This is a genomic window from Ensifer sp. Root1252, assembly GCF_001425885.1.
Lineage (GTDB): Bacteria > Pseudomonadota > Alphaproteobacteria > Rhizobiales > Rhizobiaceae > Ensifer > Ensifer canadensis.
The window spans coordinates 243,892-299,657 of sequence record NZ_LMDT01000023.1; the positions used below are offsets into that span (position 1 = coordinate 243,892).

The following is a 55,766-nucleotide window of genomic DNA, read 5'->3' on the forward strand; positions in this document are numbered from 1 at the left end:
TATTGATGATGGTGCCCCTGTTCCGCTCGACGAAGGCAGGCTGCGGCATAGGTGAGGCGCATCAGAGCGTCGACGTTGAGTGCGATCATCGCGCTCATGGCGTGAGCGTTAGATTGGAGCAGAGGCGCAGTTGCGCCGACGCCGGCATTATTGACCAGCATGGTTATCCGCGGATCACCGGCGATCTGCGCCGCGACCCGCGCCACATCGTCCGCGACCGTCAGGTCGGCCGTGACCGTTTCAACCGTGCGGCCCGTCTGCTCGTGAATGGTTGCAGCAGCTCGCCGCAGCCGATCGCCGTTTCGCGCGACGAGGATCAGATCATAACCCTTCCGAGCCAGGCGATCAGCGTAAAGCGCACCGATACCGCTCGATGCACCGGTAATGACAGCTTTTCCCAACGTCTCTTGCATCGTCGTTCCTCTCTGATTGTGGTGAAAGCAGGCCGTCATCGCTGGCGAGCTTCGGTCTCTGCTCATGCCCTTTAGATTAGGCTGGACACCCAGCGACCGGTACTGAGGGGAAATGAGAGCCAGCCTCTCGTTTCGTAGTCTCGGGTCAGACAAGGCGCCGATATCGCGGCGCCAACTCGCCATTCACGAGATCATCGAGCAGCGTCTTGCGCGCGTGTTCGTACCGCGCCCATTGGCTTGCCTTCGCCAGAGAGGGAATGGTCAGCGGCTCGCGACGGTCGAATCCGACCAATGCGGCATCCACCACGTCGGCGGCACTCATCATTCCGGGCAGAAGTTCGGCTTCACATCCCGCAAATGGCCAGACATCGGTGCGGATTGCGGCGGTCAGAACCAATTGTACATAAACGCCGTGATGTCCCAGTTCGTGTTGCATCGTGCGGGCCAGGGCGATCAGGAAGGCCTTGCTCGCGCCATAGACGCCGGTTGCAGTTTCGGGTGCGATGCCGACGGCCGACGCCACGTTGATAATCGCACCGTGGCGCCGAAGGGCCATGCTCCGGGCGGCGGCCGCCGAAATGCGCGTGTATGCCCTCACATTCGTGCCAATCAGGCGGTCGAGATCTGCCGCAGAAGCTTCGGCCAGTGACTTGCCGGGAGGCAGGCCGAGATTATTGACGACGACGTCAAAGCCGGTTCCTCGCGCGAAACTGGCTTCCACGTCATCCAGGCCGCGATCGGTGCAAAGGTTTGGAGTGATGATCTCGACCGCCGCATCGGTTTCGGCTTGCAGAATACGCGCAAGCGCGGCTGGTCGATCAGCACCATTTGCAAGCATCACAACATCGTATCCGCGGCGCGCCAGCCGATCGGCATAAAGGAGACCGATCGCGCATGACGCGTAGGTCACAAGGGCCTTCGGGTGCGTTCGCGACATGACATTTCGTCCTTTCGCGACCGGTGTATGTCATTCCGCCCCGTTTGGGACTTGCCGACATCAAGAGGCTGCCTCTCGCATTCTTGCTCTACCGGCCGCGGGCGTGGCGCTCAATTCTTATGCCAGGTCCTGAGCGCGTCGCTGACGACAAGCAGGCTGATTGAGCCACTATTTCCGAGCCTTCTGGGAGAAAGACATGCACATACATCTGAAACGGAAAATCGCATTCGCCCTGTCGATGGGCGTCGTGACGACGGGGATCATCTCCTTCTCGCTTCTCGCCTTCAATCTGGGCTTTTCGAATGGATTTGTCCTGACGTGGCTGCGTTCCTGGGGGATCGGCTACGTGATCGTCATTCCCGCAATCCTCCTGATCGGCCCTCGCCTTCAGGCGCAAGTCGATCGCCTGGTCTACTGATCTGACGCTACATTGAGGAAACTGACATGCCAAAATCATCCATTCGGACGTTGTTTGCAGCCGCCGCGGTGCTTTGCTCGGCCATCGCACCGGCAAGCGCCGAAGACACCCGGCAACCAAAGGCCAACATCGACTTCCTGAAGATCGATGCAGACATCACGCTTAGAAGAATGGTGGTGCACAACCCGAGACCGAAAGGGACCGTTCTCTTCCTGCATGGGTTTCCGGAGACCCTCTATGCCTGGAAAGATGTTTCGCTCGCCCTTGGCAATGACTACGAGGTTCATGCTTTCGACTGGCCAGGCTACGGCCTCTCATCAAGGCCAGCGGTCGACAGATTTTCCTATGCACCCAAGGACTACGCGCGCGTCTTGAACGAATACGTGGCGAAGGCGGATATCGACACATCGAAGCTGACGATCTACGCAACCGACATCGGAGCCCTGCCGGCGCTTCTCCTGGCGTTGGAAAACCCTGATATCGCCAGGACGATCATTGTCGGTGACTTCGCTCCCTTCAACAGGCCCCAATACATGTACGAGAGCCTGCAAAGCCTGAAGGTGGCGGGAGCGACCGGTCAGGCGCGTGCCCAGCTGAACAAGAATCGCGCGGATATCCTCGAGAACGCCTTCAGACGAGGCCTGCCCAAGGAAGCGCAGTTCGAGGTTTCGCAGGAATTCAAGGACGACATGGCCAACGGCTGGAACCACGGCGCTATGACGACGGCAGACGCTTTCTCATACTACTATTCTCACTTCACGCGGGACCAGGACTATTTTGAATCGCAATTGGCCCGGTTCAAAACACCCGTAAATGTGGTTTGGGGTGAGAACGACCTCTACATCAAGAAGGAAATGGGGCTCGAACTCGCCTCAAGGCTCCCCGCAAAACTCAATCTTCTTGCCGGCGTTGGGCATTACCCTCATCTGCAGAGCCCGAAGCAAACGATCGAAGAGGTTCGAGCTTCATTTCGGTGACGGGGCGTAGCTATCAGGCGGCCGATCCATACTCGCTGCAAGTCGTCCGAAGCCGCGGCAGGGCCCAGTCGATGAAGGCGCGCACCTTAAGTGCGAGAAGCCCTTGACGCGAATAAACGATGTGGATCGGTTTCGCCTCGCCGCCATAACCTTGCAGGATCGGCACAAGCGCACCGGTGGAGAGCTCCTCCGGTACCTGGTAGTCGAAGACCCGGGCGATGCCCACGCCACCTAACGCGGCGGCAACACAATTTGCCGCCGTGTTGACTTCGAGCCGGGTGATCGGAAGAGCTTCGATCAGTTTACCGTCGACGTCAAATCCCCAGAAGAACGAGCGGTTGTTGAACATGATGCCGTCATGCTTCGGCAGGTCGCTCGGATGCTCAGGCACGCCATGCCGCTTGAGATAAGCTGGACTGGCAACCGTCAGAAGGCGAAACTCGCCAGCCTTGACTGCGTAAAGAGAGCTGTCGGCAAGTTCCCCGAGACGAATGGCAACATCCACCTGCTCGTTGACGAGATTGACTGAGCGGTCCAACGACAAGATGTTCAAGGAGACTTCCGGGTGCTTGTCCATGAAGTCCAATGCAATCGGCAGCACGTAGCGGCTTCCGAACTCCACCGGCATCGTGATCGTCAACGTTCCGCGCGGTGTTTGATATTCACCCGAGGCGCGTCGCTCGGCCTCCTCCAGGTCCGCCACGATCTTCCGCGCCGCTTCGACATAATCACGACCGGCATCAGTCAGTTGCAGGTTTCGGCTTGTGCGAATGATTAGGTTTGCACCGAGGTGCCGCTCGAGATCAGCGACTTTGCGGCTGACACTCGGCAAGGGAGCATTCAGCTTGCGGCTGCCAGCCGACAAACTTCCGGCGTCGACCACCGCAAGCAGTACCCGCATAGCATCAAGTCGATCCATTGGACCCCGCGGCTAGAGCATCCCGCTTTCAAGTGGCATCACCGAAAGCGGATAAGATGCTCTAGATTCAAAGTGCTAGAGCGTCCTTTGTGCGTTCATCTGAACGCACAAAGGACGCTCTAGAGTTTGCCCATAGGTACTGCATTCGTCCGAAGGTGACTACAGCGCCGCGCGTCTTATTAGACGCGCAAAGATCGCTGTAGCACTTTGAATTACCACATGTTTCCTTAAATCGAATAGGATTTAAGGAAACATGCAGTAGGGATTGCAGCCGGCCATCGGCCCTGACCGGACGTCTGGAAGCAACACACCTCGTGGAGGGGCAGTCGAATCCTTAGCTCTTCTCGACCTGTTCCGCGAGCCGTCGAAGCCCTGGCAGATCGCAGAGAAGCAGCTTCTGTCGTCCGCCCTGCACCAGTCCCCGTCCCTCCCACGCGCTGAGAATGCGCGAGACAGTGTGGAGCGTCGTTCCGGTCATTTCGGCAATGTCCTGGCGGGATATGGGAAAGTCGATGCGCACCCCGAGCTCTTCGCGTTTTCCGGCCTGTTCGGCCAAGCGCAGAACTGCGTGCGCGACGCGGCGTTCGACCTCCTCGGTCGACATCTCACGGATGCGGGTATGGGCCTCGTCGAGCCGCTGACCGATCGTGTGCATCGCATTGATGGCCAGATGCGGATTGCTCTCGACGAAAACATTCCAGAGTTCGGTCGGCCAGGCGAGGACGAGGCTTTCCGTTGCCGTCATCGCCGTGCCCGGATAGTCGCTGCGCTGCAGCGCGCGGGCAAAGCCGAACAGATCGCCCGGATTGACGACACGGACGATGATCTGCTGGCCGTCGCGGGTGACCTGGGTGACCTTAAGGCGTCCGTGCAGGAGCAGGTAGAACGAATCCGCCGCAGCCCCCTGCTCGAAGACGGCCTCATTCTGGGGCACGCGCCGCACGGTCGCGTGCGCCAGGAGCTTGTCCAGCTCCTGATCGCTCATCTTCTGAAACAGCGGGAGTGATTTGACGAGTGTTCGGTCCAGTGCAGCCACGTCGTTTCCTGTCTCCTGCGGATCGGCGATGCGGCTGCTATATCACGTGCGATAGGGAGGAAGAAGCGGACAACACCCTTTCGCCGCCCTTAAGCGGCGATAATCAAGGCCCCGCGCTGTTACACCGCACCGGGAAAACGGCGCTCGAAGGCGTACAGCATGTCCGCATACCAACGATCGTCGCGAACCAGGCGGAAGCCGAGATTGTCCGGCGGCACGCCGACCGCGCAACCGCCGCTCTTCGGATCGCGAATGAAAAAGCTCATCGACGCACGGTGCTTGCCGTCGACGACGTAGATGCCGCAGGCTGGCGATATCTTTAGCACCTCACCATCCGCATCGATCGTGACGCGACGGTGGCAGGTCTGCGTCCATTCCCAGACATTGCCGTCGAGATCGGCGACGCCGAATTCGTTCTCGCCGAACGTGCCCGACGGTTGCGGCATTGGGTTCTTCGACTTCTGCCGTGTCGATTCGCGCTCGTAGTCGGCAAGCCATCTCAGCGCCGGGTTGTCCTTGCTGCCGTCAATGCCGAGCGCGTCGTCGGGAAATTTCCGGCCGGCCGCAAAGGCCCATTGCCGATCGGTCGGCAAACGCCAGACCTGCCCCGTCTTTTCCGTCAGCCAGGCGGCATAATTGCTGGCGTCGGTGTAGTTGACGCCGGTCATCGGCGTATCATTGCCGAGGCTTGCCGCCGGCTCACCCTTTTCGCAAGCGCCGTCTTCGACGCATCGCTGATAGTCCGTGCGGCTAACCTGGTACTTCATGATCCTGAACGGTTTCGCGAGCGTCGCATCAACCAGCGGTGCATCGACGGCAAAGCCATTCTTGATGAAGTGGCCTTCGGCCCGGTATTCCATGCGGCGCGGCTCGATCGTCACTGTCACTGGCGCTTCGATGCGGGTGTCGACCGTTGCGTCGAGGTCATCCAGCAGCCCGACCTTGGCCGAAAGCACCCCGCCGATGGCAACCAGCAGCAAGGCTGGAACGGCGACGGAAAACACCGAAACCGAATTCTTGTGACGTCTATCGCGCATGTTCTTCCCCTTCTATTGGCATGCGCCGACGGATCCGGCGCATGCCCTTGTCGCTGCCTCACGCTGCCCAAAGACCTCTTCGGGCAACGCGGCCGATTGTCATGTCGGGGCTACATCGAAGCCGGCTTGACGACCGAGGTCATCAGATCGTCGTTCCACTCGCCGGTGACCTTGAAGTGTCCGGCCGCGCCCAGTTCGAAGGCCTCGATCAGGTTGTGGTTGACGTAGGCATAGATGCCCGGCTGCCGGAATGTGTAGAAGGCCGCGCCGGCGGTGCCGCCCGGAATGAACCAGGTTTCCTGATCGAGCTCGGGCGGATTACGGAATTTGCCGGTTGCCCAGACATAGTCGCCGTGTCCACCGATCAGGTGTGGCCGTGTATCGCGGTTGGCCTGGGAGTGGATGACGAGCACATGTTCGCCAACGGCCGCTGTCAGCGCCTTCTCGCCGGTCAGCGCTCCGACCGCGCCATTGAAGACGACGTGGGTCGGGGTCAGCGTGCGCATCACCTTGACGGTATCTTCATAGGCTTCGCCGGGCGTTTCGTATTTCTTGTAGTTGCCGGCTTCGTCGCGCGGGATGTAGAAATCCTGCTCGCCCACGTAGTAGACCTTGTCATAGGTCAGCGGCTGTCCCTTCTCATCCTTAAGCCCGTCACGCGGCAGCACCATGATGGCGCCGTTCATGCCCGACGTGACGTGCCAGGGCACCATGCCTTCCGGCGCGCAATGGTAGACGAAGACGCCAGGCTTGGTCGCCTTGAAGCGCAAGGTCGTCTCCTCGCCGGGATTGACCTGCGTCAGGCCGCCACCGCCCAAGGCCCCCGTTGCTGCGTGAAAGTCGATATTGTGCAGCAGCGTGTTGGTGGCGGGGTTGATCAATCTGAGTTCGACATAGTCGTTCTCGTGGACGACCATCAGCGGACCGGGAACCGAGCCATTGAAGGTCATGGCGTGCACTTCGGTGCCGTCGCCGTCAATGACCAGCTTCTTTTCTTCGATGGTCATGGTGAACTCAACCACGCGCGGGCCGGTCTTGGCGACCTGATCGTGAGCATGAACGAAGGGCGGAGCGACGAGGTCGACCTTGACCCGTTCCAGTGTCGCAATGTCGACCGGCGCCGTGTCCGCTGCCGCGGGAGCGGCGGCCGTTGCGGCCTGGGTCGAGGTCGCCGTCAGGATCGGCGTCAGCGCGCCAGCGAAGGCGGCGCCGGCCAGAATCGTCCGGCGAGTCATCTGCAGCTGTTCTGTCATCATTGCTCTCCTTGGGCATGACCGCGCGACCGGAGTGGCCGTCCGAAAATCATGCCGAAATTCAACGTGTTACGGTGTCCTCTGCCGTCCCTGGCGGGCTCACCTCAGGTTTTGACCACCGGTTTTTCAGTAGTCATGCCTCAAGTAGAACCGAGAGCGAATGACGTCTTTGTCTTGGAACAAATCGCCCCGGAAAGTGGATGTTTTTCTGCAAATCTTCGCGGGGGCGGCGTTCGCCAGGCTCTATAATTGCGTTTTCGCAAAGATGCCTCGGCAAGCCCCGGATAAATCGATCCCATCCACCCGTCCGCTCGACGAAAGAACAGGATCGAACAATGTTTAGTTACTTCAGCAAACCAAGGCCCAGCGGAGGAATCCCGCGCGGAATCGCCACCACCGGTCCCGTTCTCTTTTCCTATGGCTTCAGACCCTTCTTCCTCGGCGCCAGTCTCTGGGCGATCTTCGCCATGGCCGGATGGATTGCCGCCCTTACCACGGGTATCGACATTGCCGGCGAATATGGCCCTGCCCATTGGCACGCACACGAGATGCTCTTCGGGTTCTCATCCGCCGTACTCGCAGGCTTCCTTTTGACCGCTGTTCCGAACTGGACCGGCAGGCTGCCAGTTTCTGGCAGGCCGCTCGCCTACCTGTTCGCCCTGTGGGTTGCCGGGCGGCTGGCGCTGCTTGCAACCGATGTTATCGGATTGAAGTTCGCAGTGATCATCGAGGCCGCCTTCATGCCGGCGTTGCTCGCGATCTGCGCGCGCGAAATCATCGTCGGTCGGAAGTGGAAAGATCTGAAAATCGTCGGCGGTCTGGTTCTTCTTTCAGCCGCCAATGCGTGGTTCCATATCTCCGTCGTCCGTGAGCTCGACGTCGACGCGGCGGCACGGCTGGCGATCGGCGCTTATGTCATGCTGATCATGATTGTCGGCGGCAGAATTCTGCCAAGCTTCACCCGCAACTGGCTGAACAAGTTCGGCCGGACCGACTTTCCGGTTCCCTATAACCGCTTTGACACAGTGACGATTCTCGTCGGCGTCGCTGCTCTTGTCTGCTGGACCTTCGCGCCGCAACACATCGTCACGGCTACGGTAGCGTCCGCCGCCTCGTTGCTGCAGGCGGCCCGGCTTATCCGCTGGCGCGGGTGGACCACGTGGCCGGACAAGATCGTGTTCGTCCTGCACGCGGCCTATGCCTTCGTTCCACTCGGCTTTGCCGCCGTTGCGGCAGGCGCGGTCAGCGCTCTCGACGCGTACCCCGTCATGCATGTGATGACCGTTGGGGTCATAGCCTGCATGATGCTGGCCGTCATGACGCGCGCAAGCCGCGGACACACCGGACGGCCATTGGCTGCATCGAACCTCAGCTGCGCCTCTTACATCGCCATCATCGGCGCGGCGCTGGCGCGCCCCTTCGCCGAGATCCTGCCGGCGCACTATCATCACCTGCTCGCGCTATCGGGAGCACTCTGGATCACAGCCTTTGCGCTGTTCTGCATCGAATACGGTCCGATGCTGGTTCGCGCCCGGCGCGCGCCACGGGGTGCTGCCTAGCGCCCCGAGTAAGTTGGTTCTGCATAACCAAAAAAGAAGGTTGCCTCCGCTGCGGCAACCTTCCGACGAGGCCATGTACTCATAAAGACGCCGCCCCGCAGGATCGAAGCTTGTGCCTCCGACAGCGGACGTGAGGCGAACCTCTCGAAAATCGCTAGCGCAGCCAATAACCGGTCATTGGCTGCGCTGAAAAAAGCGATGGGGGCAGAAACACTTGCCACGGCGGCAGACGCAAGAAATCTAGCACTCATGCAGTGCCTGTGGTTCATTTCTTCGGTGACTTCCCAGCGGGGCGGGTGTCGGACCGTATGCAAAACATCCGGAACCCGCGGCGCGTGTTCAATCAACCCTCTCGAAGTCGCCTGGCTTCCAACTCTTGTCGAACCATGGCTCCAATGGAGCATACAGCCGCAACAGCGAATTCCAGCCCTTGCCGGGTATGGTTTGAACCCAGTTTCCCTCTTGTCCCGACGGAGCCTCTGGAGAGAACCAGACTGTCACCGAACCGTCCTCGTTCTTCTTGATGCCCGGCTGATTGCTGTCGATGCCTGCGAGCTTCTGGTCAGTCTCCAGCATTGATCTGGTCTGATTGTCATACACCGTGAACGACCAGAACTGTCCGACCGGAACGGGGGCAGGCAAGGTGATTTTGTATGTCTTGCTGCCGTCGAGATAGGTTCCGGTCGAGTCCCTGACCGCAAACGCGTAGGCTGAGCCGGTGCCGGGCTTCGCATCTGCCATCGCAGGTGTGATCCCCGTCGCCGCGTAGTGGAACATCGTGCGCGCGTCGAGCATGCGTTCGCCGTCGTTCAGGAACTGATAGCTGTTGCCGATGAAGCCATTGTTCCATTGACGGTCGGGGTAAAATTTCGCGCGTTCATCGCGGGGAGCAAAGACCATGGACCGGGCCGTCGCATTGCCGACCGCAACAGCCTCGGTGAGGATTGCCCTCATGCGGGTATCAGGCGCGAACGGCTTGCCCTTCTTTATGCCAATAGATGCGAACAGGCCGACAATTTCGGGATCGAATGCATCGCCCGGCTCGGTCTGGATGACGCTGTTCAGCTCCTCGTAGAAATGGAAGTCATTGGCATGGACCGTATTCATCTGCTTGCCTGAGATGTTGATAAAGGTGGTTTCCGGCGGCTCCTTGCCCGCCGACAGCCGATAGACACGCGCATGGTCCTTCACGCTCCTGACTGCCGCAGCGATGTCGAACCTGAACGGTGCTGTGGTTCAGATGATTGACAGCACAGTGCGCACCAGCACGCTACATGCCTGCAAGTTTACACGTCCACGACCTAATACCTGGCAGATGCCTCGCGCATCATTTCCGGGGTCCATGGCGGCTCGTAGGTCAGCCGCACTTCGGCATATTCGACGCCGGGAACGTACCAGACGCAGTTCTGCACGGCTTCCTTGAGAAAGGCCGTGGCGGGGCAGGCCTTTATCGTCGTGGTCATCGTTACGCGGACGATGCCGCCATCCTGGACAGCAATGTCGTAGATCAAACCGAGATCCACGACATTGGACCCCATTTCCGGATCGACAATCATCCGCAGGGCGCTGCGTATGCTTTCGACCAGCTCTTCGCGTTCAGTCGGCTGCATTTTCGTGCCCCTTGTGTCCACCGACGCGGATCAGGATGCGATAGGTCTCGCCCGCCGCGTCGAAGTTCCCGGCCCATTTGTGGCCGCGCATGGCAAGTTCGGGATAGAGAAACAACGGTTCACGCGCGAGAAGTGCGAAAAGCACCTCGCCGGCCTGCATCTTTTCCACCACGGCGAGGATGCGAACCATCGGCTCGGGCGGGTCCAGATCCGTCAGGTCGAGCTGGCGCGCGGGATCCGGCCAGGCGTCCAGATCCGTGTCGCCGGCGGAGACCCTGATCTCGTCGACCTGTTCCTCCGGCGTGAATAGAACCTCCCAGTCACCGTTGCCGAGCGGCTGGTCCTGGTGGGCAAAGCCGCGGCCGGCCATGACGCTGAAAAGCGGCACCGGCCTGAACGTTGCAATCAGTTTGAGCGGTTGTCCGGGTGCCAGACCGTCGACGGCGCGCATGATGGCCTGGAACGGATCGCTACCGCTTTTGAGAAGCGGCCGGACGTCGAGTTCGTAGGGGTCTTTGATCATGGTTGTCTCCGTGACTGAAACGATGGGAAGAAGAGATGCGGACGGGCGAAGCCGCCAGGAAGCTGAAGATTGCCGGGCACGTTGCTGAGCCTTCGTGTTGCCACGAATTCCCAAAGCAACGCATTGACCGCAATCAACTGGCCAAGGCTGCTCGCCCGAAACAGCAATGCGTTGTCGAAATAGAGCGCTGTCGAGGCAACGATCACGGTGAGATAGTAGAGGCGAAACCAGAACGCCGCACGCGTTTCGACGACCAGATCCTGAACGCGCGGCGTCGGCATGCGTCCAAGCAGCGCGCCGTAACATTCGAGCCAGGTGATGAAGGGAACGATCTTGTAGAGCTGTGCCAGCCCCATGCCCGTCAGCCAGCCAAAAGTGACGAGATAGACGAGCGGACCGACGCCTTCTTCGATGCGGCCGCTCAAGACCGAAGCTACAAGGAATACGGTCGCGACAATCAGCGCCACGAAAGCGCCGATGCCGGCGCGGCTGTTCAATTCGATGAGCTTGCGTTTGCGCTCGCGGTAGATCCGCACGATGTCCGCCATGTAAATTCCAATGGCGATCACACCGGCGAGCGCCGCACCGACGAGCAGGATCGTCCGCCCGTCCGAACCGGAAAGGATCATCGGCACAATGCAGACGATCATTCCGAGGGCAACAGCACCCAGCGCCCAGACGATCCTGCTGCTATGCCGTTCGCGGTCCGGCGACAGCATGAACATGGTCAAAAGACGGTAGCTGACCCCCATGGTCGTAAAACTCAGCCAGCCGCCCAGCCCCAACGTGGCATGGAGCGAAACACCTTCGAGCGTCAGATCGATCGCGGCCGGCGCATCGGCAAGTCCGGCAAGGACGAATGCGTAGATGCCACCGAGAATGAAGGTCATGACCAGCGAGCCAAGACCAACGGCGACAAACCGCGCGGGCAAGGGCAGCGGTCGCGCCTGCCAAAGCGTCGATGCAAAGATGATGATGAGCAGGCCGAAACCGGCGATCGTCACAGTCGCCCCGAACGGCAGAAGGAGCGGTGAAAGGCTGACGGCGCCTGCGAGGCTGGCAAAACCAAGCACCAGGCTGGTTATGCCGACAACCAGCAGCGCCAGAGCCGGAAAAGCCAGGTTGGGAAACGAAAGCGGCCGACCAACGAGAACAGGCACGAACTGCAGCAGTGCCCCCGCCATCAGCAGGCTGAGCCATCCGAGCGCAATGGTATGGACGAGCGCCAGCGTCTCAGGTGCCTCGATGGAGGAAACCGGATATCCGAAGCCGAGGACCATCATGATCTCGCTGGTGGCAAGAAAGATCAGCGCGGCCGCGAAATAGGACATCGTCCAGCGGGAAAGCGTGGCTCCGAACATCGCGGTTCATCCAGAAGAGTGCATTTCCAGGAAAAGTGCGAAGCGGTTTTCCGGCCGGAAATGCGTAAACACAAAGAGATAGAGCGTTCCTGCGGCTCTGCCTAAACTGGAAACGCCCTAACCGGGACACTCGTATCAGTGGCCGCTGCTGCTGCCGCAGCAGCAATCGCAGCCGGAGGCCTGTTGCCGGCCGATTTCGACCCGCCAGACATCCGGTCCCTTTTCGAGGTAATCCCAGGTGAATTCGCCGGGGTAGCGGCTTTCCAGCTGATAGTGCAGCGGACGCGGATCATGGTCGTTGACGATGATGAAGGAGCCGCCCTCGGCCAGCGCATTGAGCATGCCGAAGATCTTCGGATGGCGCTCCACCGGCGGGATGGTGCGCACGTCGATGAAGGGCTTGGTTTCTGTTTCTGCAGTGGTCATCTCAGTCCGTTCAGGGCGCCGTTGTTGCCTCGGTTTCCGGGAAACGCCGGCGCAAACGGCCCGGATTTGCAAAGGCTAATGCCGACGGCAACGCGACATTTTGTCGAAGCGCAAACAAATCCCGCTTTGCGCCTTCATGCTCGGTTACTTGGCATTTCGCAAAGAACGACGGGGGCACGAGGCCTAGAAACGGGTCGATTGTTTCGACAAGCCGATAGGAACCGCCATGCAGTCCACCGCCCTTTTGAAATATGCCGAGATGCGCTTGCCGCGTTACACCAGCTACCCGACCGCACCGCGCTTTTCCGCCGATGTCGATCGCAAGACCTACGCCGATTGGCTCGGCGCGGTTCCCGCGGATCGCGATGTGTCTCTTTATCTGCACATCCCCTTCTGTCGATCGATGTGCTGGTATTGCGGTTGCCACACCACGATTACCCGGCAGGACGAACCGATCCTCGATTACCTCAACGTGCTGAGGCAGGAGATCGGCATGGTGGCCGATCATGTGTCCGCGCCGCTGCCGATCGGCGAGGTCCATTTCGGCGGCGGGACGCCGACGATCATCGAGCCGGAAGAGTTCCTTTCCCTGATGGCCCTCCTGCGCGAACGCTACCTGTTTGGTCAAAAGACAGGCGTGGCTGTCGAAATCGATCCCCGACGCCTGACCGCAGCCATGGCGCAAGCGCTTGGCGAGGGGGGCGTTGGACGCGCCAGCCTCGGCGTGCAGAGCTTTGACCCGGTCGTCCAGAAGGCGATCAACCGCATTCAGACAGAACAGCAGACGGCGGATGCAGTGGCGCATCTTCGCAAAGCCGGTGTCACCGGAATCAATTTCGACCTGATCTATGGATTGCCGCACCAGACGGTTCGCTCCTGCGTCGAGACGGTCCAGGCGGCAGTGGCGATGCGGCCGGAGCGATTTGCCGTCTTCGGCTACGCGCATGTGCCGTCGTTCAAGAAACACCAGCGCATGATCGACGAGAACGTGCTGCCCGACGCTTCGGCGCGCACCGATCAGGCGCTCGCCATCAGCGAGGCGCTCTGTGAAGCGGGTTACCGCCAGATCGGGCTCGACCACTTCGCCCTGCCCGACGACGATCTCGTGCTCGCGCAATCCTCCGGCACGCTTCGGCGGAATTTTCAGGGCTATACTACGGACAATTGTGAAACGCTGATAGGCTTCGGCGCCTCGGCAATCGGCCGGTCACAAGCCGGCTACGTGCAGAACGAGGTTCCCCCAGGACTTTATGCAAGCCACATCGCGTCTGGACGGCTGGCAACGACCAAAGGCTATCGTTTGACCGATGAGGATCGCCTGCGTGCCGCGATCATCGAGAGACTGATGTGCGACTTCACGGTCGACATCAAGGCAATCGCCACCGCACACGGACGCGACCCGAAGGTCCTTCTCGGTGGCAATGCACGGCTGACGACGATGGCCAATGACGGCGTGCTGGATATCGCCGACGGCGTCATAACGGTAAGCCAGGATCATCGCTTCGTGATCCGCGCCGTGGCCGCAGCATTCGATGCCTATATCGACGACGCGCAACGCACGCACAGCAAGGCGGCCTGAACCTCGGTTGACCACAAACACGAAAAGGCCCGGTCGAGACCGGGCCTTTTCGTGTTGTACCTGACCGTTCTATCCCGCCAGGCTTCGGTAGATCGCCGGCAATGCCGCCGGCAGCCGGGTGATATTGCCGACCAGCGCATAACCGTTCTGGCCGAACATGGCAGGCACATAGGACCTCGCCTCGCGGTCGACGGTGACGGCAAAAGCGCTGATGCCGCTGCGGCGCGCTTCCATCACCGCCCTGCGGCTGTCCTCCAGCGCGAAGCGTCCCTCATAGTGATCGACGTCGTTCGGCTTGCCGTCGGTCAGGACCAAAAGCAGCTTCTTGCGGTTGGGCTGCCTCTGGAGCTCTGATGTGGCATGGCGGATAGCCGCACCGATGCGGGTGTAATATCCCGGCTTCAATGCGGCGATACGGGATTCGACCAGCGGGCCCATCGGCTCGTCGAAAGCTTTGACGCTTTCCACTTTCACCCAGTCGCGCCGCCGCGAGGTGAAAGTGAGGATCGAATGATTGTCGCCGCAGGCCGAAAGGCCATGGGCGAGAATGAGCAGCGCCTCCTTTTCGACGTCCAGCACCCGGCGATTGTCGGACCAGGCATCGGTTGAAAGCGAGACGTCGACCAGGATGGTGACGGCGAGGTCGTGAACCTGCGGGCGGCTCATCAGATGGATGCGATCGCTCCCCTGCCCGCCGGCCGCCAGATCGGTGCGAGCCCGCACCACGGCATCGAGATCGAGATCGGCGCCGTCGATCTGCGCGCGCAGGATCTCGTTGCGCGGACGCAGCACTTCGAACTGGCGCCGTACCCGCCGGATCAGGCTCCTGGTTTCCGGTGTGAGTTCAGCCCGGTCCTCCATGCCCGAGGCTGGGCTGGCCAGCACCCGGCAATGGTCTTTCAGATAGCTCGACGTCCTGTAGTTCCATTCGGGATAGGTCAGTTCTGATGTCAGCGGTGTCGGGTCGACGGCTTCCGGCGGCAGGTCGAGATCAAAGCGGAAACGCGCAGACGGGCGGCCCTTCCGCTCGCCGAGCGTCATCTCGTCAAGATCCTGTGCGGCCTTGTTGTCGTGTTCGTCGCTGTCGTCGGACGGCCGGTCGACATTGACCATCTCGGCCATCGCCAGAATTTTTTCGAAGCGGTTGAGGATGAAGGGGCTACGATCGCCCTTGCGGTTCTCCGGGTTTTCCCTGACGGCCACGTGCCGTTCGGTCTCGGCGATCTGGCTGGAGGCGGCACCTGTTGCCGCCACATCGTCATCGCGTTCGGTAATGGTCTCGGGTCGCAGCAAGGTATCGGGCCACAGCGGCACCGGCAGCAGCGGCAAATATCCCGGCGGCGCGCGATGCGGGAAGATTACCGGCAAAGTCGTATCCGGCTGTCCGGCCGCCTTGCGCAACAGCCGCAGGACACGGTTTTCGACATGCTGCTCTACCGACGGGAGTGAACCGCGCTGGCGCTCGACGAGAACGGCTTCAGCCAGGCGGCAGTATTTATGGCGCATGCCCGGAAATCGCTGAAAGACCTCCGCCACGGTTTCCTGCGCCCGCGACAGATACGTAAGGTCGGCCTGTAACGGGTCGGCCTCATCACGCGGGGCAAGCGGCATGGTCGCCATATAGGCGACCAGCCAGAGATAGAGGTCAATGTTGAGTTTCCGGTCGGGAAAGATGTCGATCTCGCCCGGCAGCATCAACGAGGCGTGATCCCGGCCAGGCTGAACGAGCTTTTCCTCGCCGAGACCCATTTTCTGTCGCCACTTCAGACGGTGGCCAGAGGTGCGGCCGCGTGCGGGAACGATCTGGACCGCGGTCTCGCCGCCGTGTCCCCGAAAGCTGATCGCCAGCATCGGCATCATGTCGGCCAGTTTGACAGCCTGTTCGGGATAACGTCGCCAGGTGCCGGTGTTGCCAATGAACCGGTGCCAGGCGCGCCCGACGGTTTCTTCGAGTTCTAGGAAATCCAGCATGGGCCTGTCCTCAGGCGATCAAGGAGGCGGCGACTTCGAGAAGGGCTGCCCGCACGTCCGGCTCGTCGGTCAGCGGCTCGATCATCGCAGCGCGCACCGCGTCCCTGATCGGCATTCCGGCATCGATCAGGCAGGCGCAATAGACAAGCAGCCGCGTCGAGACGCCCTCCTCGAGATCATGCCCTTTGAGTGCGCGCAGGCGCTGAGCGAGGTTGACGAGTGGCGCGACCTGGCTTGCGGCCAGTCCGCTCTCGCGCGAGACCACTTCGATCTCCTGGTTGCGTGGCAGGAAATCGAACTCGATCGCGACGAAGCGCTGTCGGGTGCTCGGCTTCAGGCTCTTGAGCAGGTTCTGGTAGCCGGGATTGTAGGAGACGACCAGCATGAACGCTGAAGGCGCTTCGAGCAGCTCGCCGGTCCGCTCCAGCGGCAACATGCGGCGGTCGTCTGTCAGCGGATGCAGCACGACGGTGACATCCTTGCGTGCCTCGACGATCTCGTCGAGGTAGCAGATCCCGCCTTCACGCACGGCGCGCGTCAGGGGGCCATCGACCCAGATCGTATCTCCGCCCTTCAACAGGTAGCGTCCGGTCAGATCCGCTGCGGCCAGATCGTCATGGCAGGAGACGGTGGAAAGCGGCAGGCCGAGCTTTGCTGCCATATGGCTGACGAAACGCGTCTTGCCGCAACCGGTCGGCCCCTTGAGCAGAAGCGGCAATTGCCGGACCCAGGCATTCTCGAACAGCGCGCATTCATTGCCGGAGGGGCTATAGGCCGGAATGTCGATCGATACCGGTACCAGGCTTGGTTGAACAATGCTCATGGCATGACTCCGTAAAAAAGGAGGAAGGAGATTGGCCGGTCCGGGTAACCCGGACCGGCACGTTCATTCATTCTGCGGGCTGCATCGATGCGCTCAGCGTCTTGCTGCGTTCCCGGCCGGGGACGAGGATTGCCCAGACGAACATCAGTGCCGAGATCAGCACGAAGACGCCGGAGCCAAGGCGGATCCAGTAGAACAGCGCGAGCTGGTCCTGGACGTCCATGTAGCTTTCACCGAGCACGCGCTGCAGATGGGCCTGCAGCACACCGGCGAAGGTGAGCGCGAAGGTCATCACGGACATGGCCGTGCACATGATCCAGAAGCTGACCATCGAAAGCATCTGGTTATAGGGCGCCCGCCCGCGGATTTCGGGGATCGCATAGGCCATGACCGCAAGGTTGAGCATGACATAGGCACCGAAGAAGGCGAGGTGCCCGTGAGCGGCGGTCACCTGTGTGCCGTGGGTGTAGTAGTTCACCGACGACAGCGTGTGCAGGAAGCCCCAGACGCCGGCGCCGAAGAAGGCCATCACCGAGCAGCCGATCGACCACAGCAGCGCTGCCCTGTTCGGATGCTTGCGACCGGCCTTCCAGGTCATCACGAAGGTGAAGATCACCATGGTGAAGAACGGTGCGACCTCGAGCGTCGAGAACAGCGAACCGATCCACTGCCAGTAGCCCGGCGCGCCGATCCAGTAGTAGTGGTGGCCAGTGCCGAGGATGCCTGAAAACAGTGCCAGGCCGACGATGACATAGAGCCACTTTTCGACGACTTCCCGGTCGATGCCGTTGAGCTTGATCATCAGGAAGGCGAGCACCGAAGCCATGATCAGTTCCCAGACGCCTTCGACCCAGAGATGAACCACGTACCACCAGTACATCTTGTCGAGCGCGAGATTGATCGGATTGTAGAAGGCAAAGAGGAAGAAGATCGCCACACCCCAGAGCCCGAAGATCAGGATGTTGGTGACGGTCGTCTTGCGGCCCTTAAGGACCGTCAGCGTGATGTTATAGAGGAACATCAGAGCGACGATGACGATGCCGACCTTGATCGCGAAGGGTTGTTCGAGAAACTCTCGGCCTTCGTGGATGTGCAGGAGATAGCCGACGACGGCAATCGCAGCCGCGATCAGGAAGATCCAGAACTGCGCGATTGCGATCTTCGTGCTGTAAAGCTCGGTCTCCGCCTCTTCCGGCAGGAGATAATAGGTGGCCCCCATGAAGCCCATCAGCAGCCAGACGATGAGCGCGTTGGTGTGCACCATGCGAACGATGTTGAAAGGCAACAGTTCGGACAAGGTATTGGGAAGGACGTAGATGGTGCCGGCAAGGACGCCGAACAGCACCTGGGCGAGGAACAGGCCGATTGCTCCGTAGAAGTAGAGCATTGCGACCTTCTGGGTCTGGTATTTCATGATTTCACACTCCAATCGCAACGCTTAGCCGGCCTCGTTCGGCGGCCAGTTCTGGGTCTTGATGCGGCTCGTCCACTCCAGGAAATCGGCGAGGTCGTTGAGTTCCTGTTCGGTCAGGTTGAACTGCGGCATCTGGCGGCGCCCTTCGATGCCGCTCGGCTGGGCCGCCATCCAGGCCTTCATCGTCTCGCGCGCACCTTCCGGATCGGTCTCGCCGCCCCAGCGTTTCCAGACATTGCCGAGCTCGGGCGCGAAATAGGCGCCTTCACCGAGAAGCGTGTGGCAGTTGATACAGGCGTTCTTTTCCCAGACGTGCTTGCCGCGGGCGACGGCGTCCGTCAGGGTCGACTCATCGGTCGAAACAGTCCGCATGTAGTAGTGACTGTGGGCGGTAAGCCCGACAAAGATTGCAAAAAAGAAAAAGGACCCGCCGTAAAAGACGTTTCGGGCCCCGGTCTTGGTGAGGCGTTCTGCCATCACGTCATCCTTTCGACTTCGGCCGGCCGCAAACACCGTGGCCGGCTTATCTGATCCCCTCCCCGCTTGGCGCCGCGACGTGCGGCACCGACGAACTGTCGGGGCGCGACCCATGTCTAGGGATTTCCGAAGGGCCTTCTTTGCGTTTTGGCAAACAAGACAGAGAGTGGTTTCAAGCGGATAGCACCACGTCCATCGCAAGCTTGGCCAGGGCCAGAAGCGCAAGCATCATCGGCCAGGCCAAGAGGCCAAACCGCAGGCCAGCCGGCGCCTGACCAAGGCCCATGAAATCGAGGGCAACAAGCCGGCATTTGATCACCGCCAGCACCAGCAGGGCCGCGATCACGAAAGCCGTGCCGCCGCAAATCGTCATGATGGCCATGCCCGAAAGCACGATCGCGATCAGCACGGCAAAGGTATTGCGAAGTCGGCGCGCATTGTGATGGGTCATGGCGTCACGCGAGATAGATGATCGGGAACATCACGATCCAGACAAGGTCGATGACGTGCCAGAGCGTGGTGATCAGAGCGATGTTTCCCGGGCTTGGGCGCCAGGCGACCAACAGCAGAATCACGCTGCCGAAGGCGACATGCAGCAGGTGGAAGCCAGTGATGAGGAAATAGAGCTCGAAGAAGGCGCCGAACTTCGGCAACCCGGCGACGGCGACTTCGGTCGAATATTCGAACAGCTTGATGGCCACGAAGGCGAAACCGAAGAGCGCGGCAAGAACGAGCGCGCGCCGGCGCGTCGGCGTCGAAGCTGCCGGACGCGTCGCCAGAGCCGCCTGCCAGCCGCTGGTCAGAAGAACGAGCGTATTGATACCTGCGAGCAACGGGTTGAGATGTGAACGGGCGGCGGCAAACGCGTCCGCCTGGATGACACCGACCACGAGAAAACCTACGAGCAGGATGCCGAAGGCGGCCAACTCGCTCCACACCAGCACCCAAAGCAGAAGGTCATCCGCGGATGCGTTCTCGTCTGCGTCTTGAACCGGGAGTGCCCGTCCGTCCATGCGCCAACTCCTTTGCCGGAACCGGCCGACACCTAGGCAGGCGGGGATGACCTGTCTTTGCGATTACGCAAAGAGGCCTGGCAACTGGGCTGATAGCAGCAGGATCATTCCAGGAGTTTTTCGATGACAGATGCTCAAATCGGCCTTTCCGTCGCAACCCCGATCATTGTCGGGTTCGCCATCCTTCTCTATCGCATGGGGGTCCTGCAGCGTGCGGCAACGCTGTCGGCTATCCTGTTTTCCGTCGCGATCGCCGTCGTGCTCTTCCTCGACCCGTCGCAATAGCCATGTCGCGGATGTCTCCTCACCAGGCGGTCACCATCCAGTTTGCGAAATGTCAAAGATCGCCCTTTCGATTGCGCCTAGACGTTTGAGGGATGACAAATCTCGCTGACGGAGCTGCCCATGCCCGGACGGACTGCCTTGGAAGAAGGCTATCAGAGCCTACTCGGATTGTGTGATCGCCTCGAGGCGATTGCCGACTCCCTGCCGCGCCGCATCGATGCGGCCGCTTGCAGCGAGATTGCAGAGAAGTTGCCATCGACGCTGCTGGCCGTGCACAGGCTTGAGGATCAGATCCTGTTTCCAGCCATCATGGCGGCAAGAAGCCCCAACGACGGACAGAGGCTGATCGAGCGTTTGCGCGACGAGCACCGGCATGACGGAAAACTGGCCGAGCAAGTCGCCCGCGTCCTCCATGAACTGCTTCACGCGCGCTGCCCGCACAGCTGGGAGGCGATCGGCTACATGCTGCGCGCCTTTTTCGAAACCGTCCGGCGCCATATCGCGACAGAACGGTTGCTCCTTGCTGAGAGGATCTGAGGCCCAGTGATGTACAATTTTCTCGCGGCATTCGCAGTTTTCCTTGCCCTTCATATGGTGCCGGCATTGCCGACGCTGCGTCAGCGGCTGATCACACTATTGGGGCGGCGGACCTATTTCACCGTCTATTCGCTGCTGTCGATCGTCGCGCTCATCTGGGTTTTTCAGGCAGCGCTTGCGCTCGATTTCATCCCGCTCTGGGAGCCGGCCCCGTGGCAGGCGTGGACGACATTCGTCCTCGCGCCACTCGGGCTCTTCCTCGTTCTCGCCGGCCTGTTCAGTGAGAACCCGTTGTCGATCTCCATTTACCAGAGCAACGCCCGGAAGGGAGCGATCGTCAGCGTCACACGTCACCCGGTGCTTTGTGGCTTCCTTCTGTGGGCTCTTGGCCATGTCGTCGCCAATGGCGATCTGCGCTCCCTAGTGCTCTTCGGCGGCTTCGCGCTGTTTGCGCTCGGCGGTTTCCTCATGGTGGAAAAGCGTGTGCGGCGCCGCCTGGCGGACAATTGGTCGATTGCCCAGCAAGGCACCTCGATTTGGCCCTTTGTCGCGATATTGAAAGGTCAGGCGTGCCTGCGTCTCGATCCGGTGATGATCCTGTCAGCCTTCGCGACCGCGGCGATCACGTTCTGGCTGCTCGCCGGTGGCCACTACGTTATGTTCGGGGCAGATCCGCTGTTGCAGGCGTTGCCTTTCGACTGAACCTCCCCCTGCCAGGCGGTCGCAAGCGGGCCGATCGGCAGCGCGAGGAGATCGATCGCCCTTGCGGCGAGATGATCGATGATTGCCTCGACGCTATCAGGCCGATTGTAGAACGCCGGCACCGGCGGCATGACGATCGCTCCCATCTCGGTCACCGCACACATGTTGCGCAAGTGGCCGAGATGCAGCGGCGTTTCGCGCGCCATCAGCACCAGACGACGGCGTTCCTTCAGGTGCACGTCCGCGGCGCGAACGATGAGATTGTCGGCAAGCCCGTTGGCGATCGCAGCAAGCGTGCGCATCGAACAGGGCGCGACGATCATGCCGGCGGTCGGAAACGACCCGCTGGCGATCGCAGCGCCGATATCGTCATGCTCATAGGTCCGGTCCGTCTTCTCCAGCAACCGCAACAGCGCATGTCCGCCAACCTCATGGGCAAGTGTGCGATGGGCCGACGGCGATAGCACCAGATGCATCTCCACTTCCTCGATCTGTGCAAGCCGCTCGGCAATGCGCAACGGTATGGCAGCGCCCGACGCACCGGTGATGCCGACGACAATTCGGTGCCTGCTCATGATGCTTTCCTTTCAAGCCCAAGATCGGCCCAGATGGCATCCACCTGGCGGACGACATCCGGCGTCATGTCGAGCACTCGCCCCCATTCCCGATCGGTCTCGGAACCGATCTTGGTGGTGGCATCCAGCCCGAGCTTGCCGCCGAGACCGGAGCGCGGCGACGCAAAATCGAGATAGTCGATCGGGGTGTCGGCAATGATGGTGACATCGCGGCTGGCATCGAAGCGGGTCGCCAGCGCCCACATGACGTCGGGCCAGTGGCGGACATTGATATCCGGATCGACCGCGATGATCAGCTTGGTGTAGCTGAACTGCGGCAGCATCGACCACAGACCCATCATCAGGCGTTTCGCCTGTCCGGGATAACGCTTGTCGATCGCGACCACCATGGCGCGATACGAACAGGCTTCCGGCGGCAGCCAGAGATCGGTGATCTCGGGGAACTGCTTCTTGGCGAGCGGAATGAACAATGTGTTCATCGCCTCGCCGAGCCGCGAAGGCTCGTCTGGCGGGCGGCCGGTGTAGGTGGAGAGGTAATAGGGGGCACGGCGCGTGGTGATGGCAGAAAGCGTCATGACCGGAAACGGCTCGACCGAATTGTAGTAGCCGGTATGGTCACCATAGGGGCCCTCGTCGGCGGTCTCGGTTGCCGACACCGTTCCCTCAAGCACGATCTCGGCATTTGCCGGCACGGCCAGCGGCACCGATGTGGCGGCGACTAATTGCGTTCGGCTGCGCCGCAGCAATCCGGCAAAGTTGAGCTCGCTCAGCCCCTCCGGCAGCGGCATGACCGAAGCGAGGATCGTCGCAGGATCGGCGCCGATTGCTACGGCAACCGGCATGTCGCGCCCCTGGCGCTGCCACAGGCGATGGTGTCGCGCGCCGCCGCGATGGGCAAGCCAGCGCAGGATCACTCGATCCCGGCCAAGCACCTGCATACGATAGATGCCGACATTGACATCACGCGGATCGTCCGGTGCGCGGGTGATCACCAGTGGCCAGGTGATCAGCGGTGCGGGTTCGCCCGGCCAGCACCATTGGATCGGCAATCGAGCAAGGTCGATGTCCGTACCGCGCCAGACGATGTCTTGGCACGGTGCTGATGTCACATGTTTCGGCCGCATGAAGAGCGCCGAGCGCAACAGCGGCAGCCGGTCCCAGGCGTCGCGCAGCGACCCCGGCGCCCGCGGGTCCCGCAGCTCTGCCAGGTCTCGCGCAAGCGCGGTCAGTCCGCCGTTCTGCAGGCCGAAACCACGTTCGATCCGACGCTCGGTGCCAAAGAGATTGGCCAAGAGCGGGATGTTGTGGATGCGTCCAGACGCATCGACCGGCCGCTCGAAGAGCAAAGCCGGGCCATGATCCGCCAGAATGCGCCGGTGGATCTCCGTCACCTCGTGCACCAGCGACACGGGACGGGAGATACGCTTCAGCTCCCCCTCACGCTCCAGTGCGCAGGCAAAATCCTGAAGCGAGACGAAACCCTTGGCGGGACGGAAGCTCTTGTTCATACCGCCTCTTACGGGCGGCAAATGCCCGATGTCTTTGACGTGGGACAAACAGCGGCGGCGACGCGCCGACTAGCATGCGGCCATTCTTTGCTCCGTTTTCATGCAGGCAGCCCATGACCTTACCCTTTGCGATGACCGCGCCGCTCCGGATCGTGCCAATCCCCCTCTTAGAACACGCCGCGCGGCTCGTCTTTGCCCAGGTCGTCGAGCAGCATCCGGATCTTTTTGACCGGCTCGGGGAGCACGCCGGCAAACGCTATGCGTTCATCCCGACGGACCTTCCGGTAAGCTTTCTGGTCGAGCCGGCCGCCCGGCGCATCTCTGTTCACCGCGCTGCCCATCTGCCGGCCGCTGACGCCTGCATGGGCGGCAAGTTCGTGCTGCTTCTGGCGTTGCTCGAGGGCCAGATCGACGGCGATGCCGTGTTCTTTTCCAGAAGCCTGACGATAACGGGCGACATGGAAGCCATGTTGGCGCTGCGCAACGCGCTCGACGACTGCAATATCGACCTGCCCGCAGATATCGCCCGCATGAGCGGGCCGTTCGCGCCTTTGGTTCTGCGCGCGGCATCTGAGATCAGGACACGCGCATTGTCCGGGGAGGCAGCCAGATGGAACTGATCTGTCCGGCAGGCACGCCGGCTGCCTTTCGCGAGGCCGTCGATGCCGGTGCCGATGCGGTCTATTGCGGCTTTCGCGACGAGACCAATGCACGCAACTTTCCCGGCCTGAACTTTTCGCGCGACGAGCTGAAGACGGCGATCGCCTATGCGCGCCGGCACAAGGTGATGACCTTCGTTGCCATCAACACCTTCATGCGGGCTGGCCACGAAAAGCTCTGGCATGACGCCGTCGACGATGCCGTGCGTCTGGGGGCCGATGCCGTGATCCTCGCCGACTTCGGATTGATGGCCTACACCGCCGAGCGCCACCCTCAGCAGCGGCTACACGTCTCGGTCCAGGCTTCCGCCTCCAACGCCGATGCCGTCAAATTCCTGGTCGAAACCTTCGGAGCGAAGCGCGTCGTGCTTCCGCGTATTCTGACCATTCCGGATATTGCCCGCCTTGCACGGCAGATCAGCTGCGAGATCGAGGTCTTTGTTTTCGGCGGGCTTTGCGTGATGGCAGAAGGCCGCTGCTCGCTGTCGTCCTATGCCACTGGCAAATCGCCCAACATGAACGGAGTCTGCTCGCCGGCAAGCCACGTTCGTTACCGCGAGGATGGCAGCGAACTGGTGTCGGAGCTGGGCGACTACACCATCAACCGATTTCCGGCCGGCGAGGCTGCCGGCTATCCGACGCTCTGCAAGGGACGTTTCGACATTGCCGAGGAGCGTGGCTACGCCTTCGAGGATCCGGTTTCTCTCGATGTCATGGATCATATCGATGCCTTGCGCGATGCCGGCGTCGGCGCACTGAAGATCGAGGGTCGCCAGCGCGGCAAGGCCTATGTCGCCGAGGTTGTTTCAATCATGCGCCGCGCCGTCGCTGCCGATGCGGCCGAAAGGCCCGCCTTGTTGTCACGACTTAGGCGGCTCAGCGAAGGACAGAAGACGACGTCGGGCGCCTATGAAAAGCGGTGGAGGTAACGACATGTCCGCAACAACCCACCCCTCGCTCAGCCTCGGCCCGGTGCTTTACCTCTGGGACGGACCCAAATGGCGCGACTTCTATTTCCGTATCGCCGACGAAGCCCCGGTTGATCATGTCACCCTCGGCGAGGCGGTCTGCTCGAAGCGCCTGCATTTCATCGAGCCGCATGTCGCGGAAGTAATCGAACGGCTGGAAGGCGCCGGCAAGAAGGTCAGCCTTGCCTCGCTTGCACTCGTCACCCTGGAGCGCGAGAGCCAACTCGTGCGCGGTCTGGTGCGCGACAGCATCCACCCGATCGAGGCCAACGATCTGTCCGCGCTCGGGCTCCTTGCCGGCAAACCGCATTCGATCGGACCTCTGATCAACGTCTACAACGGTGCCACCGCGAGACTGCTGGCGTCACGCGGTGCGACCAGCATCTGCCTGCCGCCGGAGTTGCCCATGGCATCAGTGCGCGACATCGTTCGCGATGCGCCTGATGTCGAATTTGAAATCTTCGGCTTTGGCCGCGTGCCGCTGGCAATCTCGGCGCGCTGCGCCCACGCCCGCTCCAAGGGGCTGGTCAAGGACAACTGCCAGTTCATCTGCGGCGAAGACAGCGACGGCCTCATTGTCGAGACGCTCGATCGCCAGCCGTTCCTCACGCTCAATGGGGTCCAGACCCTGTCGCACACCTGCCAGAGCCTGTTGCAGGAGCTTGCCGAACTGGCGGCCGTCGGCGTCAGCCGAATCCGGCTGTCGCCGCAGGACTGCGACATGGTGACGGTCGCCCGTATCTATGAGGACGTTGCAACCGGGCGGATCTCGGCCACAGAGGGGCTCGAACGGCTGGCTATCGCCTATCCCGGCGTGCCGTTGTCGAACGGCTTTCACCATGGCCGATCCGGCGCGTCGTGGATCTCAGCCCCGACCGCCTCACCCTAGGGAGACGCGCATTGGCAGCTGCGTTGATCCACGCGGCCATGGTGCCGACACACGATGCCAACATCGCTGACTTCGTCGGCAGCATCCGCGTCTGATCGATCACGCCACGCTCGTTTGAATTTGCCGGAAGAAAATCGATCAATTGCTCCAGCAGGTCGTGAGGCTTCCTCCGACCGACTGCCTGAGCGAGCCGGTTGACGATCGGCATGCTCAGGCTGATTGGTCGTGGGCTCGGCGCAACCGATTACTCTCCCGATCCCGTTTCTATCCGCTTCTCGGCGGGCGCTGCGGTCTCGTCGCTCAAGCCGTTCTTGAAGCTGCGAATGCCCTTGGCGACGTCGCCCATCAACTCCGGGATCTTGCCGCGCCCGAACAACAGCAACACGACTGCCAGCACGATCACCCAATGCCAGACACTAAAAGATCCCATATCGTTGTTTCCCTGATCCAATGAACCGTTACAATGCCGCGCGGCGATGGCGCCGCTGGCGACAATCGGGAAGCTAGCGGGCCATGAGGCACCGGTCTTTGTCAGGTCGCAAACATTCAAAGCGCGCGGCGCTCGTTCACCAGTCAGTCCGATCTGGTGGTCATTGGCGCTAAACCGCTACCAGAGATTGCCGGCCCGGTGGCATCCTTGTGTCGCCGACGGCGCATCCCGACGAGAAGCGAGCCAAGGCACTGCGCGCAATCGCCGGACTGTTCGACGCGGGGCAACTTCGGACGGATGTCGGCACTGTCCAACCGCTCAAGGAGGCACGGGCTGAGCATTGGTCGGCGCGCGCCCAAGTGAAGAATCAGGATAACCAGTCGTCCATCGGCTGCGCTTCGCCAGTCGCCGACTGCACTTCATCCAGAGCATAGGCATGAATATAGTCGATCTGCATTTCCGCTCCGTCGCCGAAGTCTGCGTTCGGTTCCCCCGCTGCCCCTCCCACCGCCAGATTGACCACCATGTACATGGGGTCGTGCATGTCCGCGGGCGTATCGGCACGCGCCACGGCGACGTCGTCGTAATACCAAACGATTTCATCCTCTTCCCATAGCACGCCGTAGGTGTGAAACCCTTCGGTACTGGCGACCTTGACTGCGGTCGTCTCGCTTGTCTGTTCGCCGGTCTCGTTGCTGTGAACGGTTACGTTGACAATGTTCGGTTGCTGCCCCCGCATCTCGACAACATCGAGTTCGGGGGGCCAGGAGCCATCTGCCGGCAACAGCCAGAACGCCGGCCAAGTGCCGGTTTCGGTCGGCATGTCCGCTCTGATTTCGAAATAGCCGTAGGTCTGCGCAAAGGTCGAGTACGTCGTCAGCATTCCGGACGTGTATTCGTACCCATCGATCTCTGATTCCAGTGCATCCGGCGTCGGCTCTGCCTTAATCGTCAGCACGCCATCTTCGACCGAAAATGGATTGATGGCAGCGGTCTCCGCATGGTCAGGATTGATGTACCACTGCAGTTCGCCGTTGCTGGCCAAGGTTCCGCCTTTTTCAGGCGCCCACCAGAACTTTGCATCCCATACGCCCTGATCGCCATCATGAAGGGAGAGGCTGTCAAACTCGTCGGCAAAACTCAGCGCAAGGTTTGAGCGATCGAGACTAAGCTGAAATTGCTCCGGCGCGAGATCGGCCACGGTCGTGTCAGCAAACAGCAAGCTCTCGCCGTCGCCGAGGTTCAGCCTCAAATCCGTGCCTTCCTGTGTCGCAAGGCTGGTGACCTGCTGGAAGCTTGTGAGATCGTAACCATTCAGCCGGACCGTATCGGAACTGTCGAAGTCGGCAATCAGATCGCCGCCGCCACCTCGGCCGACGACGAAGATGTCCGCGCCGCTGCCGCCGACCAGAATGTCGTTGCCGCCGCCGCCGTCGATCGTCTGGCTACCGGAAGCCCCCGAGATAATATTGTCGGCGTTGTTGCCGAAAGCATGCCGGCCGCTGCCGGTGACGGTCAGGTTTTCGAAATTCTCAGGCAAGGTATAGCTCATCCAGGTGTTGATGGTATCAACACCAGCTCCAGCCGTCTCCATGGCACGGTTGATGCCCGAATAGAGGTAGTAAATGTCGTCACCCTTCCCGCCCGCCATGGTGACATCGACGGAGCCATCGCCCCAGATCGAGTCGTTTGCCTCAGTGCCGTAAAGCACAGGCCCCGATCCCGTCGCAGAGAACCACGCAGTCGATGCTCCACTGTAAAAAAGCGGGGTGCCTACGGCGTTGACGATCGATTTTGGCATATGGTCAGCTCCTTCGTTTCCTCCCGAAGGCAAGCTAACATCGCTCGGCAGACGGTGGCACCGCCTGCATTTATGGGTTTTTGATGTGAATTGCGGCGCTGGAAAACGCAGGTGATCGGGATGATCTCAACGCTTTGCCGCAGTAAATGACACGACCCAGGTCACATCGCTGCAAACAGAATTTTGTCGCGTATTGAAAGGCTTAGAGGGAAATCCTGCCACATCCTCAGAGATCTTGCATGAACGCAAAGGTGTGTTCCGGCGTTCATGTGTGGATGCTCCCGGTTACGCAAGTAGGCTTCGAAGCATGCTGCCGAAATTGTCCGATTCGGAACCGCACGTGGCGCCTTGGATGCTCGGCAACGGCGACGGCGCCATCCGAAAAGCGGCACCGAAGCACCGGTTCGGGTGTGCTGGAGAACGAATTTCCGTTCGTGACGATCGCAAGCAACTCGTATCGTTGCCGCCGCCTACTGCATATTTTTATTCTTAAATCGCCTTCGATTTAAGGATAAAAACATGCAGCAATTCAAAGTCCTACAGCGATCTTTGCACGTCTAATAAGAACGCGCGGTGGGCGGCCGCGCGTAGACGATCTTGTCGCCTCGCTAAACAGCTGGTCGCGAAACTACCTTGGACGATGAGGCACTTGACCGCTCCGGAAACTCATTCACGTCGATATGGATGCGTTCTGGGCCTCAGTCGAAGAGCAAGACAATCCGGGACTGCGTCGCAAACCTGCGGCCGCCTGCTTTAAAGCAGCAGAAAACACGTCAGGTGCGATACCATCGGCGCGCAAAACCTGCCTGATAAGCGGATCTCTCAAAACCTCGGATATGGTCATGTCTGTCGCCATCACGTTTCTCCTCCACAGATCCGCGGATGAAATTTACCTCATCGGCGTCAGCTCGAATGTTCCACTGGTAACAGGAGAGAGCGGGACAACGTCGCGATCTAAATGGCGTACCACTCCGGCGTGACGCGCGCTTGGATCCACAGGTCGATCCGCCCCATCGGCAGAGTGCAGCCCTTGCCGACTGCCGCGACCGCTCATTGGGCAAGACAATCGAACGTCCGGCGCAATGTTCTGGTTCAAGTGGAAGATGTTCTCCGGGTCGTAGACGCGTTTGATCTTCTGAAGTCTCGAATAGGTTTCAGCGCCGAGAGCATTGCGAACCAGGTTGTCACCCTCGCCGAGCCCGGGAAAATTCAGGTAGAGGCGACCCGTGGAATGTGGCTGCATGTCCTGCCATGCATTGCGAACCCAACTGATGTTCGCGTCATCATCTGACGGATCGGACCAGATCGCATCAAGGCTCAACATGTAAGGTATGTTGCGATCGCCGAAGGCAGTGGCATCGGAAGCAACGCGCTGCATGGCTCCGCCAAATTTCCAGATCGACGCGTAGGTCATCTCGGAGGGTCGTTTAATCAGGCGCTCGATGATCGCGCCGATGACATCGTCACCAAGGCCCGAAAGGTAGGTCGATTTCCAGTAGCAGCGGTCACGCCCCTTGGGGAACAATGCGTCATAAATGGACTGGAGCTCGCGATAGGGCATCTGACCACTGAAATCGAGCAACGGCTCACCAAGAGCGCGCAACGGCTGCATGACGCGCTCCCCTTTTTCAGCGGGACCGTCATAAACAGTGGCAAGCGTTATCACTCGCCTGCCCCATGTCTGTTCCGGATAGGCCTGATCACTCGGTATGGTGGAGAATTCGGCGAGACCACTGACTTCGTCAGGGGCTGAAGCCATATGGTCGCGCCACTGTGGGATGACGTCGACGGCGTGCTCTTCCGGATAGGCAGGCGCGCAGAACATCACCGGATCGGCGATTTCGTGAAGACGAAGCTCGAAGTTCACGACGATGCCAAAATTCCCGCCGCCGCCCTTTAGCGCCCAAAGCAAGTCGATATTCTCGACTTCGCTGGCGCGGATGAGCCTGCCATCACCGGTGACCACATCGGCAGCAATGAGATTGTCGCAGCTCAGGCCATGGGTGCCGCGCAACCAGCCAATGCCGCCCGAAAGAGTGAGCCCGGCCACGCCTGTCATCGAAATCAGTCCGCCCGGCGTGGCCCGCCGAAAAGGCGTGGTCGCCGCATCGACATCGCCCCATGTCGCCCCGCCTTCGATCAGCACACGGTCGAGCCCAGGCGCGATGTGGACGGCATTCATGGGCGACATATCGATCATCAGACCATCATCGCAAACGGCGTAGCCGGCGACATTGTGCCCGCCGCTGCGAACGGCGATGGTGAGCCGATGCGTCCGCGCATGGTTTACCGCTGCGATGACGTCGGCAGCATTGCGGCATCTGGCAATCAAGGCAGGCCGCCGATCGATCAGCCCGTTCCAAACCACTCGAGCAGCGTCATAAGCCGAAGTTCCGGGCTCGAGCAGCTCGCCACGCAGTACACTGCGGAGCACATCATGGGACATGTCGAGACCTCCTCTTGGCTGAAAGAGCCTAGTCGCGTTCGACGCTTGGTACTAAAGTCGAAAATGCTGGAAGGCGGTCATTTCTGCCATGCTTGATCAGGACAGCCCTATCAATGTAGCACTTCTCGCGGTGCCCGAAGTCACGGCCTCCGCCTTGTTCGGCATGTTCGATCTGTTTTCATCTCCCGGCCGCGACTGGCCGTTCATCGTCAAGGGTGAAGCGGGACAACAGCGCATGCGCCCCTATGTCGTTGCCCGTTCACACAGTGGTTTTCGCGCCGCCAACGGCATTTGGGTCAAACCAGACTTCGCATTCGGCGACTGCCCTCCACCGCAGATCGTGTGCATTCCGGATTTTTTCATCAATCCGGGCGACAGCGTCGCAGGGCTGTATGAGCCTGAAGCAAGATGGCTAAGGCGAACGCATGAGGATGGCGCGTTGCTGGCCAGTGCCTGTTCCGGTGCCGTCCTGCTCGGCGAGGCGGGACTGCTCATCAATTGCGAAGCGACGATCCACTGGGGCTATGTCACGACCCTTTCCAACAATTACCCTGGTGTCAGGGTGCGCCTGGATCGGTCACTGGTCCTGAGTGGTGAGGCGCAGCGCATCGTTATGGCGGGGGGCGGGTCAAGCTGGCAGGATCTCGCTCTCTACCTCATTGCGCGGTTCGTCGGCCTCAAGGAGGCGATGGAAGTGGCCAAGGTCTACATGCTGCAATGGCATGACCTGGGGCAGCAGCCATTTGCGTCACTCATGAGCCTCCGCCAGACGGTCGACGCGGTGATCAACTCCTGCCAAAAGTGGCTCGCGCTGAACTACAAGACCCGCGCGCCCGTCGCCGCAATGGTGGCTCTTTCCGGGCTGTCGGAACGCTCGTTCATCCGCCGCTTCACCAAAGCGACAGGTATGACGCCGCTGGCCTACGCACACGCGCTTCGTATCGAAGAAGCAAAGCAGATGCTGGAAACAACCGACCTGACGATCGAGGCGATCGCCAACGAAACAGGCTATGAGGACGCAAGCTTCTTCAGCCGCCTGTTCCACCGTGAAACGGGCCTGACCGCCGCGCATTATCGCCTCAGATTTGGCTCGCTGCGCCAAGCCTTGAAACATACCTGATTGGAGCCGCGTTTCGGCACAGCCGGCGACGATCGCCGATATCGATCTCGACCGAGAGGAACCGAAGGTGCCTTCGGTTCGCATATTTACCTATTGCCAGTTTCGGGCGAATACTTGCCTGCTGATAGGCACTACACCGGAGATCGGCAGAATAATGGATCGCATTGATGCAATGAAAGTGTTCGTGACCGCGATCGACGAGGGCAGCCTCGCAGGTGCTGCCCGTCGGCTGAAGCGCTCCCCGACGGCGGTCAGTCGCGCGCTGAGCTTCCTGGAAGCGCATGTGGGTGCCGAACTGCTGCATCGCACGACCCGCACACTCAAGCTCAGCGAGGCCGGCCAACGCTACGCGACTGCCTGTCGGCGGGTGCTGATCGATCTCGAGGAGGCCGACATGCTCGCCGGCGGTGAGCGTGCGGCTCCGCGTGGAACGCTGACCATTTCCGTGCCGCCGATCATAGGGGACGAGGTTATGCGTCCGATCCTGGATGATTTCCTCGACGTCCACCCGGCTGTTTCTGCCCGGCTGCTGCTGCTCGATCGGTTCGTCAACCTGGTGGACGAAGGCGTCGACATTGCGTTGCGTATTGGCCATCTGGCGGATTCGTCACATATTTCCACGCGATTGGGCGGTGATGTCAGGCGCGTGGTGGTCGCTTCTCCCCGCTATCTCGCCAATCATCCCGTCATCGAGGTGCCAGCCGACCTCACAAAGCACCAGATCATCGCCTTTACCAATTTCGGTCTCGATTCCTGGAACTTCACACCGGCAGAAGACTCGACCATTCCGCGGACGGTTCACTTCACGCCGAGATTGATCGTCAACAGCGTTCGGGCCGCCGCTGCTTCGGCCGTCGCGGGTAGAGGCGTAGCCAGGCTCTATTCCTATCATGTCGCTGAACATGTCAAAGACGGGCGACTGAAGATCGTCCTCGCCGACGCCGAGCACCCACCCCTGCCCGTTCATTTGCTCGCACCCCAGGGGCGCATGTCCGTGCCCAAGGTTCGAGCCTTTGTCGATTTCGCCACGCCACGTCTGCGCTCCGAATTTGCCCGACTGGCTGCAGAAGCAGGTACGCTCCCTTGATTATGCCGATATTCGAATGACTGACGTCCAACTTCTGACCATTCTCCCGATCTCAGGATAGATCTAAATCAATAGCACCAACGCCGAGGGCGTCGGGCGGGCGTCGATCAGACGGTCGCTGCCATTGAGAAAGGATCACATCATGAATACCGAACAGAAGGTCGTCATTATCACCGGCGCGTCACAAGGCATCGGCGCCGCCCTGGTTCGCGCCTACCGTGACCGAAACTTTCGCGTCATAGCCAGTTCCAGGTCGATCGCGGCCACGGCCGACCCGGACATTCTCGCCGTGCCCGGCGACATCAGCAGGCCGGAGACCGCCGAACGGATCGTCCGCGAAGGTATGGAGCGCTTCGGTCGCATCGACTCGCTGGTGAACAACGCCGGCGTGTTTCTTGCCAAGCCGTTCATTGAAATGACCCAGGAAGACTATGATCACAACCTCGGGGTCAATGTCGCCGGATTCTTCCACATTACCCAGCGTGCCGCGGCCGAAATGTTGAAGCAGGGCTCGGGCCACATTGTCAGCATCACCACAAGCCTGGTCAATCAGCCGATCGTCGGCCTGCCTTCAGCGCTTGCTTCCCTGACCAAGGGTGGGCTGAACGCGGTCACCCAGTCGCTTGCCATGGAATTCTCGAAGAGCGGGGTTCGCGTCAACGCGGTATCTCCAGGGGTTATCAAGACCCCCATGCACGCGCCCGAGACACACGCGGCCCTCTCTGCGCTGCATCCGGTTGGCCGGATGGGCGAAATCCGCGATATCGTCGACGCCGTACTCTATCTGGAGAACGCGAGCTTCGTCACCGGCGAGATCCTCCATGTCGATGGCGGCCAGAACGCCGGGCGCTGGTAACCTCATGGTGCTGGCTCGGGACGATCCCCGCGCCGGCCCACCAAATCCGATGATTTACCGAACCAACTCTCGGCAAGGAGACTGCAATGCCTATTGTCACCGTACAGGTTACCCGCGAAGGAACCACGCCCGGCCGCAATTCGGTGTCGGCGGAGGAAAAGGCGGCCATCATCAAGGGCGTCAGCGAGGTGCTGCTCAATGTTCTGCACAAGCCGCTTGAATCGACCTATGTCGTGATCGAAGAGGTCGATCTTGATAACTGGGGCTGGGGTGGGCTTCCGACGGCACAATACCGCACACTGCGTGCTGCCGCCGCCAAGTCCTGAAGCAGTTGGCCAACCGATTTCAACGGTCTCTGCCCAAACGTGTGGGCAGAGACCGTTGCGATAGTGGAAACGCCGGATTTCGTAGCGCAAAGCATGAACGTCGAATCTCTGTCAATCAACCTCGACGTTCGTCCATTTCTCCAACCATTTCAGGAAAACGCCTGCCATGCCGAATTCGACGGGCCTTGAGGTCTCGTAAGCACCGACCACCGGCAACACCGACGCCGCCAAGGCTAAGCTAACCCGATCTCAGCTCGTGTTCGATAAACAGCGGGCTTGCCTGTCCTACTCCCAATCCCGAGATACAAGCGTCGATCGACGCCTCGTCGGTATCGAAAGCGATGCTTCCGCCCCGAGGCTCGAACGTGAGCGCCGCAGAACTGCACCAGCACCGCCAAGACCATGCGTCTGCCGTGTCCAGCAAGATGGGCAAATCGAGGATGTCACTGGCCTCGAGCTGCCCCCTGCTTCCGGCTATCAATTTCGGCGAGCAGACCGCCATCGTCCTATCCAGCAGGAACGCCGATGACACTTCGCGAGCGTCGGCGCTTCGCCGATATGTGATGGTTAGGTCGGGCCTCTCAAGCGAGCCCAGCGCGAGCGATTGGATGACAAGATCGGCGGTCGGATTCTCCTGCCGGAACGATCCGATGAGTGGGATCAACCGTCGTTCAGGTTCATGTCAGGTTCGAATGGCCTGTTGCGAATGTCGGTAGACCTTCATCGCCTGCGATGAAGGTCATGACGCAAGGTATCAATCGGATTGCGACCCATGGCCAACAAGGCACAACACCTGCATCTTCGCTCCAGCGGGAAGGACGAAGTCTTTGCCCGCGACGACCAACAGGTCGGGGATTTCGCCTTCAACGCAACGGTTGCGGATGTGTTCGACGACATGGTCGGCCGCTCCGTTCCTTACTACGAGGAAATGCAGCGCATGGTGTGCGAGCTTGCGCGTGATTTCGCGCAACCCGACACCAACGTCTATGACATCGGCTGCTCCACAGCCACGACCCTTCTAAGCCTCGACGGCGTCATCGAGCCGAGCGTTCGCTTCGTCGGCATCGACAATGCGCCCGACATGCTCGACAAGGCGCGCCAGAAGATAGACGCATCGGCACCCCGCAGGCAGATCGACCTCAAGGTCGCCGACCTCCATCAGGGCGTGGACATGGACAATGCGAGCGTCGTCACCATGTTGCTGACGCTGCAGTTCATTCGTCCGCTCTACCGCGAACGCGTTATGCGCATGATGTATCAAGCTCTCAACGATCGAGGCTGCCTGCTTCTCGTCGAGAAGCTGACGGGTGAAGATACGACCTTCAACCGGCTCTTCATCCAGCACTACTACGATTTCAAGCGGCGCAACGGCTACTCCGAGATCGAGATATCCAAGAAGCGCGAAGCCCTGGAGAATGTCTTGATCCCCTATCGCCTGGAGGAAAACCTGCAACTGCTGAAAGAAGTGGGCTTCCGCAGCGTCGAAGTCTTTTTCCGCTGGTACAATTTCTGCGGCATCGTCGCAGTCAAGTAGGGCGCCGACATGAAGACGCTGATGATACAGCTCGGTAATTTCTTCTTCCGGTACCGCAACCAGGTCTTCCCGGCCATCATCCTGGCACTATTCATCCTGGTGCCGCCGTCAACCGAAATGTGGGGCAGCGGGACAGCGAACCTGCTGAAGACCGCGGCCGCCATTGCTGTTGTTCTCGCCGGGCTGGCATTACGCACGGTCGTGGTGGGCTACGCCTACATTAAGCGCGGCGGGTTGAACAAGAGGGTCTACGCAAAGGACCTGGTCACCGAAGGCATGTTCGGCGTCTGCCGAAACCCGCTCTATGTGGGCAACATGCTCGTCTATACCGGCATTTTCCTGCTGCACGGCAATCCGCTGGTCATTGCGATTGGCGTTGGCCTGTTTGCCTTCATGTACCAATGCATCGTCTATGCCGAGGAAGTTTTCCTGGAGCAGAAGTTCGGCGAAGCCTATCGCGCCTATTGTCGAGACGTGCCGCGCTGGGCGCTGCGGCTTGAGAACTTCCGTCACTCGATCGACGGGATGTCATTCAATTTCAAACGCGTCGTCGCCAAGGATTATTCGACTGTCTCAGCCGCTCTGCTCGCCATCCTCGCAACGGAAATGTATCGGTTCGCCATCGCCGAGAACCTTGAGCACCGGCGATCCTATCTGCTTGTTCTCGCTGCCCTGATGGCGCTTGTCGGCATGGCGACCGCATTGGTCAGCCACTTCAAGAAGCACGGTGCGTTTCGCGAACCGAAGACATCGCTCTAAGGGCGCCGTCTGCCGTGGCACCCTGCCGGAGACGACGGCTTCCATCGCCTCCGCGCCTCTCAGGTTCATGTCAGAAATCCCGCAGCCTACGATCCACAACTCGGCGCCGTTTCGGCCTGAAAGGGAGCCATGGCTCATGAGCAATCCGACCGATCGAAAAACAATCGACTTGACGCATGCCTATGGGCGACAATAGGCAGAGGTTGTTTGGTGGCGGATGGTAGCTTGCGCGTTCTGCTTGTGGAAGACGATCAGGTCCTGGGGGAGGCGCTGCGTGATCACGTCGCCGCCGCGGGCCATGCCGTAGACTGGTTCTTAAGCGTCGTTGATGCGATGTCGGCAACGGGGACGGTCGAATACGGGCTTATCCTTCTCGACCTGAGATTGCCGGATGGAGATGGACTGTCATTGCTCCGGTCTTTACGCTCACGTCAGGATGCAACGCCGGTCATCATCCTGACAGCGCACGATCAAGTATCCGATCGGATCGAGGGACTTAACAGCGGGGCAGACGACTATCTCGTCAAACCCTTCGACCTCGACGAATTGACTGCGCGCATGCTGGCGGTATCGAGGCGCTATGCGGGCAAGCCAACCTCGACCATTCGCCTACCCGGGATCGAGATAGACCAGATCAACCGAAACGTGGTGGTAGACAATGAGGTCCAGCTCTTGAGCGCCCGCGAATGGGCCGTCCTGGACAAACTGGCGGCCAGACCCGGAGCAATTGTGTCCAAGGCACAGCTTCACGAGGAGCTTTACGCCTTCGGCGCCGAGATCGAAAGTAACACGGTCGAGGTCTACATCAGCCGGCTGCGAAAAAAGATCGGCCATGACCGCATCGAAACTGTTCGGGGTGTGGGCTACTGCATCAAGTGAGTGACCATGTTCCAGAAACCAAGCATGACCCGCAAGCTCGTCGTCGCGATCACAAGTGTCGTCGCGGTTTTCTGGCTCGTCGCCATGGGATTTGGCATCCTCATCATGCAGGACGAGTTTTCCGAGATTTTCGATAGCGGCATTCAGGAAACCGCCGAACGCCTGCTTCCGATCGTCATCGACGATCTGGCCGGGCGGGATGCGGGCGATGCGCTACGACGCCCGGCAGAAAAAGCAGCCAGCAACCGCGAATATCTTGTCTACCAGGTTCGCGGTCGGGACGGGCAGATCCTGTTGAAATCGAGGGATGCGCCTGCCGAGCCCTTCCCGGCCCCCCTCGAGGTCGGCTTCTCGCAGAACGATACGCACCGGATATACACGGCCGGGACCGCGGACGGCTCATTCTACATCCAAGTGGCGGACTCCCTCGACAATAGGCGCGAGGCTGCAATCGAGGGGGGAATGGCGCTCTTTTTCCCGATCCTGGCACTCATTCCCGCCAGCATCATTGCCATCATCCTCGTCGTCCGTATGACCCTGTCTCCAATTGAAGGGCTGCGCGACGATATCGGCACCAAGGATGGTGGCAACATGGTGCCGGTGGATGAAGCCGGGCTCCCGGTCGAGCTTCGCCCGATCGCCCGCTCCGTCAACTTGCTGCTGGATCGGCTGCGGGCCGTTCTCGAATCCGAGCGGGAATTCACCGCCAACAGCGCACACGAGTTGCGCACACCGATTGCCGGCGCGCTGGCGCAGACCCAACGGCTGCTCGCGGAGGTGCCGCCTTCGCTTTCTGCCCGTGTCGGACAGATCGAACGATCGCTTCAACATCTGGGGCGGCTGGCGGAAAAACTGCTGCAGATGTCGCGCGCTGAAGCAGGCATCGGCGTGTCGGACGAAAAAACGGACCTCTTCCCGGTCCTGCAGGTTGTCATCGAAGACATCGGGCGATCTGCGTTGGGCGCGGGGCGCATCGTGCTTCATGCGCCAGATGAGGCGCGCCTCGAGCGGCAAATCCGCCCGGATGCCTTCGCGATCGTCGTGCGCAACCTGCTTGAGAATGCACTGGTCCACAGCCCGTCGGGCAGTGTCGTCGATGTCTATTTCGGCACTGATGGCATCCGCGTCGTCAATGAAAGCGCCGTCCTCGATCAACCGACATTGGCGGGCCTGACGAGACGGTTCACGCGCGGACCAACGCAAGCGGCCGGCTCTGGACTTGGGCTGTCGATCGTCAAGCGCTTCGTCGAGCAGATGAACGGCAGCCTGGCACTCCAATCTCCTGCGACCGGGAGGTTGGGCGGCTTCGAGGCCGCCGTGCGCCTTTAACCCAGCGGGAGCCCGCCTTGTCCAAGATCGCCGCGCTAACCGAACGGTTTTACAGACGCATGAGGGCGTATGGGCCGCTAGGCATCGCCGCCTTTGCACTGGCATCCGGAGGCGCCTTTGTCTTCATTAGGCTGACGAGCGAGGTGGTCGAGGGAGAAACGCGCGCGTTCGATGAGGCGATCCTGCGCGCGCTGCGCCAGCCCGGCAACCTCTCCGCTCCCATCGGGCCCGGATGGTTGACGCATGTGGTCACCGACATCACCAGCCTCGGTGGCACCACCGTACTGACCCTCGTCACTATCGTTACAGTCGGCTATCTGGTTCTCGCATCGCGTCGCGCCACCGGTATGTTCGTACTGCTCTCGGTTCTGGGTGGATGGTTGCTGAGCACGCTTCTGAAAATCGGGGTTGCGAGACCTCGACCCGACATCGTGCCCCACCTGGTCGATGTGCATGATCTCAGCTTTCCAAGCGGGCATGCGATGCTGTCTGCGGTTACCTATCTGACGTTGGGCCTGCTTCTCTCGCGGGTCCAATCGAACCGCGCCACGCGTCTCTACGTCATCGCCGTGGCCCTGGCGCTGACTTTGATGGTCGGATTGAGCCGGATATACCTCGGCGTTCACTATCCGACAGATGTATTTGGCGGTTGGTGTGCGGGTGCGACATGGGCAACGATCTGCTGGATGATCGCCAGGCGTTATCTGCCCCGCCCCGAGGAGAGTGCCGGTTAGAGCGCTTCCGATTTAAGCGGTGTGAAAGAAATGCTCCATCTCTTTGTTTCCAAACATTTCCTCACGGAACGTCGCTTGGCACTTTTCCTGGAAATGCCCTAACCGGCGAGGCCGAAGACCTTCTCCAACATCTCCCAGTTCTCATCCATTGCGTAGCTGGGGGAAAGGTAGGGGATCCCGATGTGCCCGAAGCGTATCGACAGCTGTTTTTCGGCGGTCTCTTCGTCGGCCTTGGCGATTTGCTGGAGATAGATGACCGAAGCAAGCCCCGTGCGGTCGGCGCCTGACCGGCAGTGAATGAGGGCCGGTTTGGGAACATCGCGCAGCAGCAATACGAGGTTCAAGGATTGATCGAGTGTCATCTCGTGGCTCGCGGACATCCCGAAGTCCACATGTTTCAGACCGAGCGCTGCGGCAGTTGCGACCTCATCGCGATACCAAGCCGCGCCGTTGTCGACACCACGAAGATTGACGATCGACCTAATGCCAAATCGCTTGGCGTAGTCGGCGATCTGCGCCGACGTCGGCTGGTTCGAACGGTAGAGCTCGCCCGGAACAACCTCGTGGAAGTTCCCGGAAAGCTGGATACCGCCGAGGTACCCTCCGATGATCAATGCGGCCGCGAGTGTCGCCCACAGGATTGGTCTTATGGATCCAAATTTCATCCAACCTGCTCCTTTTCGAGCACCATGGATGCAAACGCTGACATGAAGCTGAACGCCAATGTTGTCAATGTTCGCCTGCTGCGGCTGACCATTGGAAGCTGGAGACGGCGTCATCGCCGCTTGCGAAGAAATCCGTTCCGGCGTCTTCCGAAAGATCGGCGTCCAGCAGGACGATCAGGGGTCTCTCGAGGTCGAGACAGACCTCGAGAGACGCCATCGATTGCCTCAGCCAAGGATCGCCTTGGGCTCAAGATGAGCCTCCAGGCCCACGACGCCGCGTTCGCGGCCAATTCCCGACTGTTTGAACCCACCGAAGGGTGCCAGGGGCTCGTGGGGTGCTCCGTTGATGACGACTCGCCCGGCCTCCAGGCGCGCGGCAACCCGTCGCGCCCGCACGGGATCTGACGACAGGACACAGGATTGCAAGCCGTAGGTCGTGTCGTTGGCGATGGCGATAGCGTCTTCCTCCGTGGCGTAGCCGATCACGCTCAGCACAGGTCCGAAGATTTCCTCGCGCGCGATCCGCATGTCGTTGGTGACGTTGGCAAAGACGGTCGGCTGCACGAACCAGCCGCGCTCAAGGCCTTCAGGTCGGCCCTCGCCGCCGACCAGCAGCGTCGCGCCTTCCTCCTGTCCAAGCTTCAGATAGGATTGCACCCGGTCCCACTGCTTCCGGCTGACCATTGGGCCAACGGACACTTCGGGGTTGGTCGGATCGCCGGCGCGGACCGCCTCGACCTCGGCCTTCAGCCTCGCCAGGGTCTCTGCCATTCTGCGTTCCGGGACGAGAACCCGCGTCCCCGCTACGCAAGCCTGGCCGCTGTTCATGAAACCGGACGCCACCACCACTGGGATCGCCTCATCGAGATCGGCATCGTCCAGAATGATTTGCGGCCCCTTGCCACCGAGCTCCAGCGTCACGCGTTTCATCGTCTCTGCGGCCGACCGCAGGATCGACCGTCCAACTGCTGTCGAACCGGTGAACGTCACCTTGGCGACGTCGGGGTGAGAGGCGAACTCCGCACCGACGACATCACCCCGTCCGGTGACGATGTTGAACAGACCTGCAGGAGCACCCGCCTCATGCAGCGCCTCGGTGACGATCCGGGTCTGGATTGCGCTCATTTCGCTGGGTTTGATCACGATGGTGCAGCCGGCGGCGATAGCCATCGCCATCTTGCCGCAGATGAAGGAGGCATTGCTGTTCCAGGGCGTGATGGCGGCGACGACGCCCAAGGGCATCATGCGCACGTCCGCACGGCCGATGGTCTGGTTGAAATCATAAGCCTCAAGCGTTTCCGCCGCCTCCAGAAAGGCAGTGGCCGCCATGTTCACCATCCAACCGGCGCGGCTCTTCGGCGCGCCGTATTCCTCGACGATAGCGTCGAGCTGATCGTCGAACCGGGCGGCGACCACGTCATGGAAACGGCGCAACAGGACGATCCGCTCCTCCTTGCTGGTCTGCGACCACGCCGGCAGCGCGCGTTTCGCAGCAGCAATTGCGGCGCGGGCGTCCTCGACGTCGCCCAGGCGCACCGCGCCGATCGCTTGTTCGGTAGTCGGGTTGAAAAGCTGGAACCGCTCAGACCCGTGCGGCGTGACGAAGGCGCCATCGATGTAGATTTCGTTGATATCGCGCATAGTCGTTCTCCTGTTGAAACCAGGATGTAGCGCCTTCCGATTGCGTGTATAAGACCGTGAAAGAGACGCAAACTGTCCCGGAAACCAGCGCAATGAATCGCAGCGGCCTGATTGAACTGGAAGCCGTGGTGGCGGTGGCCCGACGCGGTGGATTTCGCGCCGCCGCCCGCGACCTTGGCATGTCCTCCTCAGCCCTCAGTCACGCGGTCGCGGGTCTCGAGGCGCGGCTTGGCGTACGCCTGTTCGATCGCACCACCCGCAGCGTTTCGCTGTCGGCGGCGGGCGAGCAGTTCATCGCGGAGGTCGCTCCGGCCCTTTCGCAAATCCACGCCGCCATCGAGAATGTCGATCAGCACCGCGAGCGCCCTTCCGGCACGCTGCGGCTGAACACCTCGCTCGGCGCAGCGCGGATGATCCTGTCGCCGCTGATCCTCGAATATCTCCGGCGCTATCCGGAGATGAAGGTCGAGCTGGTGACCGACAATCGGCTGATCGATCTTGTGGAGGAAGGATTTGATGCCGGCTTCCGCCTTCAGGAGAGCCTACCGGCGGACATGATCGCCGTGCCGTTCAGCCGGACGATCCGTTCCATCGTCGTCGGGTCGCCCGCCTATTTTGCGGGCCGCGAACAGCCGCGCGTGCCCGCCGACCTGCTGCGCCATGTCTGCATCCGCATGCGCATGTCCTCCGGTTCGATCTATCGCTGGGAATTCGAGAAGCGCGGCGAGACGGTGGAGATTGACGTTCCCGGCGTCCTGACGCTCGACGAAACCGCATTGATGCACGAGGCGGTTCTCGCCGGCGTCGGCCTGTTGCTGATCACGGAAGACCTGGTCGCCGAGGATCTGGCGGCGAGACGGCTGATCCAGGTGCTGGATGACTGGACCCCGGCCTATCCCGGCCTCAGCCTCTACTACCCCGGGCGCCGGCACGCGCCCGCCAAACTACGCGCCTTCATCGATCTCGTGAAGGAACGATCTCGATAAGCGATAACGTCTCCTTGGCCCCCTTGACAGTATCTGTAAAAACATTGCATCGTTAATTGAAGCGTAGGCCTGTGCCTCGCAAGAATTGCCCCGTTCAACCCACGTTGATGACGATCCGGAGTTCGCACCTCCTGGAACAGGGTCCTAGCGAAACTGGCCAATTGCCAGTTCAACTATGGAGCTGGTGGGGGCATGGAAACCGAACTTCCCTTTGGTAATATTTTTTGCTTTGAGCATGATTGGAAGACCTCAACCGCTGGTCGGTTAGTCTATGGCTTTCATTGCGTTATCTGCCGCAATACGCGCCAGTCTGACGCCCGTCGCAAGTCCCCTGCCAAGAGCGACGTGGTCGCATCAGAGCTGGTCGACGTCCACTCGAAGCGTTTCACAGTCATTGCTCGGTCCCAGGGTATCCATAAAATTATCGGCAGCCTCGATTTCGTTCGCGGAATCAGGATCCGTTCGATCGAGGGTGGCGAAACTGCCTTGCCGCTCGGTCTCTTCGATGATCCGGTTCACCTCTTAGAGCGCGCAGCGCCGCCGGGCACCGCTCCTGAAATTCGGTTCGGACACCCTGCCCCTGTTGCACGACGACACGTCTCTCGTGCGCGTTCCAGCAACGTCGACGATAAGCGGCAACGATCTCTCATTCAGGCATGAGCCCATGCTCGGCATAGGCCTGTGCCCCGATGGCTATGCCGACGTGTCTGACCGAAATGGGGTTCAACTCAAAACGCAACTCAGCAAAGGTATGGAGGAGTTTACCTTGGCAATTATAAAAGAGGGAAGTGCATCAAGCAGGCGCCCGGAAGACGAAAAACTCAGCATCGGCGCCAATATCGCATATGGATTACAGCACGTTCTGACGATGTACGGCGGCATAGTCGCCGTACCCCTTATTGTCGGACAGGCGGCGGGGCTTAGCCCAAGTGACATCGGCCTCCTGGTGACGGCGTCGCTTTTTGCCGGTGGTCTGGCCACCATCCTGCAAACATTGGGATTGCCATTCTTCGGGAGCCGTCTGCCGCTTGTACAGGGCGTTTCGTTCTCGGGGGTTGCGACAATGGTGGCGATTTCCGGCAATGGGGGAATACCGTCTATTCTCGGCGCCGTTATCGCGGCGTCGTTGATCGGGCTATTGATTACGCCCGTATTCTCACGGATTACCCGTTTCTTCCCACCCCTAGTCACCGGTATCGTCATCACCACCATTGGACTAACGCTGATGCCGGTCGCCGCGTTCTGGGCAATGGGCGGCAACAACAGTTCCCCCGATTTCGGAAGCCCGGCAAATATCCAGCTGGCCGCCACAACGCTCGCCATCGTTCTCCTGCTCAGCAAGCTTGGAAGCGCATCGGTTTCAAGGCTCTCCATCCTGCTTGCGCTCGTGATCGGAACGGGCATCGCCTATGCCGTTGGCATGACCGACTTTTCGCAAGTCGGAAATGGCCCCCTCTTCGCCCTGCCGACAATATTCCATTTCGGCTATCCCACCTTCGAGATCGCCGCCATCGTCTCGATGCTGATCGTCATCATCGTGACGCTCGTGGAGACATCAGCCGACATTCTCGCCGTTGGCGAGATCGTCGAAACGAAGGTTGATTCTCACCGCCTGGGCGATGGGCTTCGGGCCGACATGCTGTCGAGTATTCTCGCGCCGATCTTCGGTTCGTTCACACAGAGTGCCTTTGCCCAGAACGTCGGGCTTGTCGCCGTAACCGGCGTGAAGAGCCGCTATGTGGTGGCGACCGGCGGTCTTTTTCTCGTCGCCCTCGGCCTTCTGCCGGTCATGGGACGCGTTGTTGCAGCCGTGCCAAGTTCCGTTCTCGGTGGGGCCGGCATCGTCCTTTTCGGTACGGTCGCGGCAAGTGGCATACGCACGCTCTCCAAGGTCGACTACCACAACAACATGAACTTGATCATCGTCGCGACGTCGATCGGTTTCGGCATGATCCCCATCGCGTCACCGGGATTCTACGAGCACTTCCCGGCCTGGGTCGCGACGATCTTTCATTCCGGCATCAGTTCCGCTGCGTTGATGGCGATCGTCCTCAACCTGCTGTTCAACCATTTCAAAGCAGGAAATGCCGATCAGCAGTCAGTGTTCGTGGCCGGCACAGAACGGACGATCCGCTACAAGGACATCGTGCGGCTTCGCGATGGCGACTACTTCCTCAACGGCAAGCTCTATGACGAAAAAGGCATCGAAATACCGATGATCCCTGAGGGCGCTCACTGAGCATTGCTTTGAAATCACTGTCCGGATCGAAATCTAAACTTTGGTCCGGACAAAACTTTTTCCCGACATTTCAAGGAGATGAAGAATGTCAGAAGAAATCGAAACGACGCGTCTGCTCGACGCCCTGCTGACAGCCATGGAGGCTGGCATCATCCCCGCCACGGAGGTCGGCGTCGCGGCCGGCAACAAGATCTTCGGAGCGGCGCTGCTGCGGAAATCGGACCTTTCCACTGTGCTCGTCGAAACCAACAACGAAACCGAGAACCCGTTATGGCACGGGGAGGTTCACACCCTGAAGCGCTTCTATGAGATGACCGGATCCGAGCGGCCGGATACGACGGACCTCATCTTCCTGTCGACCCATGAGCCGTGCTCGATGTGCCTTTCGGCGATCACCTGGGCAGGCTTCGACAACTTCTTTTACTTCTTCAGCCACGAGGATTCCCGGGATGCGTTTTCCATTCCGCACGATTTGAAGATCCTGAAGGAAGTCTTCACGCTGGAGCCCGGGGGCTACAATCGGACGAATTCATTCTGGAAAGGACAGTCGATCATGGGGCTGATCGACGGAGTTCCGGAACCGCAGCATTCGCTTTTGAAGGAAAGAGCAACTGCAATCGGCCGCAAATACGACGATCTCTCTTCTGTCTATCAAGCCAGCAAGGGGGATAATGCAATTCCCCTCAACTAACGCGCCGATCCGTCCCTTCACGTCGGTCTCGATAGAAACCGTCGCCTACAGCATGTTTCCTCAAATCGCATTCGATTTAAGGACGAAAACATGCAGCAATTCAAAGTGCTACAGCGACCTTTGCGCGTCGAATAGGACGCGCGGCGCTGTAGGCTGATTGAAGAGTACGCATCGGGTGTAGTCCTTGCTGGGGCTACACCCGGCATCCTACCCACTTCAGAAACCAGCCGCCGATCATCCGGCAAACCCATTCGACGGCCGAGAACGGACGCCTTGATGCCAGTTTTAATCTAGTGAGATTCATGGAAAGCAAAATTTAACCATACTTGTTCATTCTTTGTCGATCCGTCGTCAAAAAGGGGACAATCCGGGAAATCGCGCAGCGGTGGTCGCTCGTCGGCCCGAGAGCGTCTGCGAGATTTACTGGCTTGAGATGCGTTTGAGTAAGGTCGTTCGTTCACAGTCTTTGCGCCGTCTGTTGCGTCCACTGCTGATCACCTGTTGCGGCATCGCCCTTGCCGGCGCGGCCGCGGGATCCGTCGTGGGTGCAGTCGCGATGGGCAGCTATTTCGGTCACGGTTCGGGCAACCTCCTGCCCAAACCACAACTCTATGCGGCGCAGCACAAAAAAGAGCGCCCGTGGGTCAAGCAGGCAAGGGTCGAACAGACGCCGAGGCTGGTCGCCGTGGCCGAGCCCGTCGTGCTCGCAAGCCTTAGCGGCGCCGAAGGGAAACTCCCCCGCAGGGCCGATATCTTTGGAGATGCCGAGACGAGTGGCAAGGCTGCACGCTTCAGTTCCGGTGCGAAGCAGGCTGCATTGACATCCGAGCAGCTCGCCAACCACTTCAGGGCCTCTCATTCCGTCACGCCAGGCCGCGCGATCGCCAGTCTTGACGCGCCTGCGCCGGAACGGTTCGGGCAGCCGCGCGCCGTAGCAACCGACAAGCCCTTGGTCTCGTTGGCCTATGCGGGCCCCTCTCAGAGCGCAACGGACAGCGCTGTGTTTTCGGCGTTGCTGACGGTACCAATGGAGGACGACCTCGCGGCCTCGCCGGACCCGAACGCCGAAGATGAGGCCGTTGCCCTGCCAGACTACGAGGACACGCCGTCTTCGGGACCGCTGCCACAGGTCCGTCCCGGTGGCCGTCAAGTTCAGAAGCCTGTCGTTGAAGCCGAAAAGCCAGAGATCAGGCAGGTCCAGGACGGGACGGCACCGAAAGCCGATGAAATCAAGAGGGCCGAAGAACGCGAAACGCCAAAGCAGCAAGAGCTTGCCTTTGTGCGGCCGGACAATCCGGCGGACAATAGAACTGGTGGCGGCCTCGGGGCGCTCCGCAACCTATTCGGCGGCGGTGCCCGCGCAGGAAATGGCGTCGCGGTCTACGACATCACCGCCGCGAAGGTCTACATGCCCGACGGCAGCGTGCTCGAGGCCCATTCCGGCATCGGCAAGATGGCCGACAATCCGCGTTACGTAAACGTCAAGATGACAGGACCGACCCCACCGCACACCTATAATCTCAAGATGCGCGAAACGCGCTTCCATGGGGTCGAGGCGATCCGCATGCTGCCTGTCGATGGAAAGAACAAGCATGGCCGCGACGGTTTCCTGACCCACAGCTACCTGCTGCGTAGCGGCCGGGCGGAATCGCATGGCTGCGTCGCCTTCAAGGACTACAAGCGTTTCCTGACAGCGTTCAAGGAAGGCAAGGTCAGGCAGATCGTCGTGGTTCCGAGCGGCGGACGCGCGGCCGGCATACAGATGGCATCGAACGGAAAGAAGGGCTGACGGACAACATCCCGGCAGTCGCGGTAGTGATGGCCGCCAAGGCGTTTCGCCAACGCGACTGAGAAGGACGCGGGTTGGAGTATTCCAGCTACATCATCTCCGCGCGAAGGCCATAAAGGTCAAAGACATTCCAAATTCGCTGCCATTAGGTTGAGACGTAGTCGTTCATGCCGGCGAGAAATTGCGGACGCGTTCCCGTATCGCTTCCACCTGATCGACAGGCCGGATATGGCCGGTCCGGCATTACAACCTCAACAGCCAGGCCTCTACCTTGCCCTTGCCCTTGACTTCGATAGGGCCGCGCGGCTCGAAGACGAAGTGGTCTTTGAGCTTTTCGTAGACAGGGCGCGTCACCTGAACCGCGTCGGGCACGCCGCCTGATTCCATCCTGCTGGCAAGGTTCACCGTATCGCCCCACAGGTCGTAGATGTACTTGCTCTTGCCGATGATGCCGGCCACGACCGGCCCGGTATTGACACCAACCCTGAGCTTCATCGAGACGTTGTTTTCCATCGCGTGCTCTCGGGTAATGTGAACCATGCGGATAGCCATGCGCACCATCCGCTCGGAGTGGTTAGCCACCGGCTCGGGCAAGCCACACACCGCCATATAGGCGTCACCAAGCGTCTTGATCTTCTCGATTCCGAGTTCATTGGCGGCGACATCGAAGCGCGTGAATAGCCCATTGAGAAACGTGACGACCTCGTGTGGCGGCATCTCCGATGACAGAGCCGTGAAGCCAACCAGATCCGCGAAGGCGACGGTCACCTCGGCGAAGCCGTCGGCGATCCCAGCCTCGCCACCGCGCAACCGGTTGGCGATCGGAGCCGGCAGCACGTTGAGGAGCAGTTCCTCGTTCTCACGATTCTTGTTCTCGATCACGACATTTTTTTCGTGCAGCGTCTCGACCATGCCGTTGAAGGCTGAGCAGAGTTGGCCCACCTCGTCGCGCGTGCGAACTGGCACACTGGCTCCATAGTCGCCGGCCGCGAAGCGCTTTACTCCGGCAGTGAGTTCACGCAGCGGTCCGAGCAGTGCGCGCGAAAGCCATGCGGCCGTCACGGCCACCGCCAACAGCGCCAATCCCCCGACGATCAGCAGCTCCTGGCGGAGCTGGGCGATCGGCGCGAAGGCCTCGGCGCTGTCAATTTTAGCGACGAGCGCCCACCTGACGCCGGGTATCTCGAGCGGGCCCCACGAGGCGAGTGTCGGCACGCCGCGGTACCCGATGATCTCGCCGGTGTTTTCGACACCGGCAAGTGCTGCCCGAGATGCTTCGGTGTCGATGCGCTGATGCATCACCGGCGTCCCGTAACGCTGAATGGCGGCGATCTCCTCGTCCGAGGCACCGACAGACTTGAGTTCGGCGAAGTACGCCTCCCGGTTCTCGTAGAATGTCCGCGGTCCAGAGCGCACCAGATAGTCGGGTCCAATTAAATATGCCTCGCCCGTGTCGCCGAACCCTTCCTGTCGCCACCGGCGACCACCAGTGACGACGTTGTCGATCTCCTCGTTCGACAGTTGCGCCACCAGCACCCCGATGACGACACCCTTATCAATCACCGGTGCTCCCATGAAGGCAATTGGCGCCCCACCGGTCGGTGCATATGGAGCGAAATCCTCCAGGCAGATGGCCGATTGCCCGGCGGGCTCTGCACAGCGAGCGACAGCGGCTGCGACGTTGGAGCGACGGTAGGGGCCGAATTGCAGGGACGTGGTGAAATCGAGTTCTTTCTGGACTGTGTAGATCAGGCGACCCGACTTGGGATCAGCAATCATGAAATCGAAGAAACCGACCATCGAGGCGGCTGCGCGCATCAATGGATGATAGGTGGCATGCAGCCTGGTGTATTCGCTGCCATCACCGGCATCATCGAGCAGCTTGCGTCGCTCCGCCGGGTTCGGATTTTCCACGATGTAGTGATACTGCAGATAGTACGGAGCGCCACCAACCGGCAGATAGTCGGACAGCTCCGGTTGCCTTCCCAGGATACTCGTCATCTGCGGGATGAAGTTCGCAGCGTACCAATCTTGGACCTTCTGCCGAAGGTCAGGCTGTACGCCTGCGCGATCGAGCTGGTCGACTGCAATCCGGAATTCGCGCGTCGCATCAACCACCATCTTGGAGGCGGCGAGCAGGCGCAGTTCCGCTGCGATGGTGCGAAAATAGGTTTCGACTTGACGCGTCTTGTTCTGACGGGCGGCCGTGAGTTGGTCGAAAACCGCTTTTTCGATGGCGTCACGGGCACGGAAGTAACCGAGTACACCGGTCACCAAGATCGCGGCGGCGCCAAGCAGGACGAGCGTCGTAAACAGCTTTGCGGCCAACCCCCAGCGCGGGGGTCGGGATATTCCGGTCATATCTGGCGAACGCATGAATCAACTCCCACCAATAACGCGAAGTGCCGGGCAAATACCGTCAATGGTGATGATCCGAACGTCGCACCTCTGCTACAGCAGACTGTTCAATGTGGAACGGTCATCTGCTGCCTGTTGGGCAGTGCCAACCTCGGCGTATAGCAGATGCCATCTTATGCCAGAAATCACTCGACGGCCAACGCTCGTATTCGATTTAAGGATGAAAGCATGCAGCAATTCAAAGTGCTACAGCGACCTTTGCGCGTCTTATAAGACGCGCGGCGCTGTAGCGAGAAGGTGTCGTCGCAGCTGTAAGTGACGTTCGTCGAAAGATCGTACTCCTCGAACTTCTCGGAGCGCTCCGTGTAAGACAGGTTCTGGCGCGAGAACGAGATGATTTTCTCACCCTTCAGATCCTCTGATGCCGATCTCGCCTCGGGTGAAGCAATGCGCTCTTTTTCTCCACTGCCACCCCCAAACTGCACGCTCGACATAGCGACTGTCCTAACGATCGAAGTGCCATCACCGCGCGAGCCATCCTCCATCCACCGGAATGATAGCTCCAGTCACATAGGATGCATGCGGACTTGCCAGAAACAGGACCGCGGTCGCCAGATCTTCAGGAACGCCCCATCGCCCGACGGGAATACGTTCGAGGATTTGCCTCTGTCGCTCCGGATCCGCTCGCAGGGCCGCGGTGTTGTCAGTTTCCATATAGCCGGGCGCGATTGCGTTGACGGTGACACCGGATGCAGCCAACTCGTTTGCCATCAGCTTCGTCAGCCCCGCCACCGCATGCTTGGAGGCGGTATAGGCCGGAACCCGGATGCCCCCCTGGAAGGAGAGCAGCGATGCGATGTTGATAATGCGACCGAAGCGGCGTGAAACCATGCCGCGCGCAATGGCCTGGCTCAGGAAGAACAGGCTCTTTTCGTTGACGTTCGTCACCACGTCCCAATCAGCCTCGGAGTAGTCGAGCAGATCGGCACGCCTGATCGTTCCGGCATTGTTGACCAGGATATCGATGGGCCCGGCTTGCTCTTCGATCTCGCCGACGAGAGAGCGAAAATCGTTGGGTTGCGAAAGATCCGCCTGGATGCCGAGGAATCGGCGTCCGGCAGCTTCGATCAGCTGGCCTGTTTCCGGCATCGGCGTCGAGCCGAGGCCGACGATGTCGGCCCCGGCTTTCGCGAGCGCCAAAGCCATCGCCTGTCCCAGCCCTCCCCGGGCGCCTGTGACCAGCGCCCACTTGCCGGAAAGACTGAACAGATCCCCAATCTCGGTCATCGCAGGGTCTCCATTGCCACAAAATCCATGTCGGCGAAGGACTGGTTATCGCCTGCCATTGCCCACACGAAGGCATAGGAGCCCGTGCCGCTGCCACTGTGGATCGACCACGGGGGCGAAATGACCGCCTGCTCGTTGCGAACGATCAGGTGACGCGTCGCCTCGGGCCGCCCCATGAGATGGACGACCATACGATCTTCCGGCATGTCGAAATAGAGGTAGGCTTCCATGCGCCGATCGTGAAGGTGCGCAGGCATGGTGTTCCAGACGCTTCCCGGCTCGAACCGCGTGATGCCGAGCATGAGCTGGCAGGTCGGCAACAGGCCATCATGGACATATTTGTAGATGGTGCGCTTGTTGGCGGCCTCGCTCGTCCCGAGCGCCTGGGGAGACGCTTCATCCTGGGTGATCTTATGGGTGGGGTGGCTGGCATGCGCGGGCGCCGAGACGCCATAGAGTTTTGGAGGCGATGCCTCGTCCACGGCGGCAAAGGACACGCCTTTCGCACCCTTGCCGATGTAGAGCGCCTCAAAAGGCGCAATGACATGATCCACGGCATCGACGGATATTCTCGCCGCGCCGCCGCCAAGGTTAACGACGGCCAGTTCCCGCCGCTCGAGAAAATCGGCAACGCCAGCGGATTTCGCGAGCTCGGCGCTGAAGGCGAGCGGTGCAGCTTCCGGCCGGATGCCGAGCAGAACCAGGCGGTCATAGTGGCTGTAGGCGGCGCGTATTTCGCCGGCTGCGAAGAGATCCTCGACGAGGAAATGGCGGCGCAGCCCCTCGGTGTCGAGCGTCTCGGCCTGTTCGAAATGTATAGCTTGGCGAATATCCATCAGTTCTTGTCCTTGACTTGCAAAATAGGCCGGCGTCAACAGCCGGTCAGGCACTCGTATTTCTGCTCATAAGGGTGACCGGCCGGCCGTTTGCCTTGATCAGGGCTTCAAGCGCTGGCAGGTCGGGGGCCGGCGGCAAGCGCGTCAGCGTGCTGCGCCCGGCGGCCGGATCGGCGCTCGCCAGGACGGCTGCAAAAAGTGTGCTCGTTCCCCGGGGAATCTCTGCCGTCAACTGCGGCACCAGCGTCCTTCCGGCAATCAGGTTGGTGTTCGGCTGGGCGATATGCGCTTTGCCGGCACGGATGACCGACGAGCCGAGATCGACGATCGCCGACAGGTCGTGCGGAGTTGCAACAACAGCGTTGCCAGCTTCACCTTCCAGTGCATCGGCAAGCCGATCGCTTCGGGCGATCGCAAAGCCGCCTTCCTTGGTTAGGACCGCTCGCTCGGCCCAGACGCGATGGGTGCGGACATGGAAATCGCCATGACAGTAGAGCCAGGTTTCGACCAGGATGTCGCCATTGGGCCGCCAGCGCGCGTAGAGGACGTCATCGGCGATCAGCACTTGCTCGTTGGCCTGGCGGACATGGAACTGGAGACCGTCGCTGCTGAATCCGATCATGCCGTCCAGGACAGCGTCGGCGAAACGGTTGGGGTCACTTTCCACGCTGAAACCGTAGCGGGCGGAATAGACGAACTTGCTGTATTTCTCGGCACCGAACCGTGCCCAGGTGTTTTGCGGACCCGTTTGCTGGCCACCGCAAAGCGCGATGGCATCACCAGGAGGGTTCCTGATGATCATGCCCGTGTGCACGTGCACGGCGACGTCGGCGCGCGGTGGGCAATCCGCCTCTTCAGCGCTCCAGAAGGGGTGTTGCTCCGGTAAGGCCAGCGGCAGAAACGCCTTCAAGGCCCAATAGGGCGACTGCGGTGAGTTGTAGGTCTCGCACATCAGAAGGTTCGGGTAAGCGTAACCAACCGGCAGGATGCCGTCTCTCGACGCCATCGGCTGCTTGGCCCACCAGCGCAGATTGCGCAGATAGAAGCCCTTCAGTTGCCCCCACGGCAGCGCCTCCTCGCCGGCGAATGCCAGAGCGCCGAAGAAACCGGCGATGGCAAAGCGATAGGTCATCGACCGGCCAAACGCCAATGCGGCGCCATCATCGGCAAACCAACGCGTCATATCGCCGGCGGCGAGACGCGCACGCTCGCGATAGGGCTGCGTGTAGGCGCGGCCGTCGAGCACGGCAAGAATGAGCCCGTAGAAATGAAAGGCGAAGGGAATGTAGTGGTCGGCGCGGCGCGCGTCACCGTCGCTGTACCAGCCATCACCGAAATAGAAGGTCTCGATTTCGTCGATATAGGCCTGGTCCAAACCCTGATCGTGATCGGCGCCGACGGAATCCAGCCCCAGGCTGATGAGCAGCCGGAAGAACTTCCAGTTGTTCTCAGAAAACCGGCAGGCATGCCCTGACTTGAGATAGGCGACGACGTTCTCGCGCTCATCTGGCTCAAGAGGAGCCCAGAGTTTGTCCGGCACGAGACGCAACGCAAAGCCGATTGCCGCGAGCTCGACGAGGCGCTGGTTGCGATCCGTCGGCTGCCCCCAATATTCCGGATGGTGCGGATCCGTGCCACACGCAAGACCGCGTGCGATCGGCTTCCAGTCGATCCAGTCGGCACCGCCGACCTGCGCCGGCACCAGCCCCCACAACAACCGCGAGAAGCCCTCGAGATCGGCTGCCGCCTGATCGAAATGCGCAGCGGTCGCGTCGAACCGCAACCGCGCGCCACCGGCCGACCGGTAGGATTCGGCCGGGTCGCAGAGCGATTTCAGCGCGCGCTCGACATCGGCCCGCGTGCGCAGTTCATTGCCCGACCACGGATGGAACAGGCTGTCGGGGTATATGCCATCTGTCATTGGCCATTCCTGTCTTGGGAGGCTTATGGTGCAGGGCCCAGGGCGAGCCGTTGGAAACGTCAGCTCCTGAGGATGCGGTTTGCCTGCGCGACCAGCTCCTCGCCGGCTGCAGCGACCGTCAGCTGGCCGAAGGCAACCTGGTCGGCGATCGGTCGGAACACGCGTTCCTCCAGCTCGGAGGCCCCGATCGGAACCTGGGGCGGAAAGGCGCCCACCCGTCCCGCTATCGAGGAAATGTAGTCCACCGATCGTTTCGAGACATCGTCGACAAGAGGCGTCACTGCCTCCCTGACATCAAGGTTGATCGGCACGCCGCGTTCCACGCCGAGAATTTTGCCGGCCGCGAGGTCGTTGATGAAGAAATCGAGGAACCGGGCTGCAAGCTCCGGCTGCCTCGAGGTGCTGGCAATCCCGAAATGCAGGCTCGCCTTGTAGAACAGGCCGGAAGGTCCCGCCGCGTCGGCGATCGGTAGCGAGGTGATCCCCAGCCTGTTCTTAGCGAGCGCCTGATAGCCGAGCAACTGGTTGGAAAAGGCGATCGCCATCACCGCGTGACCGGTTGAAAGCGGATTGGAATCGATCTGAAGCTTGTCCATTGCCTGGACCTCGGCCGACACGCAGCCGCCGTTCTTCGCCAGACTTTCCCAATAGCCGTACCAGTCGCTGGCATCGGTGGCATCGAAGCCGATCCGGCCATCTTCGCCGTACAGTCGCTTGCCGCGCTGAACGAGAAACGCCTCAAAGGCATAGCTGTAGCGCGCGCCGTTGCCGACCGCCCAGACATTCTTCCGGCCGATCGCCTTGGTGATGTCGATGCAGAGCCTGGCAAAATCGTCCCAGGTCGTCGTCGGTCCGGGCGGCGCAATGGCGGCCTCGTCGAAGGCGACACTGTCGTAAAGCAGAGCAAACGCATTCAACGACAGGGGCATGCCGACGACCTTGCCGTCGACCGCCCCGAGATCGAGGACGCCGGGCATCAACTTGTCGGTACGGATTACGCTTCCCAGGTAATCGCCGAGCGGAAGCAGGGTGTTGCGGCGGGCGTAGTCGGCAAAGCGGCTTGGCGCGAGCTGGAAAATATCGGGCGCATTGCCACCGGCCAGCATCGTCGCCAGCTTCGACCAATAGTCGTTGCCGCCAACCTCGCCATTGATCTTCACGCCGGGATTTGCGGCCTCGAACAACCTGGCAACACCAAGCGTGCGCTCGGCGCGTGCGGGAGAACCGAACCAGAAGAGGCGCATCGTTGCGCTATCCGCCAGTGCCGAGCGCAACGGCGATTGCAAAAACGTTGCCGCGCCCCCGAACAACAACCCCAATTGCAAAAATTCGCGTCTGCCAAGCATGGTCCTCTCCCGAAAGCTTCGATTTCTGTGCGCCGCCGACCTCCTTCGGCGGCGCACTTGGGCGCATAGGCGATTTCGACAAGCGAAGCGGCCACTATCGTCGCGAGACGATCAGCCCTTGAGAATTCGGCCGCCTTCCCCAACCAACTGATCAGCCGCTTCTGCGGGCGTCACTTGGCCAAAGGCCACCTTGTCTGCCAGCGGCCGGAAGGCGCGTGTGTCGAATTCGGAGGCGCCGACCGGCACTGGCGGAGGATAGGCGCCGACCCGGCCGGCAATCGACGAGATGTAGTCGACCGTCCGTTTCGACACGTCGTCGATCAGCGGAACGACCGCGCCCTTGACGTCGGTGTTGACGGGAACGCCGCGCTCGACGCCGAGAACCTTGCCGGCAGCCATATCGTTGACGAAGAAGTCAATGAACCGGGCAGCAAGTTCCGGATTTTCGCAGGTGCTTGCAATGCCGAAATGCAGACCCGGCCGGTAGAACAGGCCGGACGGTCCTGATGGATCCGTCACCGGCAAGGTGGTGATCCCTAGCGGGTTCTTCATCGCCGACTGGTAGCCGAGAAGCTGGTTCGAAAACGCGATGGCCATAGCGGCCTTGCCGGTTGCCAGCGGGTTTGAATCGACCTGGATCTGGTCCATCGACTGAACTTCGGCCGACACGCAGCCGCCGTTCTTGGCGAGGCTCTCCCAGTAGCCATACCAGTCTTTGGCATCGTTGACATCGAAACCGATCTTGCCGTCCTCGCCGTACAATCGCTTGCCGCGCTGGTTCAAGAATGCATCAAAGGCATAGGTGTAACGTGATGCGTTGCCGACCGCCCAAACGTT

General features: G+C 60.6%; 55 protein-coding genes and 3 pseudogenes (2 of these 58 only partly in view). 25 read left to right on the forward strand and 33 right to left on the reverse strand.

What is annotated here, in order from left to right:
• Positions 1-413: pseudogene (locus ASD02_RS22300) on the reverse strand (SDR family oxidoreductase); it reaches 380 nt to the left of the window's first position.
• Positions 414-558: 145 nt separating this feature from the next.
• Positions 559-1,350 (reverse strand): SDR family NAD(P)-dependent oxidoreductase, encoded by a 792-nt coding sequence (locus ASD02_RS22305; protein WP_057220035.1) that lies wholly within the window; start codon positions 1,348-1,350, stop codon positions 559-561.
• 196 nt (positions 1,351-1,546) lie between these two features.
• Between ASD02_RS22305 and ASD02_RS22310 the strand changes: the two genes are divergently transcribed.
• Both ASD02_RS22310 and ASD02_RS22315 read left to right on the forward strand, forming a co-directional pair.
• Entirely contained in the window at positions 1,547-1,768 is a 222-nt protein-coding gene (locus tag ASD02_RS22310; RefSeq protein ID WP_025430193.1) for a DUF2798 domain-containing protein, read from the forward strand.
• Positions 1,769-1,794: 26 nt separating this feature from the next.
• Positions 1,795-2,745 carry an alpha/beta hydrolase gene (locus tag ASD02_RS22315; protein WP_057220036.1) on the forward strand — a complete coding sequence of 317 codons (951 nt, stop codon included), beginning with the start codon at positions 1,795-1,797 and terminating at the stop codon, positions 2,743-2,745.
• Positions 2,746-2,758: 13 nt separating this feature from the next.
• On the opposite strand, the gene ASD02_RS22320 is transcribed toward ASD02_RS22315, so the two are convergent.
• From ASD02_RS22320 to nirK, 4 genes are all read right to left on the reverse strand, one after another.
• Positions 2,759-3,664 (reverse strand): LysR family transcriptional regulator, encoded by a 906-nt coding sequence (locus ASD02_RS22320; protein ID WP_057207225.1) that lies wholly within the window; start codon positions 3,662-3,664, stop codon positions 2,759-2,761.
• Positions 3,665-3,998: 334 nt separating this feature from the next.
• Positions 3,999-4,700, reverse strand: coding sequence for a Crp/Fnr family transcriptional regulator (locus tag ASD02_RS22325; protein WP_025430196.1), 702 nt, complete (start codon positions 4,698-4,700; stop codon positions 3,999-4,001).
• Positions 4,701-4,819: 119 nt separating this feature from the next.
• On the reverse strand, positions 4,820-5,737 hold the full coding sequence (locus ASD02_RS22330) for an SUMF1/EgtB/PvdO family nonheme iron enzyme (protein ID WP_057220037.1): 918 nt from the start codon (positions 5,735-5,737) through the stop codon (positions 4,820-4,822).
• Positions 5,738-5,847: 110 nt separating this feature from the next.
• Positions 5,848-6,990 (reverse strand): copper-containing nitrite reductase, encoded by a 1,143-nt coding sequence (nirK, locus tag ASD02_RS22335; RefSeq protein ID WP_057207332.1) that lies wholly within the window; start codon positions 6,988-6,990, stop codon positions 5,848-5,850.
• A 335-nt stretch (positions 6,991-7,325) separates the two neighbouring features.
• On the opposite strand from nirK, the gene ASD02_RS22340 reads away from it, so the two are divergent.
• Positions 7,326-8,549: an NnrS family protein gene (locus ASD02_RS22340; protein WP_057217023.1), complete on the forward strand. Its 1,224-nt coding sequence runs from the start codon at positions 7,326-7,328 to the stop codon at positions 8,547-8,549.
• A gap of 339 nt (positions 8,550-8,888) precedes the next feature.
• Here the strand turns inward: ASD02_RS22340 and ASD02_RS22345 are convergent, their stop codons facing one another.
• The 5 genes from ASD02_RS22345 to ASD02_RS22365 all read right to left on the reverse strand — a co-directional run bounded on the left by ASD02_RS22345 (position 8,889) and on the right by ASD02_RS22365 (position 12,469).
• Positions 8,889-9,740, reverse strand: coding sequence for a DUF1214 domain-containing protein (locus ASD02_RS22345; protein ID WP_244494261.1), 852 nt, complete (start codon positions 9,738-9,740; stop codon positions 8,889-8,891).
• 110 nt (positions 9,741-9,850) lie between these two features.
• Positions 9,851-10,159 (reverse strand): metal-sulfur cluster assembly factor, encoded by a 309-nt coding sequence (locus ASD02_RS22350; protein ID WP_025430202.1) that lies wholly within the window; start codon positions 10,157-10,159, stop codon positions 9,851-9,853.
• Entirely contained in the window at positions 10,146-10,682 is a 537-nt protein-coding gene (locus tag ASD02_RS22355) for a DUF2249 domain-containing protein (RefSeq protein WP_057220038.1), read from the reverse strand. Before ASD02_RS22355 ends, ASD02_RS22350 begins: the two co-directional genes overlap by 14 nt.
• The gene (locus ASD02_RS22360) at positions 10,679-12,043 is read right to left on the reverse strand and encodes a hypothetical protein (RefSeq protein ID WP_057217020.1); all 1,365 of its coding nucleotides are present in this window, start codon (positions 12,041-12,043) and stop codon (positions 10,679-10,681) included. The genes ASD02_RS22355 and ASD02_RS22360 overlap by 4 nt, the downstream gene beginning before the upstream one ends.
• Positions 12,044-12,178: 135 nt before the next feature.
• Positions 12,179-12,469, reverse strand: a complete 291-nt coding sequence (locus ASD02_RS22365) for a DUF2249 domain-containing protein (RefSeq protein WP_057220039.1) — start codon at positions 12,467-12,469, stop codon at positions 12,179-12,181.
• 226 nt (positions 12,470-12,695) lie between these two features.
• Between ASD02_RS22365 and hemN the strand changes: the two genes are divergently transcribed.
• On the forward strand, positions 12,696-14,048 hold the full coding sequence (gene hemN / locus ASD02_RS22370; RefSeq protein WP_057220040.1) for an oxygen-independent coproporphyrinogen III oxidase: 1,353 nt from the start codon (positions 12,696-12,698) through the stop codon (positions 14,046-14,048).
• A gap of 69 nt (positions 14,049-14,117) precedes the next feature.
• Here hemN and ASD02_RS22375 read toward each other — a convergent pair whose 3' ends face one another.
• The 6 genes from ASD02_RS22375 to ASD02_RS22400 form a co-directional block, all read right to left on the reverse strand.
• Positions 14,118-16,019, reverse strand: a complete 1,902-nt coding sequence (locus tag ASD02_RS22375; protein ID WP_057217016.1) for a nitric oxide reductase activation protein NorD — start codon at positions 16,017-16,019, stop codon at positions 14,118-14,120.
• Positions 16,020-16,029: 10 nt separating this feature from the next.
• On the reverse strand, positions 16,030-16,842 hold the full coding sequence (locus tag ASD02_RS22380) for a CbbQ/NirQ/NorQ/GpvN family protein (protein WP_025430208.1): 813 nt from the start codon (positions 16,840-16,842) through the stop codon (positions 16,030-16,032).
• 67 nt (positions 16,843-16,909) lie between these two features.
• On the reverse strand, positions 16,910-18,256 hold the full coding sequence (locus ASD02_RS22385; RefSeq protein WP_025430209.1) for a nitric-oxide reductase large subunit: 1,347 nt from the start codon (positions 18,254-18,256) through the stop codon (positions 16,910-16,912).
• A gap of 24 nt (positions 18,257-18,280) precedes the next feature.
• Positions 18,281-18,733: a cytochrome c gene (locus ASD02_RS22390; RefSeq protein WP_025430210.1), complete on the reverse strand. Its 453-nt coding sequence runs from the start codon at positions 18,731-18,733 to the stop codon at positions 18,281-18,283.
• Between the two features lie 172 nt (positions 18,734-18,905).
• Entirely contained in the window at positions 18,906-19,184 is a 279-nt protein-coding gene (locus ASD02_RS22395) for a cytochrome C oxidase subunit IV family protein (protein WP_057217014.1), read from the reverse strand.
• Between the two features lie 4 nt (positions 19,185-19,188).
• On the reverse strand, positions 19,189-19,746 hold the full coding sequence (locus ASD02_RS22400) for a cytochrome c oxidase subunit 3 (protein WP_025430212.1): 558 nt from the start codon (positions 19,744-19,746) through the stop codon (positions 19,189-19,191).
• A gap of 123 nt (positions 19,747-19,869) precedes the next feature.
• Here ASD02_RS22400 and ASD02_RS39245 point away from each other — a divergent pair, with 123 nt between their 5' ends.
• The 3 genes from ASD02_RS39245 (at position 19,870) to ASD02_RS22410 (ending at position 21,270) form a co-directional block, all read left to right on the forward strand.
• Positions 19,870-20,031, forward strand: a complete 162-nt coding sequence (locus ASD02_RS39245; protein WP_164474911.1) for a hypothetical protein — start codon at positions 19,870-19,872, stop codon at positions 20,029-20,031.
• Between the two features lie 120 nt (positions 20,032-20,151).
• Complete coding sequence (locus tag ASD02_RS22405) at positions 20,152-20,568, forward strand: hemerythrin domain-containing protein (protein WP_057247457.1); 417 nt, start codon at positions 20,152-20,154, stop codon at positions 20,566-20,568.
• Between the two features lie 9 nt (positions 20,569-20,577).
• On the forward strand, positions 20,578-21,270 hold the full coding sequence (locus ASD02_RS22410; RefSeq protein WP_057220042.1) for an NnrU family protein: 693 nt from the start codon (positions 20,578-20,580) through the stop codon (positions 21,268-21,270).
• Here the strand turns inward: ASD02_RS22410 and ASD02_RS22415 are convergent.
• Positions 21,219-21,845: a UbiX family flavin prenyltransferase gene (locus ASD02_RS22415; protein WP_057220043.1), complete on the reverse strand. Its 627-nt coding sequence runs from the start codon at positions 21,843-21,845 to the stop codon at positions 21,219-21,221. The genes ASD02_RS22410 and ASD02_RS22415 overlap by 52 nt on opposite strands.
• Positions 21,842-23,353: a UbiD family decarboxylase gene (locus ASD02_RS22420; RefSeq protein ID WP_057217006.1), complete on the reverse strand. Its 1,512-nt coding sequence runs from the start codon at positions 23,351-23,353 to the stop codon at positions 21,842-21,844. Before ASD02_RS22420 ends, ASD02_RS22415 begins: the two co-directional genes overlap by 4 nt.
• Before the next feature lie 113 nt (positions 23,354-23,466).
• Between ASD02_RS22420 and ASD02_RS22425 the strand changes: the two genes are divergently transcribed.
• From ASD02_RS22425 to ASD02_RS22435, 3 genes are read left to right on the forward strand one after another with little or no spacing between them, the layout of a single operon-like run.
• A complete protein-coding gene (locus ASD02_RS22425) occupies positions 23,467-23,973 on the forward strand; it encodes an SCP2 sterol-binding domain-containing protein (protein ID WP_057220044.1) in 507 nt (168 codons plus the stop codon).
• Positions 23,964-24,941 carry a peptidase U32 family protein gene (locus tag ASD02_RS22430; RefSeq protein ID WP_057217002.1) on the forward strand — a complete coding sequence of 326 codons (978 nt, stop codon included), beginning with the start codon at positions 23,964-23,966 and terminating at the stop codon, positions 24,939-24,941. The genes ASD02_RS22425 and ASD02_RS22430 overlap by 10 nt, the downstream gene beginning before the upstream one ends.
• A gap of 4 nt (positions 24,942-24,945) precedes the next feature.
• A complete protein-coding gene (locus ASD02_RS22435) occupies positions 24,946-25,869 on the forward strand; it encodes a U32 family peptidase (protein WP_057220045.1) in 924 nt (307 codons plus the stop codon).
• Between the two features lie 244 nt (positions 25,870-26,113).
• Here ASD02_RS22435 and ASD02_RS22440 read toward each other — a convergent pair whose 3' ends face one another.
• Both ASD02_RS22440 and ASD02_RS22445 read right to left on the reverse strand, forming a co-directional pair.
• Positions 26,114-26,299, reverse strand: a complete 186-nt coding sequence (locus ASD02_RS22440; protein ID WP_025430220.1) for a twin-arginine translocase TatA/TatE family subunit — start codon at positions 26,297-26,299, stop codon at positions 26,114-26,116.
• A 367-nt stretch (positions 26,300-26,666) separates the two neighbouring features.
• Positions 26,667-28,100, reverse strand: coding sequence for a family 16 glycosylhydrolase (locus tag ASD02_RS22445; protein ID WP_057220046.1), 1,434 nt, complete (start codon positions 28,098-28,100; stop codon positions 26,667-26,669).
• A 680-nt stretch (positions 28,101-28,780) separates the two neighbouring features.
• Between ASD02_RS22445 and ASD02_RS39900 the strand changes: the two are divergent.
• A pseudogene (locus ASD02_RS39900) lies at positions 28,781-28,846 on the forward strand (DNA polymerase IV); the annotation flags it as partial.
• A 143-nt stretch (positions 28,847-28,989) separates the two neighbouring features.
• Here the strand turns inward: ASD02_RS39900 and ASD02_RS22455 are convergent.
• Positions 28,990-30,546, reverse strand: a complete 1,557-nt coding sequence (locus tag ASD02_RS22455) for an FAD-binding oxidoreductase (RefSeq protein WP_057220048.1) — start codon at positions 30,544-30,546, stop codon at positions 28,990-28,992.
• A gap of 88 nt (positions 30,547-30,634) precedes the next feature.
• On the opposite strand from ASD02_RS22455, the gene ASD02_RS22460 reads away from it, so the two are divergent.
• From ASD02_RS22460 to ASD02_RS22475, 4 genes are all read left to right on the forward strand, one after another.
• Positions 30,635-31,666 (forward strand): helix-turn-helix domain-containing protein, encoded by a 1,032-nt coding sequence (locus ASD02_RS22460; RefSeq protein ID WP_057207207.1) that lies wholly within the window; start codon positions 30,635-30,637, stop codon positions 31,664-31,666.
• A gap of 154 nt (positions 31,667-31,820) precedes the next feature.
• On the forward strand, positions 31,821-32,753 hold the full coding sequence (locus ASD02_RS22465; protein ID WP_057207206.1) for a LysR family transcriptional regulator: 933 nt from the start codon (positions 31,821-31,823) through the stop codon (positions 32,751-32,753).
• 142 nt (positions 32,754-32,895) lie between these two features.
• Positions 32,896-33,609: an SDR family oxidoreductase gene (locus tag ASD02_RS22470; protein WP_057207205.1), complete on the forward strand. Its 714-nt coding sequence runs from the start codon at positions 32,896-32,898 to the stop codon at positions 33,607-33,609.
• 86 nt (positions 33,610-33,695) lie between these two features.
• Positions 33,696-33,935 carry a 4-oxalocrotonate tautomerase family protein gene (locus ASD02_RS22475; protein WP_057207204.1) on the forward strand — a complete coding sequence of 80 codons (240 nt, stop codon included), beginning with the start codon at positions 33,696-33,698 and terminating at the stop codon, positions 33,933-33,935.
• A gap of 238 nt (positions 33,936-34,173) precedes the next feature.
• Here the strand turns inward: ASD02_RS22475 and ASD02_RS22480 are convergent, their stop codons facing one another.
• Positions 34,174-34,599 (reverse strand): LysR substrate-binding domain-containing protein, encoded by a 426-nt coding sequence (locus ASD02_RS22480; RefSeq protein ID WP_057207203.1) that lies wholly within the window; start codon positions 34,597-34,599, stop codon positions 34,174-34,176.
• Positions 34,600-34,707: 108 nt separating this feature from the next.
• Between ASD02_RS22480 and cmoA the strand changes: the two genes are divergently transcribed.
• From cmoA to ASD02_RS22505, 5 genes are all read left to right on the forward strand, one after another.
• Positions 34,708-35,469, forward strand: coding sequence for a carboxy-S-adenosyl-L-methionine synthase CmoA (cmoA, locus tag ASD02_RS22485; protein ID WP_057207202.1), 762 nt, complete (start codon positions 34,708-34,710; stop codon positions 35,467-35,469).
• Between the two features lie 9 nt (positions 35,470-35,478).
• Entirely contained in the window at positions 35,479-36,228 is a 750-nt protein-coding gene (locus tag ASD02_RS22490; protein ID WP_057220049.1) for an isoprenylcysteine carboxylmethyltransferase family protein, read from the forward strand.
• Between the two features lie 225 nt (positions 36,229-36,453).
• Entirely contained in the window at positions 36,454-37,107 is a 654-nt protein-coding gene (locus tag ASD02_RS22495; RefSeq protein ID WP_057207331.1) for a response regulator transcription factor, read from the forward strand.
• A 6-nt stretch (positions 37,108-37,113) separates the two neighbouring features.
• On the forward strand, positions 37,114-38,436 hold the full coding sequence (locus tag ASD02_RS22500; RefSeq protein ID WP_057207200.1) for a histidine kinase dimerization/phospho-acceptor domain-containing protein: 1,323 nt from the start codon (positions 37,114-37,116) through the stop codon (positions 38,434-38,436).
• 59 nt (positions 38,437-38,495) lie between these two features.
• On the forward strand, positions 38,496-39,170 hold the full coding sequence (locus ASD02_RS22505; RefSeq protein ID WP_051509367.1) for a phosphatase PAP2 family protein: 675 nt from the start codon (positions 38,496-38,498) through the stop codon (positions 39,168-39,170).
• A gap of 98 nt (positions 39,171-39,268) precedes the next feature.
• On the opposite strand, the gene ASD02_RS22510 is transcribed toward ASD02_RS22505, so the two are convergent.
• The 3 genes from ASD02_RS22510 to ASD02_RS22515 all read right to left on the reverse strand — a co-directional run bounded on the left by ASD02_RS22510 (position 39,269) and on the right by ASD02_RS22515 (position 41,476).
• Entirely contained in the window at positions 39,269-39,835 is a 567-nt protein-coding gene (locus tag ASD02_RS22510) for a tyrosine-protein phosphatase (protein ID WP_057220050.1), read from the reverse strand.
• 64 nt (positions 39,836-39,899) lie between these two features.
• Positions 39,900-40,052 (reverse strand): hypothetical protein, encoded by a 153-nt coding sequence (locus ASD02_RS38430; protein WP_156408061.1) that lies wholly within the window; start codon positions 40,050-40,052, stop codon positions 39,900-39,902.
• An 8-nt stretch (positions 40,053-40,060) separates the two neighbouring features.
• Entirely contained in the window at positions 40,061-41,476 is a 1,416-nt protein-coding gene (locus tag ASD02_RS22515; RefSeq protein ID WP_057220051.1) for an aldehyde dehydrogenase family protein, read from the reverse strand.
• 92 nt (positions 41,477-41,568) lie between these two features.
• Here ASD02_RS22515 and ASD02_RS22520 point away from each other — a divergent pair, with 92 nt between their 5' ends.
• The 5 genes from ASD02_RS22520 to ASD02_RS22535 all read left to right on the forward strand — a co-directional run bounded on the left by ASD02_RS22520 (position 41,569) and on the right by ASD02_RS22535 (position 47,181).
• Positions 41,569-42,462 (forward strand): LysR family transcriptional regulator, encoded by an 894-nt coding sequence (locus ASD02_RS22520; RefSeq protein WP_057207197.1) that lies wholly within the window; start codon positions 41,569-41,571, stop codon positions 42,460-42,462.
• Positions 42,463-42,654: 192 nt separating this feature from the next.
• Positions 42,655-43,122, forward strand: a complete 468-nt coding sequence (locus tag ASD02_RS38435) for a hypothetical protein (protein WP_146160872.1) — start codon at positions 42,655-42,657, stop codon at positions 43,120-43,122.
• A 91-nt stretch (positions 43,123-43,213) separates the two neighbouring features.
• Positions 43,214-44,701, forward strand: a complete 1,488-nt coding sequence (locus ASD02_RS22525; protein ID WP_107026964.1) for a nucleobase:cation symporter-2 family protein — start codon at positions 43,214-43,216, stop codon at positions 44,699-44,701.
• Between the two features lie 85 nt (positions 44,702-44,786).
• Positions 44,787-45,392, forward strand: a complete 606-nt coding sequence (locus tag ASD02_RS22530; protein WP_057207196.1) for a nucleoside deaminase — start codon at positions 44,787-44,789, stop codon at positions 45,390-45,392.
• Positions 45,393-45,831: 439 nt separating this feature from the next.
• Complete coding sequence (locus tag ASD02_RS22535) at positions 45,832-47,181, forward strand: DUF2778 domain-containing protein (RefSeq protein ID WP_244494262.1); 1,350 nt, start codon at positions 45,832-45,834, stop codon at positions 47,179-47,181.
• A 243-nt stretch (positions 47,182-47,424) separates the two neighbouring features.
• Here ASD02_RS22535 and ASD02_RS22540 read toward each other — a convergent pair whose 3' ends face one another.
• The 7 genes and pseudogenes from ASD02_RS22540 to ASD02_RS22570 all read right to left on the reverse strand — a co-directional run.
• Positions 47,425-49,557, reverse strand: a complete 2,133-nt coding sequence (locus ASD02_RS22540; RefSeq protein WP_244494263.1) for an adenylate/guanylate cyclase domain-containing protein — start codon at positions 49,555-49,557, stop codon at positions 47,425-47,427.
• Positions 49,558-49,826: 269 nt separating this feature from the next.
• A pseudogene (locus tag ASD02_RS37295) lies at positions 49,827-49,955 on the reverse strand (transcriptional regulator); the annotation flags it as partial.
• Between the two features lie 106 nt (positions 49,956-50,061).
• Positions 50,062-50,826 carry a 2-dehydro-3-deoxy-D-gluconate 5-dehydrogenase KduD gene (gene kduD, locus ASD02_RS22550; RefSeq protein WP_025430245.1) on the reverse strand — a complete coding sequence of 255 codons (765 nt, stop codon included), beginning with the start codon at positions 50,824-50,826 and terminating at the stop codon, positions 50,062-50,064.
• Positions 50,823-51,662 (reverse strand): 5-dehydro-4-deoxy-D-glucuronate isomerase, encoded by an 840-nt coding sequence (kduI, locus tag ASD02_RS22555; RefSeq protein WP_057220084.1) that lies wholly within the window; start codon positions 51,660-51,662, stop codon positions 50,823-50,825. The genes kduD and kduI overlap by 4 nt, the downstream gene beginning before the upstream one ends.
• A 46-nt stretch (positions 51,663-51,708) precedes the next feature.
• Complete coding sequence (locus ASD02_RS22560; RefSeq protein ID WP_057216976.1) at positions 51,709-53,583, reverse strand: DUF2264 domain-containing protein; 1,875 nt, start codon at positions 53,581-53,583, stop codon at positions 51,709-51,711.
• Positions 53,584-53,642: 59 nt separating this feature from the next.
• Positions 53,643-54,929 (reverse strand): ABC transporter substrate-binding protein, encoded by a 1,287-nt coding sequence (locus ASD02_RS22565; RefSeq protein ID WP_063978356.1) that lies wholly within the window; start codon positions 54,927-54,929, stop codon positions 53,643-53,645.
• Positions 54,930-55,040: 111 nt separating this feature from the next.
• Positions 55,041-55,766 carry the 3' portion of a sugar ABC transporter substrate-binding protein gene (locus tag ASD02_RS22570; protein ID WP_057220054.1) on the reverse strand. The gene runs 561 nt beyond the window's last position, so the window shows 726 of its 1,287 coding nt (coding positions 562-1,287); its start codon lies off the right edge, out of view — the gene reads right to left on this strand; the stop codon is at positions 55,041-55,043.

What these genes read in the sequence shown, in the direction of transcription:
- ASD02_RS22375 (WP_057217016.1), bottom strand. Translation starts at nt 16,019, where the DNA reads ATGCTGGATTTCCTAGAACTCGAAGAAACCGTCGGGCGCGCCTGGCAC.
- ASD02_RS22365 (WP_057220039.1), bottom strand. Translation starts at nt 12,469, where the DNA reads ATGACCACTGCAGAAACAGAAACCAAGCCCTTCATCGACGTGCGCACC.
- ASD02_RS39245 (WP_164474911.1), top strand. Translation starts at nt 19,870, where the DNA reads ATGACAGATGCTCAAATCGGCCTTTCCGTCGCAACCCCGATCATTGTC.
- ASD02_RS22420 (WP_057217006.1), bottom strand. Translation starts at nt 23,353, where the DNA reads ATGAACAAGAGCTTCCGTCCCGCCAAGGGTTTCGTCTCGCTTCAGGAT.
- ASD02_RS22305 (WP_057220035.1), bottom strand. Translation starts at nt 1,350, where the DNA reads ATGTCGCGAACGCACCCGAAGGCCCTTGTGACCTACGCGTCATGCGCG.
- ASD02_RS22430 (WP_057217002.1), top strand. Translation starts at nt 23,964, where the DNA reads ATGGAACTGATCTGTCCGGCAGGCACGCCGGCTGCCTTTCGCGAGGCC.
- ASD02_RS22440 (WP_025430220.1), bottom strand. Translation starts at nt 26,299, where the DNA reads ATGGGATCTTTTAGTGTCTGGCATTGGGTGATCGTGCTGGCAGTCGTG.
- ASD02_RS22355 (WP_057220038.1), bottom strand. Translation starts at nt 10,682, where the DNA reads ATGATCAAAGACCCCTACGAACTCGACGTCCGGCCGCTTCTCAAAAGC.
- ASD02_RS22405 (WP_057247457.1), top strand. Translation starts at nt 20,152, where the DNA reads ATGCCCGGACGGACTGCCTTGGAAGAAGGCTATCAGAGCCTACTCGGA.
- ASD02_RS22560 (WP_057216976.1), bottom strand. Translation starts at nt 53,583, where the DNA reads ATGACAGATGGCATATACCCCGACAGCCTGTTCCATCCGTGGTCGGGC.
- nirK (WP_057207332.1), bottom strand. Translation starts at nt 6,990, where the DNA reads ATGACAGAACAGCTGCAGATGACTCGCCGGACGATTCTGGCCGGCGCC.
- ASD02_RS22410 (WP_057220042.1), top strand. Translation starts at nt 20,578, where the DNA reads ATGTACAATTTTCTCGCGGCATTCGCAGTTTTCCTTGCCCTTCATATG.
- ASD02_RS22525 (WP_107026964.1), top strand. Translation starts at nt 43,214, where the DNA reads ATGGAGGAGTTTACCTTGGCAATTATAAAAGAGGGAAGTGCATCAAGC.
- ASD02_RS22360 (WP_057217020.1), bottom strand. Translation starts at nt 12,043, where the DNA reads ATGTTCGGAGCCACGCTTTCCCGCTGGACGATGTCCTATTTCGCGGCC.
- ASD02_RS22415 (WP_057220043.1), bottom strand. Translation starts at nt 21,845, where the DNA reads ATGAGCAGGCACCGAATTGTCGTCGGCATCACCGGTGCGTCGGGCGCT.
- ASD02_RS22490 (WP_057220049.1), top strand. Translation starts at nt 35,479, where the DNA reads ATGAAGACGCTGATGATACAGCTCGGTAATTTCTTCTTCCGGTACCGC.
- ASD02_RS22425 (WP_057220044.1), top strand. Translation starts at nt 23,467, where the DNA reads ATGACCTTACCCTTTGCGATGACCGCGCCGCTCCGGATCGTGCCAATC.
- ASD02_RS22385 (WP_025430209.1), bottom strand. Translation starts at nt 18,256, where the DNA reads ATGAAATACCAGACCCAGAAGGTCGCAATGCTCTACTTCTACGGAGCA.
- ASD02_RS22445 (WP_057220046.1), bottom strand. Translation starts at nt 28,100, where the DNA reads ATGCCAAAATCGATCGTCAACGCCGTAGGCACCCCGCTTTTTTACAGT.
- ASD02_RS22455 (WP_057220048.1), bottom strand. Translation starts at nt 30,546, where the DNA reads ATGTCCCATGATGTGCTCCGCAGTGTACTGCGTGGCGAGCTGCTCGAG.
- ASD02_RS22475 (WP_057207204.1), top strand. Translation starts at nt 33,696, where the DNA reads ATGCCTATTGTCACCGTACAGGTTACCCGCGAAGGAACCACGCCCGGC.
- ASD02_RS22320 (WP_057207225.1), bottom strand. Translation starts at nt 3,664, where the DNA reads ATGGATCGACTTGATGCTATGCGGGTACTGCTTGCGGTGGTCGACGCC.
- ASD02_RS22460 (WP_057207207.1), top strand. Translation starts at nt 30,635, where the DNA reads ATGCTTGATCAGGACAGCCCTATCAATGTAGCACTTCTCGCGGTGCCC.
- ASD02_RS22380 (WP_025430208.1), bottom strand. Translation starts at nt 16,842, where the DNA reads ATGAGCATTGTTCAACCAAGCCTGGTACCGGTATCGATCGACATTCCG.
- ASD02_RS22435 (WP_057220045.1), top strand. Translation starts at nt 24,946, where the DNA reads ATGTCCGCAACAACCCACCCCTCGCTCAGCCTCGGCCCGGTGCTTTAC.
- ASD02_RS22500 (WP_057207200.1), top strand. Translation starts at nt 37,114, where the DNA reads ATGTTCCAGAAACCAAGCATGACCCGCAAGCTCGTCGTCGCGATCACA.
- ASD02_RS38430 (WP_156408061.1), bottom strand. Translation starts at nt 40,052, where the DNA reads ATGGCGTCTCTCGAGGTCTGTCTCGACCTCGAGAGACCCCTGATCGTC.
- ASD02_RS22470 (WP_057207205.1), top strand. Translation starts at nt 32,896, where the DNA reads ATGAATACCGAACAGAAGGTCGTCATTATCACCGGCGCGTCACAAGGC.
- ASD02_RS22400 (WP_025430212.1), bottom strand. Translation starts at nt 19,746, where the DNA reads ATGGACGGACGGGCACTCCCGGTTCAAGACGCAGACGAGAACGCATCC.
- ASD02_RS38435 (WP_146160872.1), top strand. Translation starts at nt 42,655, where the DNA reads ATGGAAACCGAACTTCCCTTTGGTAATATTTTTTGCTTTGAGCATGAT.
- ASD02_RS22465 (WP_057207206.1), top strand. Translation starts at nt 31,821, where the DNA reads ATGGATCGCATTGATGCAATGAAAGTGTTCGTGACCGCGATCGACGAG.
- ASD02_RS22310 (WP_025430193.1), top strand. Translation starts at nt 1,547, where the DNA reads ATGCACATACATCTGAAACGGAAAATCGCATTCGCCCTGTCGATGGGC.
- kduI (WP_057220084.1), bottom strand. Translation starts at nt 51,662, where the DNA reads ATGGATATTCGCCAAGCTATACATTTCGAACAGGCCGAGACGCTCGAC.
- ASD02_RS22315 (WP_057220036.1), top strand. Translation starts at nt 1,795, where the DNA reads ATGCCAAAATCATCCATTCGGACGTTGTTTGCAGCCGCCGCGGTGCTT.
- ASD02_RS22530 (WP_057207196.1), top strand. Translation starts at nt 44,787, where the DNA reads ATGTCAGAAGAAATCGAAACGACGCGTCTGCTCGACGCCCTGCTGACA.
- ASD02_RS22395 (WP_057217014.1), bottom strand. Translation starts at nt 19,184, where the DNA reads ATGACCCATCACAATGCGCGCCGACTTCGCAATACCTTTGCCGTGCTG.
- ASD02_RS22565 (WP_063978356.1), bottom strand. Translation starts at nt 54,929, where the DNA reads ATGCTTGGCAGACGCGAATTTTTGCAATTGGGGTTGTTGTTCGGGGGC.
- ASD02_RS22390 (WP_025430210.1), bottom strand. Translation starts at nt 18,733, where the DNA reads ATGGCAGAACGCCTCACCAAGACCGGGGCCCGAAACGTCTTTTACGGC.
- kduD (WP_025430245.1), bottom strand. Translation starts at nt 50,826, where the DNA reads ATGACCGAGATTGGGGATCTGTTCAGTCTTTCCGGCAAGTGGGCGCTG.
- ASD02_RS22540 (WP_244494263.1), bottom strand. Translation starts at nt 49,557, where the DNA reads ATGCGTTCGCCAGATATGACCGGAATATCCCGACCCCCGCGCTGGGGG.
- ASD02_RS22520 (WP_057207197.1), top strand. Translation starts at nt 41,569, where the DNA reads ATGAATCGCAGCGGCCTGATTGAACTGGAAGCCGTGGTGGCGGTGGCC.
- ASD02_RS22340 (WP_057217023.1), top strand. Translation starts at nt 7,326, where the DNA reads ATGTTTAGTTACTTCAGCAAACCAAGGCCCAGCGGAGGAATCCCGCGC.
- cmoA (WP_057207202.1), top strand. Translation starts at nt 34,708, where the DNA reads ATGGCCAACAAGGCACAACACCTGCATCTTCGCTCCAGCGGGAAGGAC.
- ASD02_RS22510 (WP_057220050.1), bottom strand. Translation starts at nt 39,835, where the DNA reads ATGAAATTTGGATCCATAAGACCAATCCTGTGGGCGACACTCGCGGCC.
- ASD02_RS22505 (WP_051509367.1), top strand. Translation starts at nt 38,496, where the DNA reads ATGAGGGCGTATGGGCCGCTAGGCATCGCCGCCTTTGCACTGGCATCC.
- hemN (WP_057220040.1), top strand. Translation starts at nt 12,696, where the DNA reads ATGCAGTCCACCGCCCTTTTGAAATATGCCGAGATGCGCTTGCCGCGT.
- ASD02_RS22350 (WP_025430202.1), bottom strand. Translation starts at nt 10,159, where the DNA reads ATGCAGCCGACTGAACGCGAAGAGCTGGTCGAAAGCATACGCAGCGCC.
- ASD02_RS22515 (WP_057220051.1), bottom strand. Translation starts at nt 41,476, where the DNA reads ATGCGCGATATCAACGAAATCTACATCGATGGCGCCTTCGTCACGCCG.
- ASD02_RS22330 (WP_057220037.1), bottom strand. Translation starts at nt 5,737, where the DNA reads ATGCGCGATAGACGTCACAAGAATTCGGTTTCGGTGTTTTCCGTCGCC.